At 68.8% G+C, this 56,379-nt stretch carries 50 protein-coding genes, 2 tRNA genes, 1 pseudogene and 1 riboswitch (2 of these 54 running past the window's edge); of the genes and pseudogenes, 15 read left to right on the top strand and 38 right to left on the bottom strand.

All coding sequences use genetic code 11. The features are described from left to right. The 5 genes from HUW53_RS05350 to HUW53_RS05330 all read right to left on the bottom strand — a co-directional run. Window positions 1-85, bottom strand: partial view of an SUF system Fe-S cluster assembly protein gene (locus HUW53_RS05350; protein WP_237344723.1) — the 5' portion only. The gene continues 326 nt to the left of window position 1, outside the view; the window shows 85 of its 411 coding nt (coding positions 1-85); the start codon lies at window positions 83-85; the stop codon falls past the left edge of the window. A 369-nt stretch (window positions 86-454) separates the two neighbouring features. Continuing rightward, on the bottom strand, window positions 455-1,753 hold the full coding sequence (sufD, locus tag HUW53_RS05345) for a Fe-S cluster assembly protein SufD (protein WP_237344722.1): 1,299 nt from the start codon (window positions 1,751-1,753) through the stop codon (window positions 455-457). A gap of 10 nt (window positions 1,754-1,763) precedes the next feature. Continuing rightward, complete coding sequence (gene sufC / locus HUW53_RS05340; protein ID WP_237344721.1) at window positions 1,764-2,513, bottom strand: Fe-S cluster assembly ATPase SufC; 750 nt, start codon at window positions 2,511-2,513, stop codon at window positions 1,764-1,766. A 112-nt stretch (window positions 2,514-2,625) separates the two neighbouring features. Continuing rightward, complete coding sequence (gene sufB, locus HUW53_RS05335) at window positions 2,626-4,098, bottom strand: Fe-S cluster assembly protein SufB (RefSeq protein WP_237344720.1); 1,473 nt, start codon at window positions 4,096-4,098, stop codon at window positions 2,626-2,628. 90 nt (window positions 4,099-4,188) lie between these two features. Continuing rightward, window positions 4,189-5,397 carry a cysteine desulfurase family protein gene (locus tag HUW53_RS05330; RefSeq protein ID WP_237344719.1) on the bottom strand — a complete coding sequence of 403 codons (1,209 nt, stop codon included), beginning with the start codon at window positions 5,395-5,397 and terminating at the stop codon, window positions 4,189-4,191. Window positions 5,398-5,793: 396 nt separating this feature from the next. Between HUW53_RS05330 and HUW53_RS05325 the strand changes: the two genes are divergently transcribed. Continuing rightward, the gene (locus HUW53_RS05325) at window positions 5,794-6,456 is read left to right on the top strand and encodes an alpha/beta hydrolase (RefSeq protein WP_237344718.1); all 663 of its coding nucleotides are present in this window, start codon (window positions 5,794-5,796) and stop codon (window positions 6,454-6,456) included. 58 nt (window positions 6,457-6,514) lie between these two features. On the opposite strand, the gene zapE is transcribed toward HUW53_RS05325, so the two are convergent. After that, a complete protein-coding gene (gene zapE, locus HUW53_RS05320; RefSeq protein WP_237344717.1) occupies window positions 6,515-7,705 on the bottom strand; it encodes a cell division protein ZapE in 1,191 nt (396 codons plus the stop codon). A gap of 175 nt (window positions 7,706-7,880) precedes the next feature. Next, entirely contained in the window at window positions 7,881-8,522 is a 642-nt protein-coding gene (locus tag HUW53_RS05315; protein WP_237344716.1) for a glutathione S-transferase family protein, read from the bottom strand. 117 nt (window positions 8,523-8,639) lie between these two features. Here HUW53_RS05315 and HUW53_RS21960 point away from each other — a divergent pair, with 117 nt between their 5' ends. Further along, window positions 8,640-10,898: an FUSC family protein gene (locus HUW53_RS21960; RefSeq protein WP_237344715.1), complete on the top strand. Its 2,259-nt coding sequence runs from the start codon at window positions 8,640-8,642 to the stop codon at window positions 10,896-10,898. Window positions 10,899-10,909: 11 nt separating this feature from the next. Here HUW53_RS21960 and HUW53_RS05305 read toward each other — a convergent pair whose 3' ends face one another. Then, on the bottom strand, window positions 10,910-12,031 hold the full coding sequence (locus tag HUW53_RS05305; protein WP_237344714.1) for a 2'-deoxycytidine 5'-triphosphate deaminase: 1,122 nt from the start codon (window positions 12,029-12,031) through the stop codon (window positions 10,910-10,912). A 78-nt stretch (window positions 12,032-12,109) separates the two neighbouring features. Then, window positions 12,110-12,191: riboswitch (SAM riboswitch) on the top strand. Between the two features lie 79 nt (window positions 12,192-12,270). Between HUW53_RS05305 and HUW53_RS05300 the strand changes: the two genes are divergently transcribed. Then, window positions 12,271-13,503: an O-succinylhomoserine sulfhydrylase gene (locus tag HUW53_RS05300; RefSeq protein ID WP_237344713.1), complete on the top strand. Its 1,233-nt coding sequence runs from the start codon at window positions 12,271-12,273 to the stop codon at window positions 13,501-13,503. Between the two features lie 119 nt (window positions 13,504-13,622). Here HUW53_RS05300 and HUW53_RS05295 read toward each other — a convergent pair whose 3' ends face one another. The 5 genes from HUW53_RS05295 to HUW53_RS05275 all read right to left on the bottom strand — a co-directional run bounded on the left by HUW53_RS05295 (window position 13,623) and on the right by HUW53_RS05275 (window position 16,562). Continuing rightward, window positions 13,623-14,426: a 3-deoxy-manno-octulosonate cytidylyltransferase gene (locus HUW53_RS05295; protein WP_237344712.1), complete on the bottom strand. Its 804-nt coding sequence runs from the start codon at window positions 14,424-14,426 to the stop codon at window positions 13,623-13,625. A gap of 98 nt (window positions 14,427-14,524) precedes the next feature. Then, window positions 14,525-15,376: a 3-deoxy-8-phosphooctulonate synthase gene (kdsA, locus tag HUW53_RS05290; RefSeq protein ID WP_237344711.1), complete on the bottom strand. Its 852-nt coding sequence runs from the start codon at window positions 15,374-15,376 to the stop codon at window positions 14,525-14,527. 214 nt (window positions 15,377-15,590) lie between these two features. After that, window positions 15,591-15,666: transfer RNA gene (locus tag HUW53_RS05285), tRNA-Ala, on the bottom strand. A gap of 284 nt (window positions 15,667-15,950) precedes the next feature. Beyond that, window positions 15,951-16,026: transfer RNA gene (locus tag HUW53_RS05280), tRNA-Ala, on the bottom strand. Window positions 16,027-16,169: 143 nt separating this feature from the next. Next, a complete protein-coding gene (locus tag HUW53_RS05275) occupies window positions 16,170-16,562 on the bottom strand; it encodes a TIGR02300 family protein (RefSeq protein ID WP_237344710.1) in 393 nt (130 codons plus the stop codon). Window positions 16,563-16,783: 221 nt separating this feature from the next. Between HUW53_RS05275 and aroA the strand changes: the two genes are divergently transcribed. Next, on the top strand, window positions 16,784-18,163 hold the full coding sequence (gene aroA / locus HUW53_RS05270) for a 3-phosphoshikimate 1-carboxyvinyltransferase (protein WP_237344709.1): 1,380 nt from the start codon (window positions 16,784-16,786) through the stop codon (window positions 18,161-18,163). Window positions 18,164-18,170: 7 nt separating this feature from the next. Continuing rightward, the gene (gene cmk, locus HUW53_RS05265; RefSeq protein ID WP_237344708.1) at window positions 18,171-18,797 is read left to right on the top strand and encodes a (d)CMP kinase; all 627 of its coding nucleotides are present in this window, start codon (window positions 18,171-18,173) and stop codon (window positions 18,795-18,797) included. Window positions 18,798-18,810: 13 nt separating this feature from the next. Here cmk and HUW53_RS05260 read toward each other — a convergent pair whose 3' ends face one another. From HUW53_RS05260 to HUW53_RS05245, 4 genes are all read right to left on the bottom strand, one after another. Next, on the bottom strand, window positions 18,811-19,506 hold the full coding sequence (locus tag HUW53_RS05260; protein WP_237344707.1) for a TetR/AcrR family transcriptional regulator: 696 nt from the start codon (window positions 19,504-19,506) through the stop codon (window positions 18,811-18,813). 77 nt (window positions 19,507-19,583) lie between these two features. Then, a complete protein-coding gene (proC, locus tag HUW53_RS05255; protein ID WP_237344706.1) occupies window positions 19,584-20,420 on the bottom strand; it encodes a pyrroline-5-carboxylate reductase in 837 nt (278 codons plus the stop codon). A gap of 113 nt (window positions 20,421-20,533) precedes the next feature. Further along, window positions 20,534-21,034: a type III secretion system chaperone family protein gene (locus tag HUW53_RS05250; protein WP_237344705.1), complete on the bottom strand. Its 501-nt coding sequence runs from the start codon at window positions 21,032-21,034 to the stop codon at window positions 20,534-20,536. Window positions 21,035-21,470: 436 nt separating this feature from the next. Then, entirely contained in the window at window positions 21,471-21,749 is a 279-nt protein-coding gene (locus HUW53_RS05245; protein ID WP_237344704.1) for an accessory factor UbiK family protein, read from the bottom strand. A 266-nt stretch (window positions 21,750-22,015) separates the two neighbouring features. Between HUW53_RS05245 and lgt the strand changes: the two genes are divergently transcribed. Together lgt and HUW53_RS05235 are read left to right on the top strand one after the other, a co-directional pair. Then, on the top strand, window positions 22,016-22,828 hold the full coding sequence (gene lgt / locus HUW53_RS05240; RefSeq protein ID WP_237344703.1) for a prolipoprotein diacylglyceryl transferase: 813 nt from the start codon (window positions 22,016-22,018) through the stop codon (window positions 22,826-22,828). Further along, complete coding sequence (locus HUW53_RS05235; RefSeq protein ID WP_237344702.1) at window positions 22,825-23,922, top strand: class I SAM-dependent methyltransferase; 1,098 nt, start codon at window positions 22,825-22,827, stop codon at window positions 23,920-23,922. Before lgt ends, HUW53_RS05235 begins: the two co-directional genes overlap by 4 nt. A 246-nt stretch (window positions 23,923-24,168) precedes the next feature. On the opposite strand, the gene HUW53_RS05230 is transcribed toward HUW53_RS05235, so the two are convergent. The 3 genes from HUW53_RS05230 to HUW53_RS05220 are packed head-to-tail and all read right to left on the bottom strand — an operon-like array spanning window position 24,169 to window position 26,651. Further along, window positions 24,169-24,828, bottom strand: coding sequence for an ABC transporter ATP-binding protein (locus HUW53_RS05230; protein WP_237344701.1), 660 nt, complete (start codon window positions 24,826-24,828; stop codon window positions 24,169-24,171). A 56-nt stretch (window positions 24,829-24,884) separates the two neighbouring features. Further along, on the bottom strand, window positions 24,885-25,682 hold the full coding sequence (locus tag HUW53_RS05225) for a molybdate ABC transporter permease subunit (protein ID WP_237344700.1): 798 nt from the start codon (window positions 25,680-25,682) through the stop codon (window positions 24,885-24,887). 33 nt (window positions 25,683-25,715) lie between these two features. Beyond that, window positions 25,716-26,651, bottom strand: a complete 936-nt coding sequence (locus HUW53_RS05220) for an extracellular solute-binding protein (protein WP_237344699.1) — start codon at window positions 26,649-26,651, stop codon at window positions 25,716-25,718. A 325-nt stretch (window positions 26,652-26,976) separates the two neighbouring features. On the opposite strand from HUW53_RS05220, the gene pgeF reads away from it, so the two are divergent. Beyond that, window positions 26,977-27,756 (top strand): peptidoglycan editing factor PgeF, encoded by a 780-nt coding sequence (gene pgeF, locus HUW53_RS05215; RefSeq protein WP_237344698.1) that lies wholly within the window; start codon window positions 26,977-26,979, stop codon window positions 27,754-27,756. Between the two features lie 378 nt (window positions 27,757-28,134). Here pgeF and HUW53_RS05210 read toward each other — a convergent pair whose 3' ends face one another. The 5 genes from HUW53_RS05210 to bioB are packed head-to-tail and all read right to left on the bottom strand — an operon-like array spanning window position 28,135 to window position 33,251. Next, window positions 28,135-29,127 (bottom strand): beta-ketoacyl-ACP synthase III, encoded by a 993-nt coding sequence (locus HUW53_RS05210; protein WP_237344697.1) that lies wholly within the window; start codon window positions 29,125-29,127, stop codon window positions 28,135-28,137. Next, entirely contained in the window at window positions 29,124-30,392 is a 1,269-nt protein-coding gene (locus HUW53_RS05205) for an adenosylmethionine--8-amino-7-oxononanoate transaminase (RefSeq protein ID WP_237344696.1), read from the bottom strand. Before HUW53_RS05205 ends, HUW53_RS05210 begins: the two co-directional genes overlap by 4 nt. Continuing rightward, window positions 30,389-31,045: a dethiobiotin synthase gene (bioD, locus tag HUW53_RS05200; RefSeq protein ID WP_237344695.1), complete on the bottom strand. Its 657-nt coding sequence runs from the start codon at window positions 31,043-31,045 to the stop codon at window positions 30,389-30,391. Before bioD ends, HUW53_RS05205 begins: the two co-directional genes overlap by 4 nt. After that, window positions 31,042-32,196 carry an 8-amino-7-oxononanoate synthase gene (locus HUW53_RS05195; protein ID WP_237344694.1) on the bottom strand — a complete coding sequence of 385 codons (1,155 nt, stop codon included), beginning with the start codon at window positions 32,194-32,196 and terminating at the stop codon, window positions 31,042-31,044. Before HUW53_RS05195 ends, bioD begins: the two co-directional genes overlap by 4 nt. Next, the gene (gene bioB / locus HUW53_RS05190) at window positions 32,193-33,251 is read right to left on the bottom strand and encodes a biotin synthase BioB (RefSeq protein WP_237344693.1); all 1,059 of its coding nucleotides are present in this window, start codon (window positions 33,249-33,251) and stop codon (window positions 32,193-32,195) included. Before bioB ends, HUW53_RS05195 begins: the two co-directional genes overlap by 4 nt. Before the next feature lie 189 nt (window positions 33,252-33,440). Here bioB and HUW53_RS05185 point away from each other — a divergent pair, with 189 nt between their 5' ends. Beyond that, window positions 33,441-34,253: a WYL domain-containing protein gene (locus HUW53_RS05185; protein WP_237344692.1), complete on the top strand. Its 813-nt coding sequence runs from the start codon at window positions 33,441-33,443 to the stop codon at window positions 34,251-34,253. Between the two features lie 98 nt (window positions 34,254-34,351). Here the strand turns inward: HUW53_RS05185 and HUW53_RS21955 are convergent, their stop codons facing one another. Continuing rightward, window positions 34,352-37,783, bottom strand: coding sequence for a DUF3971 domain-containing protein (locus tag HUW53_RS21955; protein ID WP_237344691.1), 3,432 nt, complete (start codon window positions 37,781-37,783; stop codon window positions 34,352-34,354). Window positions 37,784-38,081: 298 nt separating this feature from the next. Here HUW53_RS21955 and HUW53_RS05175 point away from each other — a divergent pair, with 298 nt between their 5' ends. Beyond that, window positions 38,082-38,585 carry a peroxiredoxin gene (locus HUW53_RS05175; protein ID WP_237344690.1) on the top strand — a complete coding sequence of 168 codons (504 nt, stop codon included), beginning with the start codon at window positions 38,082-38,084 and terminating at the stop codon, window positions 38,583-38,585. A gap of 37 nt (window positions 38,586-38,622) precedes the next feature. Here the strand turns inward: HUW53_RS05175 and HUW53_RS05170 are convergent. From HUW53_RS05170 to HUW53_RS05155, 4 genes are all read right to left on the bottom strand, one after another. Continuing rightward, window positions 38,623-39,380 (bottom strand): IS5 family transposase gene (locus HUW53_RS05170; RefSeq protein WP_237344689.1). Its coding sequence is split into 2 segments (ribosomal slippage): window positions 38,623-39,068 and window positions 39,068-39,380, totalling 759 coding nucleotides; the frame shifts between segments, so codons are not numbered across the junction. Window positions 39,381-39,450: 70 nt separating this feature from the next. Then, window positions 39,451-40,233 carry a heme ABC transporter ATP-binding protein gene (locus HUW53_RS05165; RefSeq protein ID WP_237344688.1) on the bottom strand — a complete coding sequence of 261 codons (783 nt, stop codon included), beginning with the start codon at window positions 40,231-40,233 and terminating at the stop codon, window positions 39,451-39,453. A 4-nt stretch (window positions 40,234-40,237) separates the two neighbouring features. Then, on the bottom strand, window positions 40,238-41,311 hold the full coding sequence (locus HUW53_RS05160; protein ID WP_237344687.1) for a FecCD family ABC transporter permease: 1,074 nt from the start codon (window positions 41,309-41,311) through the stop codon (window positions 40,238-40,240). Further along, window positions 41,308-42,198: a heme/hemin ABC transporter substrate-binding protein gene (locus tag HUW53_RS05155; RefSeq protein ID WP_237344686.1), complete on the bottom strand. Its 891-nt coding sequence runs from the start codon at window positions 42,196-42,198 to the stop codon at window positions 41,308-41,310. The genes HUW53_RS05160 and HUW53_RS05155 overlap by 4 nt, the downstream gene beginning before the upstream one ends. 410 nt (window positions 42,199-42,608) lie before the next feature. Between HUW53_RS05155 and HUW53_RS05150 the strand changes: the two genes are divergently transcribed. The 3 genes from HUW53_RS05150 (at window position 42,609) to HUW53_RS05140 (ending at window position 46,769) form a co-directional block, all read left to right on the top strand. Then, a complete protein-coding gene (locus HUW53_RS05150; protein ID WP_237344685.1) occupies window positions 42,609-44,714 on the top strand; it encodes a TonB-dependent hemoglobin/transferrin/lactoferrin family receptor in 2,106 nt (701 codons plus the stop codon). A gap of 38 nt (window positions 44,715-44,752) precedes the next feature. Next, the gene (gene hmuQ / locus HUW53_RS05145; RefSeq protein WP_237344684.1) at window positions 44,753-45,088 is read left to right on the top strand and encodes a heme-degrading protein HmuQ; all 336 of its coding nucleotides are present in this window, start codon (window positions 44,753-44,755) and stop codon (window positions 45,086-45,088) included. Between the two features lie 184 nt (window positions 45,089-45,272). Next, entirely contained in the window at window positions 45,273-46,769 is a 1,497-nt protein-coding gene (locus HUW53_RS05140; RefSeq protein WP_237344683.1) for a carboxypeptidase M32, read from the top strand. A gap of 382 nt (window positions 46,770-47,151) precedes the next feature. Here the strand turns inward: HUW53_RS05140 and HUW53_RS05135 are convergent, their stop codons facing one another. From HUW53_RS05135 to ccmI, 4 genes are read right to left on the bottom strand one after another with little or no spacing between them, the layout of a single operon-like run. After that, complete coding sequence (locus HUW53_RS05135) at window positions 47,152-47,646, bottom strand: cytochrome c-type biogenesis protein (protein ID WP_237344682.1); 495 nt, start codon at window positions 47,644-47,646, stop codon at window positions 47,152-47,154. 5 nt (window positions 47,647-47,651) lie between these two features. Further along, window positions 47,652-49,634 carry a heme lyase CcmF/NrfE family subunit gene (locus HUW53_RS05130; RefSeq protein ID WP_237344681.1) on the bottom strand — a complete coding sequence of 661 codons (1,983 nt, stop codon included), beginning with the start codon at window positions 49,632-49,634 and terminating at the stop codon, window positions 47,652-47,654. A 6-nt stretch (window positions 49,635-49,640) separates the two neighbouring features. Next, window positions 49,641-50,126 carry a cytochrome c maturation protein CcmE gene (gene ccmE, locus HUW53_RS05125; RefSeq protein ID WP_237344680.1) on the bottom strand — a complete coding sequence of 162 codons (486 nt, stop codon included), beginning with the start codon at window positions 50,124-50,126 and terminating at the stop codon, window positions 49,641-49,643. 40 nt (window positions 50,127-50,166) lie between these two features. Then, on the bottom strand, window positions 50,167-51,324 hold the full coding sequence (gene ccmI, locus HUW53_RS05120) for a c-type cytochrome biogenesis protein CcmI (protein WP_237344679.1): 1,158 nt from the start codon (window positions 51,322-51,324) through the stop codon (window positions 50,167-50,169). A gap of 202 nt (window positions 51,325-51,526) precedes the next feature. Here ccmI and HUW53_RS05115 point away from each other — a divergent pair, with 202 nt between their 5' ends. Both HUW53_RS05115 and HUW53_RS05110 read left to right on the top strand, forming a co-directional pair. Continuing rightward, window positions 51,527-51,946 carry a YidB family protein gene (locus HUW53_RS05115; RefSeq protein WP_237344678.1) on the top strand — a complete coding sequence of 140 codons (420 nt, stop codon included), beginning with the start codon at window positions 51,527-51,529 and terminating at the stop codon, window positions 51,944-51,946. A gap of 247 nt (window positions 51,947-52,193) precedes the next feature. Next, window positions 52,194-54,386 carry a transglycosylase domain-containing protein gene (locus HUW53_RS05110; protein WP_237344767.1) on the top strand — a complete coding sequence of 731 codons (2,193 nt, stop codon included), beginning with the start codon at window positions 52,194-52,196 and terminating at the stop codon, window positions 54,384-54,386. Between the two features lie 31 nt (window positions 54,387-54,417). Here the strand turns inward: HUW53_RS05110 and HUW53_RS05105 are convergent. The 4 genes and pseudogenes from HUW53_RS05105 to HUW53_RS05090 all read right to left on the bottom strand — a co-directional run. Further along, window positions 54,418-54,591: pseudogene (locus HUW53_RS05105) on the bottom strand (efflux transporter periplasmic adaptor subunit); the annotation flags it as partial. Between the two features lie 53 nt (window positions 54,592-54,644). Next, entirely contained in the window at window positions 54,645-54,938 is a 294-nt protein-coding gene (locus HUW53_RS05100; RefSeq protein ID WP_237344677.1) for a MarR family winged helix-turn-helix transcriptional regulator, read from the bottom strand. 1 nt (window position 54,939) lies between these two features. After that, a complete protein-coding gene (locus tag HUW53_RS05095; protein WP_237344676.1) occupies window positions 54,940-55,254 on the bottom strand; it encodes a hypothetical protein in 315 nt (104 codons plus the stop codon). Between the two features lie 276 nt (window positions 55,255-55,530). After that, window positions 55,531-56,379: the 3' portion of a hypothetical protein gene (locus tag HUW53_RS05090; protein ID WP_237344675.1), read on the bottom strand. It continues 390 nt past the right edge of the window; 849 of the gene's 1,239 nt are visible here — the last part of the coding sequence; its start codon lies beyond the right edge, outside the window — the gene reads right to left on this strand; the stop codon is at window positions 55,531-55,533.

Here is a 56,379-nt window from a genome sequence, read left to right as displayed (position 1 = left end):
AATGGCTCTGCGGCAGGGCCCCGGTGTCCTGAGCGGTCTCGGGGGTGGCCTGGGGAGTGGCCTCGTGGGCCTGGGTCTCGGTCATGCGAACACATCCTGTGCCATGGGCCGGGCGCCGGAATGGCGGTTTTCCAAATGTGGGACCAGATGTCGAACTTTGGTGTAACGGCCTCGGGCACCACGGCCTTGGGAGTCAGGCACCGGGCGCCCGCCCCTGCCGCCGCACACCGAAACGTCGGCGTGCTGCACCGCAAGACCGGGAGCCGCCTTCCATATCAGCCCAAACGGCCGTGCATGCAACGCCTTCACACCGCCCGCGCCTTGTGGCCGCACCTGCGCCCGGCACCGCGCCTAGAGCGTTTTCGGTGGACTCCGGTTCACCGAAAACGCTCTAGCTCCTTATTTTATCGCAATTTCAGACGCAAAACCGCTGCACACTTTTGCTGAAACTGCTCTAGCCGCGGGCCGCGAGCCATGCCGCCATGCGGGCAACCAGCACCTCGCGCACGGCCGGATCGGCCACATGCTCCACCGCTTCCCCGACAAAGGCCTGGATCAACACCATCTCCGCCTCGCGCTGCGGCAGGCCCCGCGACATGAGATAGAATAGCATCTTGCCGTCGAGCGCGCCGACCGTGGCGCCGTGGCCGCATTGTACATCGTCGGCGAAGATTTCCAGCTCGGGCTTGTTGTCCATCTCCGCGTCGCCCGAGAGCAGCAGGGCCTGGCTCATCATGCGGCCATCGGTCTTCTGCGCATCCGGACGCACCAGGATCTTGCCCTGGAACACGCCGCGGGCGGCATCGGCCAGCACCGTTTTGAACAGCTCCCGGCTGTCGCACCCCCCCACGGCGTGGTCCACGAACAAGGTCACGTCCGCATGGCAGCGGCCGGCGAGCAGGCTTGCTCCGCGCACGCCCATATGGCTGCCGGGCCCGCCGAAGCGCCCACGCACGGTCAGCCGCGACAAGGCCGCGCCCAGGGTCAGCACGAACAGGTCGTAGCGCGCGGCGCGGCCCAGCTCGATCCCCAGCGTGCCGAGATGGGTCGCCGCCGCCCCTTCCGCCTGAACCCGCACATGGTCCAGCACCGCGCCGTCGCCCGCGAACACGTCCGCCACAGCGTCGTCGAGGTAAGGCACGCCGGCCGGCCCCTCGAAACTCTCGATGAGGGAGAGGGATGCCCCCTCCTCCACCACCACCAGGAGGCGCGTGAAAACGGATGTCCCGCCCGTGACCACCTGGGCCACCTGGATCGGCCGCTCCACCGTCACACCCGCCGCCACATGCAACACCACGCCCGATCCGAGCAGGGCGGTGTTGAGCGCCAGCGCGGCGTCGTACCGGTCCGGCGCCTCCGCCCCGAGCCGATCGAGCAACGGATGATCGGCGGCGATGGCATCGGCGAGGGACAGAAGGCTCACCCCCGGCGGCAGATCCGCCGGCAGCGGTCCCACTGTCCCATCGGTGAGGGTGACGCGCGCCGCGCGCGGAAAGGCGATCGCCTCGGCCGGCGCGGCATCGCCAGGGGCGCGCGGCGGAGCCGCCCGCAGCAAGGCCCTGAGATCCGTATAGTGCCACGCCTCGACCCGCCGGTGAGGCAGCCCGTTCCGGAGGAAGGCTGCGGCCGCGTCGCGGCGCAGCGCGCCGATGCGGCTGGAGCCGTCGGCCGGCGCCGCCGCCAGCATCGCGGCGAAGGCCTGTTCGGCGGCGGTGCGCACGGGGCGCGGATCGGCTTGCGGTTCTGTGGTCATGGCGGCGACCTCACGCGGCGTCCGCGCCATAGGCGGCATAGCCGGTCTCCTCCAGCTCCAGCGCCAGTTCCTTGCCGCCCGTGCGCACGATGCGGCCCTGGTGCATCACATGAATCACGTCCGGCACGATATGGTCGAGCAGGCGCTGGTAATGGGTGATGACCAGCATGGAGCGCTCAGGCGAGCGCAGCGCGTTCACGCCCTCCGACACCACCTTCAGCGCGTCGATGTCGAGCCCGGAATCCGCTTCGTCGAGAATGCACAGCTTGGGCTCCAGCAGCGCCATCTGGAGCACCTCGTTGCGCTTCTTCTCGCCACCGGAGAAGCCGACATTGACCCCGCGCCGCAGCATCTCCTGGGAGATCCCGAGCGGCGGTGCCTTCTCCTTGATGAGGCGCAGGAAGTCCGGGGTGGAGATCTCGGCCTCGCCACGGGTGCGCCGCTGGGCGTTGAGGGCGGCCCGCAGGAAGGTCATGTTGGCGACGCCGGGCACCTCGACCGGGTATTGGAACGCGAGGAACACCCCGGCCGCCGCCCGCTCGCTCGCCGTCAGCGCCAGCAGATCGCGACCGTCGAACATGACCGAGCCCGCCGTCACCTCGTAATCTTCCTTGCCCGAAAGCACATAGGACAAGGTGGACTTGCCGGAGCCGTTGGGACCCATGATGGCGTGCACCTCGCCCGCGGGCACGGTGAGGTTGAGCCCCTTGATGATTTCCTTGTCGCCGATGCGGGCGTGCAGGTTTCTGATGTCGAGCATGTCTCAAAGTCCTTGATGCCGTTTTCACGCGGGGGGCGCCCTGGCGCCATCGCTTCCGCGGTCCGCCGCCCGCTCCGGGCGGCAACATGGGTTGGGACCTAGGCTCCGGCGGTCAGCCCACCGAGCCTTCGAGGCTGACCGCGATCAGCTTCTGCGCCTCCACGGCGAACTCCATGGGCAGGTGCTGGAGCACGTCGCGCACGAAGCCGTTCACGATGAGCGCCACCGCCTCCTCTTGGGACAGCCCGCGCTGGAGGCAATAAAAGAGCTGGTCCTCGGAGATCTTGGAGGTGGTCGCCTCGTGCTCGAACATGGCGGAGGCGTTCCTCGCCTCCATGTAGGGCACGGTGTGCGCGCCGCAGGTGTCACCGATGAGCAGCGAATCGCAATTGGTGAAGTTGCGGGCGCCGGTCGCCTTCTTGTGCGCCGAGACGAGGCCGCGATAGGTGTTGTTGGAGCGGCCCGCCGAAATGCCCTTGGAGATGATGCGGCTCGACGTGTTCTTGCCCAGGTGCACCATCTTGGTGCCCGAATCCACCTGCTGGTGACCGTTCGAGATGGCGATGGAATAGAACTCGCCGCTGGAATTGTCGCCGCGCAGAATGCAGCTCGGGTATTTCCAGGTGATGGCCGATCCGGTCTCCACCTGGGTCCAGGAGATCTTGGAATTGTCGCCCCGGCAATCGCCGCGCTTGGTCACGAAATTGTAGATGCCGCCCTTGCCGTCCTTGTCGCCGGGATACCAGTTCTGGACGGTGGAATATTTGATCTCCGCGTCCTTCATGGCCACCAGCTCGACCACGGCGGCGTGAAGCTGGTTTTCGTCGCGCTGGGGGGCGGTGCAGCCTTCCAGATAGCTCACATAGGACCCTTCATCGGCGATGATGAGGGTGCGCTCGAACTGGCCGGTGTTCTTCTCGTTGATGCGGAAGTAAGTGGACAGCTCCATGGGACAGCGCACGCCCGGCGGGATGTAGACGAACGAGCCGTCGGAGAACACCGCCGCGTTGAGGGTCGCATAGAAATTGTCGGATACCGGAACCACGGAACCGAGATATTTGCGCACCAGCTCGGGATGCTCGCGAATGGCTTCCGAGATGGCGCAGAAGATGACGCCCGCCTTGGCCAGCTCGGCCTTGAAGGTGGTGGCCACCGAGACGCTGTCGAACACCGCGTCCACCGCCACCTTGGGCCGATCGGTGTTCTCGATGCCCAGCAGCGCATCGCGCTCGCGCAAGGGGATGCCGAGCTTTGCGTAGGTCTTGAGGATTTCCGGGTCGATCTCGTCGATGGACTTGGGCGCCGCCTTGGGGCGCGCGAAATAATAATAGGCCTGGAAGTCGATCTTCGGATAGCTCACCCGCGCCCAGGTCGGCTCACGCATGGTCAGCCAGCGGCGATAGGCGTCGAGCCGCATTTCCAGCATCCACTCCGGCTCGTTCTTCTGAGCCGAGATATAGCGGACGATCTCCTCGGACAGACCCTTGGGCGCCTTTTCGCTCTCGATGTCAGTCACGAACCCGTATTTGTACTGATCCACATCGATCGCGCGCACCTGCGCGACGGTCTCCTGGACGGCAGACATTTCACGTCTCCTCTCCCGCGCGGGGTCAAGGCCCGCGGGTCAAGTTCATCCCGTTGATCCGGTCCGCGACCGGCGGTCCACGGGTCCTCTTCAGGCCGCCTGCGGCGAGCGGCCTCTCACCTGCGGCACGACCTTTTGCAAGGCCTCCACCGCCCTGTCCACATCCGCCTCGCGGCTCGACCAGCCGAGCGAGAGGCGGATCGCGCCCGCCGCCCGCTCCGCGTCGAGCCCCATGGCCTGGAGCACATGGGAGGGGCCAACCTTGCCCGACGAGCAGGCCGAACCGGCACTCACGCTTATGTGGGCGAGATCGAGGGCAATCACCAGTGTTTCCGCGCGCAATCCGGAAAAAGCGATAAGCGAGGTATTGGGCAGCCGGTCCACCGCCGCCCCGATCACCGAGGCGCCGGGGATGCGGGCGAGCACCTCGTCCTCCAGCCGGTCCCGCGCCGCCAGCAGGCGGGCGCCCTCGGCCTGATCGCGGACCACCGCAGCGGCGGCGCCGAAGCCGGCGATGGCGGCCACGTTCTCCGTGCCGGCGCGCCGGTTGCGCTCCTGCCCGCCGCCGGCCACCAGCGGCGCCACCCGGAAGTCGGGCCGCGCCGCCACCAGGGCGCCCGCCCCCTGCGGCCCGCCGATCTTGTGGGCCGACACGGCGAGCAGATCGATGTCGAGCTCGCCCATGTGCAGCGGCATCCGCCCGGCCGCCTGCACCGCATCGCAGAACACCACGCCGTCATAAGCGTGCACCAGCCGCGCCGCCTGGGCCAGCGGCTGCAACACGCCGGTCTCGTTATTGGCCGCCATCAGCGCCACCATGGCCCGCCGGCCGGCGTCGCGATGATGGCGCAAGCGCGCTTCGAGCGCATCGAGATCGAGGCGACCGGCGACATCCACAGCGACCCGCTCCACCGTCGGGAAGCGATGCCCCTTGAGCACCGCCGGATGCTCGACCGCGCTCGCCAGCAGCACGTCGCAGGGGCGCGGGCGGCCGTCGATCTCGACCTCCGGATGGAGCGCCAGCGCCACCGCCTCAGTGGCGCCGGAGGTGAAAACCACCCCCCGCGGCACCCCGCCCACCAGCGCCGCGACCGCGCCGCGCGCCGCTTCCAGCACCGCGCGGGCGGCGCGGCCCTCCCGGTGCACGGACGAGGCATTGCCCGGCGCGTCGAGCACCGCGAGCACCGCCGCGCGGGCCTCCGGCCGCAGCGGACTGGTGGCGTTGTGATCGAGATACACCCGATCCGCCGTCGCTCCATCGGCGCCACCGCCCGTCACCGCCTGCCGCTGCTCACTCATCCCGGCCTCAATCCACGCTGCATCCGGCGGGCGCATGATCCACCCGCAGGCTTGCAATTGCCAGCAATCTCGGTCATAGGTCAAATTCCAACCGTTCCTGCCCTGCGTCATGCTTTGAAGCGTCGCCTTACCGCGGCGCCGCGCGGAGCGGAACACATTAGAATGATTGAAAATGATGGGTTGACCCCGTCATGAAGTCAAGGCTCTCAACGCACGGGTCCGGTTTCATCAAGGATCGCGACCGATGCGGCAGCGCCGTTTCGTCAGAATTCCCACAGGCAACGCCGGCAGGACGCCACACGGTCCCTCCGGCTGCGCCCTCTGAGACCGGCCCGCGGACCACACCCACGCGGACCGACCCTTGAGAGATCGCCACCTAAGAGGTTGCGGACGTCCATGCCAGAAGTCATCTTCCCCGGCGAAAAGGGGCGCCTCGAAGGCCGCTACCAGCCCGCCAAGACCCGCAATGCCCCCATCGCGATCATTCTTCATCCCCATCCGCAATTCGGCGGAACGATGAACAATCCGGTGGTCTACAACCTTTATTACCAGTTCGCGAACCGGGGCTTCTCGGTGTTGCGCTTCAACTTCCGTGGCGTCGGCCGGTCCCAGGGCTCGTTCGACCACGGCCAGGGCGAATTGTCGGATGCCGCCGCCGCCCTCGACTGGGCGCAGTCGGTGAACCCGGACGCACGCGCCTGCTGGATCGCCGGCTTCTCCTTCGGCGCCTGGATCGGCATGCAGCTGCTGATGCGCCGGCCGGAAGTGGAGGGCTTCATCTCCATCGCCGCCCCGGCCAATCTCTACGACTTCTCGTTCCTGGCCCCCTGCCCCTCCTCCGGCCTGTTCGTGCATGGCGACAAGGATGCGGTGGTGCCCACCACCGCGGTGCAGACCCTGGTGGAGAAGCTGAAGACCCAGAAGGGCATCGTCATCGAGCAACAGGTGGTGCCCGGCGCCAATCACTTCTTCGACGGCAAGACCGAGGAACTGATGGGCGTGGTGGGCACCTATCTCGACAAGCGCCTGCCCGGCACCCGCAGCGACAGCGCCGCCTGACCGGCGGCGGATCTGGACCGTGAGACCAAGGGGCCGCCCGGTGCGGCCCCTTTTCCGTTCAGGTCTCCACGATACCCGTGGTGTCGCCGGACGCCGTCGAATCCGGGCGGCCGTGGGGCTTCGCCAGATACTCGCCGGATCGCATCTCGTGCAGGCGCGACACGGTGCGCGCGAACTCGAACGCCTCCGTGCCCTCGCTGGCCACATACAGGCCTTCCGGGGGCGCCGCCGCCGAGGCGAGCAGCTTCACATTGGCATCGTAAAGGGTGTCGATGAGCGAGATGAAGCGCTTGGCCTCATTGCGCTGATCCGGCCCCATGATGGGGATGTGTTCCAACACCAGGGTATGGAACATACGCGCCAGGCTCAGATAGTCCGGGTTCGGCCCGAGCGGCGCCTCGCACAGATTGGCGAAGGAGAAGCGCGCCGCCCCCTGCGCCATGGCCGGCACCACCAGATGCCGCCCCTTCAGCTCGATCGCGCCCGGCACCCCGCCCGACGGCCCCGCGAGCCGCGTCCAGGCGGCATTGATGACCGCGTCCGCGTCCGGCCCCAGGGGCGTGTACCAGGTGGACAGGCCCTCCAGCTTCTCCATGCGGTAATCGGTGCGCGATTCGAGGGAAAGCACCGCCATGCGCTGCTCGATCATGCCGATGAAGGGCAGGAACAGGGCCCGGTTGAGCCCGCCGGCATAGAGGTTCTTCGGCGCCACGTTGGAGGTGGCCACCACCACCACGCCATCGGCGAACAGCTTCTCGAACAGACGGCCCAGGATCATGGCGTCGGCGATGTCGGTGACATGGAACTCGTCGAAGCACAGCACCTTGGCCTGTTCGGCCAGCGCCGCCGCCACCGGGGTGATGGGATCGGCGCCCTTGCGCTCGCCAGTCTTCTGCGCCTGGCGCTCCTTGAAGATGCGCTCATGCACATCGCCCATGAAGGCATGGAAATGGGCGCGGCGCTTGCCCTTGGGCGGCAGGGCCTCGAAGAAGAGGTCCATCAGCATGCTCTTGCCGCGACCCACCTCGCCATAGATGTAGAGGCCCCTGGGGGCGGACACCGGCGCCCGGCGCTGGAACAGCCAGCCGAGAGAGGAAGACTTCTGCGCCAGCGCCTTCTGGCGCAGCTCCAGCTCCAGCCGGGCGAATTGCTTCACCACCTCCGCCTGAGCCGGGTCGGCCTCGATGTCGCCGGCGGCGAGCCGCGCCGCATAAAGCTCCGCCACCCGCGCCGTCGTTTCAGTTACCATGGAACGTCCCCGTGCGCCCGGCGATGCCGGGGCCTCTTTTCACCGCGTTTTTAGGGGAAGGTGGCCGGATGCCCCCTCCGTTGGCGCCTGCTTTAGAGCATTTCCCCGCGACCTGGATACCGGGTGAGGGGAAGAAACCGCCCCGTCCGGAGCGATTCCAGACGCGCGCGGCCGCTCAGGCGGCGCGTGGCGGCAGCGGATGGCCGGGCATCAGGTCATAAGGGTGCACCCAGCCGGGCAGCGCGGCGATGCGCGCGGCCCAGCGTTCGAGATGGGGAAATTGCGCCAGCTCGACCCCCGCCCGCTCGGGATAGAAGACGTAGCCGGCCAGCGACACGTCGGCATAGGTGGGCATCGCCCCCACCAGAAAATCACTGCGCGCCAGATGCGCATCGACGATGCCGTAAGCGGACATCGCCCGCAGCCGCAGAAACGCGGTGACGTCGCCTTCGCTTTGCCCGGAGAGCGCCACCATGAAGCGCAGGGTGGCGAAATAGCTCGTGAACTTGTGGTTATCGAACAGGATCCAGCGCAATGCCTCGCGCCGCTCGGCCTCGGTGTCGGGCAGGAAGCGGCCGGTCTTGTGGGCGAGATAGTCGAGAATCACGCCCGATTGGGACAGCCTGAGGTCGCCGTCCACCAGCACCGGCACCTCGCCCATCTCGTTCACCTCGGCGCGGAAGGCGGCGGTGCGGGTCTCGCCGTTGAAGAAGTCCACAAACACGGGCTCCCACGGCACATCGCACACCTGCAGCATCAGCGCCGCGCGATAAGCGTTGCCGGACTGGGCGAAACAATAAAGCTTCATCGGCTGCACGGAACAGGCTCCTTCCCAAGCGGACCGACTTTACCCCCTCTGGCGACGGGCCGCACTGGACAGCATGGCCAAACCCATGAAATTTGAGCCGCCGACCCGTCGCACGCCGGAGACCACGTGAGCGCGAAAAGTGAAGTGAGCCTCGGCCCACAAGGCCGCGCCCCCACCCCGCCGGCGTTCCATCGGCGGCCCCTGCTGGCCCGGATCGGTATCTGGCTCGCCGATCACGACCCCGGCGGCATCGACAGCACGCGCGCATTGCACCTCGGTATCGCGCTGGTCATCCTGATCCTGACCGGCGCGGCCACGGCACAGATGTTCGCGCCCGGCATGATCCTCACCTTCCCGCTGATGGCCGGCACCGCCGCCCTCACCCTGGTCTCCTTCACCCCCGCGGCCAGCCGCCGCACCGAGGCGAGGTCCATGGCGCGGCTGTTCCTGGTCTCGGCCGCCTTCCTCGTCCTGCTGGCGCTGGTGGGGCCGGGCGAGGGCCCCGACAACGCGTTGCTGCAGAAGCTGCTGCTGGTGCCGCTGTCGGCCTGTGCCCTGATCCTGCGGCGCTACGGCATGAGCGGGCAATTCCTCGGCCTCGCCTTGATCGTGGTGGCGACGGTGGGCACCATCGTGGCCCCCACCCGCGCGCAAGCGGCGATGCTGCTCCTGGCCTTCTGCCAGGGATCGGCGGTGGTGGCGGCGCTGCGCCTGTCGCCGTGGCGGCCATCCGCGGTCGCGGCCTATGTCCAGTCCACCATCGACGTGCAGGCGGCGGTGGCCGCCTATCTGCGCGAGATGTCCGAGGCGGTGCGCAGCGGCACCCCGTTCACCGATGATGCCGCGCGCACCATCGAGCGCCTGCGGGCGCGGGTCTGGAATGCCCTGGGCAACGCCCTCGCGGAAGACCCCGGCGCCCGCTCCGATTTCGAGGCGCTGCGCGCGCGATTCTACCGGCTGCGGGTGGCCGTGCAGTTGCTGGCCGGCTGCATTCCCAAATCCACCCCCGACGGCCCCGACTGGCGCAGCCCGTTCGCCGCCGCCTGCGATCACATCGCCCGCCGGCTCGAAGCCATCGACGTGCGCGACGTGCATTCGGAAGAGCACTTCGAACGCGCCCTGCGCCTGCTGCGGGAGCAGGCCTTCGCCCCGGAACTGCCGCCCGCCGACCGGTTCGCGCTGATGCGCGCGCTCACCGCCTTCGATCGGCTCACCCTCGTGGTCAACGGCATCGAAACCGCGGAGACCCAGCCCTTCCCGCCGCCCCACCCGCCGGCCGACGAGCCCCCGCCGGCCCCGAAGCCCATCCCCCTGTTGGAGCGGGCGGCCGATGGCAGCCGACGGCTCTCGGCCCCGCTCAAGGTGGCGTGTCAGGGGTTGGTGGCCACCGGCATCACCACGGCGCTCGATGTGGGCCTGCACCTCAGCCACGCCTATTGGGCGACCATGACGGTGATGTTCGTCATCGGCAACAGCGTGGGCGAAACCTATGTCCGGGTCCGCTACCGCGTGGTGGGCACCCTCATCGGCGTGATCGCGGGCATCGTGGTGTTCCTGATCGTGGGCGACACGGTGTGGCTGCTCGCGCTGTTGTGCATGGTGGCGCAGGTGATCTCCCTCATCACCGCGAGGGACCGCTATGACGTCGCCTCGGCGGCGATGGGCTTCTATGTGGTTCTGGGGCTCCACATCCTCGACGGTCTTGGCACCAGCGGCATGCTGGCGCGCATCTATGAAACCGCCATCGGCGCCCTGGTGGCGCTCGCCGTCTCCTATGTGGTGCTGCCGGTCTACGTCATCGACCAGTTCCGCCCCGAGGTGCTGGGCATATTGAGGCGTTGCCGCGACGCACTGGCCTCCTGGTGGCCCCATCCGGGCCAGGCCACGTCGGCGGCGCCCCAGGCTCTCGCGGTCCGTCAATTGGGGACCCGGCTGCCCCAGCTCGACGCCGAGCAGGCGTTCCGCCATTCCGCCGGCGACGCCGCCAACGTGGTTTCCACCCTTGACGTGCTGACGACCTATCTCGCCCTCATCGAGGACATTTCCGCCCGTCTGAACGGCATGGCCTGCGCGCCCGAGATGGTGGCGGTGGTGGAGGCGGCGCGCTCGCGCAGCCTCACCGCCTTCGCCGTCGTGCTGGGCGAGGGCGGCGCCGGCGGGCTGGCGGCGGCGGCACCGGCGGTGGAGGCCGCCGTATCCACCGCCCTCAAGCTGGCCGATGATCCCAAGGTGAAGGAGATTCTGCCGCTGGTTGCTGACTACCTTGCATATTCTGACGCCCTGCTGCGCCCCCTGCGCGAATTGCGCGCCGCCATCACGGACGAGACCCCCTGGCAGAAGGAACGCACCCTCGCCGCCAGCCAGGAGCCCATGCGGGCCACCTGACGCCACGCGCCCTACGCCCCGCTGAACGCTCGGAAATGCTTGGACAGCTTGAGGCCCTGCCCCTGGTAATGGGAGCGCATGTCGGCGCCGTAGAGGGTGCCGGGGCGGGCCGCCATCCGCTCATAGACGAGGCGGCCGACGGTCTGGCCGTCCTCCAGGATGAACGGCACCTCGCGCGAGCGCACCTCCAGCACCGCGCGGGCGCCCCGCCCGCCGGCGGCGGCGCTGCCGAAGCCGGGATCGAAGAAGCCCGCGTAATGGACCCGGAACTCGCCCACCAGCGGATCGAACGGCACCATCTCCGCCGCATAATCGGGCGGCACATGCACCGCCTCGCGGGAAGCGAGGATATAGAAGGCATCGGGATCGAGCACCAGCGACCGCCCGTCCCCGCGCAGGCGGATCGGCTCCCAGAAGTCCTCCACGTCGAGCACGCCCGACTGGTCCACATCGATGACGCCGGTGTGCTTCTTGGCGCGGAACCCCTGGAGCCCGCCGAGCGCATCCCCCGAAAGGTCCACTCCGAGGGCGATGCCGCCCGCCGCCACATCGGGATGAGCCGCATCCACCAGGCAGTCGCTGGCCTGGAGGCTCAGCAATTCCAGGTCGGACAGCCGCGCCACCCCGCGCCGGAACCGCACCTGCGACAGGCGCGAGCCGGTGCGCACCAGGATCGGGAAGGTGCGCGGTGACACTTCGAGATAGAGCGGCCCGTGGTACCCCACCGGAATGGTGTCGAACGCCCGCGCCCCGTCGGTGATGACGCGCACGAACACGTCGAGCCGGCCGGTGGACGACTTGGGATTGGCGGCGGCGGCGAGATCCGCCGGCAGCTTCATCCGCTCGAACAATTCCACCAGATAGACGCAGCCCGTCTCCAGCACCGCGCCATGGGTCAGGTCGAGCTTGTGCAGCGCCAAGGCGTCGAGCCGCTCCTTCACGCTCGCGCCCGCTCCGGGCAGGAAGCTCGCCCGCACCCGCCAGGCGCTGCGGCCCAGCCGCAGATCCAGGCTCGCCGGCTGGATCTGATCGGAATCGAGCGCATGCCGGCAACTGATGGCGCCCTTGGCCTTCAGCTCCGAAATGGCCTCTGCGGGAAGGATCCCCGGCTTCAATACCTCGGCCACGCGCATCCCCACATCCGCTTCGCCATCCGTCACGTTCGATTTAACGAACGAATTCCTTGACGCCAAGGGGACGGCGGCATTACTGATCCCACTCGTGGTCAATTTGAGCCGGCCGGCTTGCAGCCACGTTAAAACGCACTTGCTAAAAGGCCGGGGATGAGCGGATCAACGCCGCGCATGTGCCGCGAAACGCGCGGACATGCAAGGGCGTCATGCGCGTCAGCCCCTCGGCCGTGGAGACTGCCATGTCATCGGCGTCCGAAACGCGCACCCCCCGCCCCACCGCCTTCACGCCCCGGGACCCGCAAACCCTGCATCCCGAGACGCGCCTCGTGCACGCCGGCACCACCCGTTCGCCGTTCGGCGAAACGTCGGAGGCGCTGTTCCTCACCCAGGGCTTTGTCTATGACAGCGCCGCCGCGTGCGAGGCGCGCTTCAAGGGCGAGGATCCCGGCTTCGTCTATTCGCGCTACGCCAACCCCACCACCGCCATGTTCGAGGAACGCATGGCGCTGATCGAGGGGGCGGAGGTCGCCCGCGCCACCGCCTCCGGCATGGCGGCGGTGAACGCCGCGCTGCTGTGCCAGGTGAAGGCCGGCGACCATGTGCTGGCCGCCCGCGCCCTGTTCGGCTCCAGCCGCTGGATCCTCGAGGAACTGCTGCCGCGGTTCGGGGTGGACGTGACCCTGGTGGACGGCAGCGACCTTGGCGCCTGGGAACAGGCCATCCGCCCCAACACCCGCGTCTGTCTGCTGGAGAGCCCCACCAACCCGACCCTGGACATCATCGACATCGCAGCGGTGGCGAAGATCGCCCATTCGGTGGGCGCGTGCCTGGTGGTGGACAATGTGTTCGCAACGCCCCTGCTCCAGCACCCGCTGGCGCTCGGCGCCGATGTGGTGGTCTATTCCACCACCAAGCATGTGGATGGGCAGGGCCGCTGCCTGGGTGGCATGGTGCTCTGCTCCCGCCAGTTCCTCGACGACCACCTGCAGGTGTTCCTGCGCCAGACCGGGCCTTCCATCTCCCCCTTCAATGCCTGGGTGATGCTGAAGGGGCTCGAAACCCTCGCGTTGCGGGTGGACCGCATGCAGGCGAGCGCGGCCCGCCTCGCCGATGTGCTGGCGGGCGCGAAGGGCGTCGCGAAAGTGCTCTATCCCTTCCGCGCTGACCATCCGCAGGCCGCCCTGGCGCGCCGGCAGATGAGCGGCGGCGGCACCCTCATCACCCTGGTGGTGGACGGCGGGAAAGAGGGCGCCTTCCGCTTCATGGATGCGCTGCGGGTGATCCGCATCTCCAACAATCTCGGCGATGCGAAAAGCCTCATCACGCACCCGGCCACCACCACCCACCAGCGGTTCACGCCCGAAGCGCGGGCCGAAATGGGCATCAGCGACGGCCTGCTGCGCCTGTCGGTGGGGTTGGAGCACCCCGACGACCTGGAAGCCGACCTCGCGCAGGCGCTCGCGGCGATCTGAGGCGCGGACGACAGGCCACCGTCGCGCGCCCCTGGCGTCGCGGCGGCGGATACCGGGCGTCCCGGCCGGGGCCAGTACCGCGAGGGCATCACAGCGCGGGCCCGTCAGAGCGCCACGCCTCAGGCCATCCCCATCTTCGCCAGATAGCCCTCGATCAGCGGCACGTCGGAGGGATTGTTCAGTTCCCAGAAGGCGGCGCCGCGCCCGTCCACTTCCACCGCGGCAATCGGCAGGCCGTGCTCCAGGAAGCGCAATTGCTCCAGCCCCTCAAGGGCTTCGAGCACGCCCTGCGCCATCCCAGCATAGGCATCGAGCGCCGGCCGGCGGTAGGCATAAAGCCCCACATGGTGGAACACCGGCACCACCCCATCCACCGTGGCCTTGCCATTGGTGAAGGGGATTACTTCCTTCGAGAAATACAGGGCATTGCCGGCGCGGTCGAACACCACGGTGGTCGCCCCAACCCGCCCGGCCCGGCGATCGGCCAGGAAATGGTCCAGGGATTCCGCGTCGCAACGCAGAACCGGCGTCGCCACCTGCCGGCCCGGCACATCGCGCATGGCCTGCACCAGGGCGGTCACGAAATGGGGCGGGGTCAGCGGCGCGTCGCCCTGGAGGTTGACGATGATCTCGGCGGTGATGCCGGCGCGGGCCACCGCCTGCGCCACCCGTTCCGTACCGTTGCGGCAGGCGGCGTCGGTCATGATGACCGGCGTTTCGAGACGTTCCGCCTCGGCGGCGATCCGCGCATCGTCGGTGGCCACATAGACCGCCGCGCCATCGGCGCCGGCGCGGGCCGCGAGAATCGAGCGCTCCACCAGGGTCCGCGCCACGCCGGTCGCGCCCTTGAGCGTCGCCAGCGGCTTTCCGGGATAGCGGGTCGACGCGTATCGCGCCGGAATGATGATGGCGACGTCACTCATGGTGCACCTGTTTGCGGAAATGCGGGCCGAGCCGCCAGCCAGGCGTCCGCCCCCTGAGCCGAGCGTCCGGCCGAATCAGCGGCGAGCCGGGGCCAGAATCAGAAGGCGGCGGCCAACGACCGGTCCTTGGCGATCCGGTCCAGGGCCGTCAGGTCCCGCAGCAGCGGGGCGATCCACTCGAGCGGCAGCATGTTGGGACCATCCGAGGGGGCATGGTCGGGATCGTCATGGGCCTCGGCGAACACGGCGGCGACCCCCACCGCCACCGCCGCGCGGGCGAGGGCCGGTGCGAAATCGCGCTTGCCGCCGGACGACCCGCCCCGCCCACCGGGCTCCTGGACCGAATGGGTCGCATCGAAGACGATGGGATAGCCGGTCTCGGCCATGATCGGCAGACCGCGAAAATCACTCACCAGCGTGTTGTAGCCGAACGAGGTGCCGCGATCGCACAACAGAATGCGCTCGTTGCCGGTGGAGGCGATCTTGTCCGCCACGTTGGCCATGTCCCAGGGGGCCAGGAACTGGCCCTTCTTCACATTCACCACCGCGCCGGTCTCGCCGGCCGCCAGCAGCAGATCGGTCTGGCGGCACAGGAAGGCGGGGATCTGGATGATGTCCACCACCTTGCCGGCGATCCGCGCCTGCTCGATGTCGTGGATGTCGGTCAGCACCGGACAGCCGAACTCCGACCGGACCTCGGTCAGGATCTTCAGGCCCTCGTCGAGGCCGATGCCACGGCGGCCCTTCAGCGAGGTCCGATTCGCCTTGTCATAGGACGACTTGAAGATGAAGGGCACGCCCGCCTTCTCGGCCTCGGCCTTCAGGAACGCGGCGATGCGGAAGGCATGGTCCCGGCTTTCGATCTGACACGGGCCGGAAATGAAGACCAACGGGCGGTCGTTGCCGAACGTCACATTGCCCGCCGCCACATGCTTCACCGCGTTGCTCATTCTGCCCCCATCCGTCGCCGCGCCGCGCGCGCAGCCATCTTTTGCCGTTCACGGTCCGGCGCGGCGCGCGAACCATGCGCCAGGCGCGCCGGACGCTCAAGCCCGGTCGCACACGCCGAACCCACGCGAGCACCGCCCCCGCAAGCCGCCATCGTGTTGAAGCTAAAAACCAAACCGAGAGCAATGCTCAATCGGTGTCTCCCCTGGAGAGGACTGGTGGAGCCAGGCGGAATCGAACCGCCGACCTCTTGAATGCCATTCAAGCGCTCTCCCAACTGAGCTATGGCCCCCAGGGGAGGCGCGTAATTGCCATAGGCATTTGCCGATAGCAACCCACCCGGAGACCGAAATCGACAAAAAGAGAGGGAAATCGCCCGCGGGGCGTTCAGCCTGTGGATAGCCGGCACCGGACGCGCATCCGCGCTCGCCAGGACCGCCCGGGGCCGCCGACACGCGACCCTGACACACCCGAGCGAATGCCTTGAGCGGAAAGGGGAAAGACGCAAAGCCGAAAGGATCTCGAGACCCTGCATCAGCCCCGTCAACGGGATTTGGAAAGTTCAGGTGATGAATTTGGTGGAGCCAGGCGGAATCGAACCGCCGACCTCTTGAATGCCATTCAAGCGCTCTCCCAACTGAGCTATGGCCCCACCGAGCCGCGGGTGCGCATGGGAAGCATGCCTAAACCCGAAGGTTCTGCCTCTTCCTCATGTGCCGGGAAGCCCGCGGCGGGAGCCCGGCGACTCATGTCCGCCGGGCGAGAGCGGCCTTTAAGCACAGGCCGCGATCGACTTCAAGCCTCTTCGTCGTCCTCGTGACCTTCGCCAATGAGGCCAGTCACGTCGTCGCCGTCGTCCTCGTCTTCCTCAAGGAAGGCGTCTTCGTCGCCAGTCTCGATATCGTCGTCGATATCCACATCAGCGCTCGCCGCGCCCGCCTTGGCGGGGGTGGCGGCCTCCTCGTCGGCCTCCTCCAGGCTGATCACCTCGGCGGCGGGTTCCTCGCCGTCGTGATCGTCGGTGCCCACTTCCTCGGTCCGGCTGACACCGCGGGCTGTGGGCTCGAAATAGGACCTCGGATAGGATTCGCCCGTAAACGGAGAAACCACCGGGTCCTTGTTCAGGTCGTAGAATTTGCGCCCCGTAACAGGACAGATGCGCTTGGTGCCGAGTTCAGGCTTCGCCACGGCAAAGTTCCTCGGTAGGGCTGTAACAGAGCGTGCTCCATTGGCGCCTCGCACGATTGGTGTCAAGGCTCAATGTTGCGGAATCGGCGTGTTCCAACAGTGCTGTCGGCGCGTGGCACTGTGGGAAGGGCTGTGTTAAACGACCGGCGCACCCCATGAGACGAACGTGGCGTGGCGCCGCATGGCTGGCCGCGCGACGCCCGCCCGAGGCCCGACCCATCATGTCCAGCCCCTCCGCCCCCCCGTCGTCGCCGGTAGCCGGCATCCACGCCAGCGCACCGGCCCAGCCCGTCACCGCGCGCCGTTCCGACGCCCTCCATGGCACGGTCCGCGTTCCCGGTGACAAGTCCGTGTCCCACCGCGCCCTCATCTTCGGCCTGTTCGCGGACGGCCGCACCCACATCACCGGCCTGCTGGAGGGCGAGGACGTGCTCAACACCGCCGCCGCCTGCCGTGCCCTGGGCGCGCGCGCAGAGCGGCTGGGCGCCGGCGAATGGGTGGTGGACGGGGTGGGCGCGCGCGGCCTCGTCTCGCCCGCCGCCCCGCTGGATTTCGGCAATTCCGGCACCGGCGTCCGGCTCATGATGGGGGCCGTGGCGGGCCAGGACATCACCGCCACCTTCGATGGCGACGCCAGCCTGCGCCGCCGGCCCATGAAGCGCGTGCTCGATCCCCTCACCCTGATGGGCGTGGAGGTGACGGCGCAAAGCGAGGGCGGGCGCCTGCCGCTGACCCTGAAGGGCAGCGACCATCTCGCTGCCGTGACCTACGAGACCCCGGTGCCGTCGGCCCAGGTGAAATCGGCGGTGCTGCTGGCCGGGCTCGGCGCCACCGGTGAAACCGTGGTGGTGGAGCGCGAGGCGACCCGCGATCACACCGAGCGCATGCTGGCCCATTTCGGCGCCGATGTGCGCGTGGAGCCGTTCGGCCATGCCGGCCGCCGCATCACGCTCAAGGGCCACCCCAGGCTGAAGGCGGTGCCGGTGGACGTGCCGGCCGACCCCTCGTCCGCCGCCTTCCCGCTGGTGGCCGCCCTGCTGGTGCCGGGCTCCGAGGTGGTGCTCACCGACCTCATGCTGAACCCCCTGCGCACCGGCCTCATCACCACCCTTCAGGAGATGGGCGCCGACATCGCCATCCTCGACGCCCGCGACGAGGGCGGTGAGACGGTGGCGAGCCTGCGGGTGCGCCATTCGCGCCTGATGGGGGTGGAGGTGCCCCCGGAGCGGGCGCCGGCCATGATCGACGAATATCCCATCCTGGCCGTGGCGGCCGCCTTCGCCGAGGGCGACACCATCATGCGTGGCCTGTCCGAGCTCCGGGTGAAGGAGAGCGATCGCCTCGCCGCCGTGGCCGACGGCCTCGCCGCTTGCGGCATCGCGCACCGGGTGGAAGGGGACGACCTCATTGTTTCCGGCCGCGCCACGGTCATGGGCGGGGGACCGGTGAAGACCCACATGGACCACCGCATCGCCATGGCCTTCCTGGTGCTGGGCCTCGCCAGTGACGCTGGGGTAACGGTGGACGACGTCTCGTTCATCGCCACATCCTTCCCCACCTTCCTTCCCATGATGCGCGCGCTCGGCGCGCAGATCGATTGAGCACGCGATGATCATCGCCATCGATGGCCCCGCCGCCTCCGGCAAGGGCACCCTGGCCCGCCGGCTCGCCGCGCATTACGGCCTACCTCACCTTGATACCGGTCTACTCTATCGCGCGGTGGGCGCCGCCTGCCTTGCCGCCGGCGGGCTGGGCGACGCCATGGCCGCCGCCCGAATCGCCCACGACCTCGACCTCACCTCCCTCGATGCCGATGCGCTGCGCACGGCCGAGGTGGGCGAGGCCGCATCGGTGGTGGCGGCGGTACCGGAGGTGCGCGCGGCGCTCCTTGACCTGCAACGGCGGTTCGCGGCGCAGCCCGGCGGCGCCGTGCTCGACGGGCGCGACATCGGCACGGTCATTTGCCCCGATGCCGGCGCCAAGCTGTTCGTCACGGCGACCTCCGAGGTGCGCGCCGAGCGTCGCTTCAAGGAGCTGTCCGGCCGCGGCGACGCCGTCACCTATGACGAGGTCCTCGCCGACATCCGCAAGCGCGACGCGCGCGATTCCCATCGCGCCGCCGCGCCACTGGTCCAGGCGCCCGATTCGGCGTTGCTCGATACCAGTACCCTCGGCATCGCGGAGGCTTTCGCCGCGGCCCTCGCATTGGTGGAAGCCCGGCGCGCGGGCACCTGACGGCGCCGCCGAATCAGAGCCCGGCCGCCTCCGCCCTCTCGCCCCCGGCATCGGGAGCGCCCGCCTCCGGTGCCGCGTCCGGCCTGCCCCCATTGCGGCGCCTGGGCCGCCAGGGCAGCGCGATGAACGCCAGATCATCCAGCATGTCCAAGATCTTGCCCGCCTGAACCAGTTCCTGGTCCAGGGCCGCCATGGTGCGCGCGAGGCCGGGATCATCGTCCGCGAGCCACACACGCAGGAGGCGAGCGAACAGCACCGCCAGCCCCTTGGCCCGCACCTCGCCCGCCAGCCCGGCGCAGTCGATACCGGCGGCCGCCAGCATCCAGCCCTGCGAGCGCGCGGACAGGCGCATCAGCATCAGCGCCAGCAGCGGATCGCGCTTGGCCCCCTTCACCAGGGCACCCACCGCGGCGCGATGGGGCTCCAGGGCGTCGAGCCGGCGCATGAGCACCTCGAACAGACGCTCTTTCGGCCCCTCGCCGGTCAAATCCTCCGCGTCGGGGCCGCCCTCCGCCAGCACTTGGCGATCAGTGGAGCGGAAGAAAGCGGCGAGCAGGTCATCGACCCCGCCATAGGAGGCCCGCATCTCCGACAAAGCGACACCACTCGCCGCGGCAACCGCCGCGAGGTCGATGCGCCGAAGCGGCTGCCGCGCCAGAAGATCCAGGAAGCTGCGCAGGCAAGCCTCGCGGGCGGTCTCCGATGTCATCGCTCTCTCCCTTCGGCGTGGCTCCGATTCGCGGTGCGGCCCCACCCAGGCGGGGGCACGCGCCGCGCCGGGACCGGTCAGCCGGCCAATTCTTTGCCCCGACGGGTGGCCGCCGCAACCGCCGCTTCCATCAGCGGCCCGAAGCCGCGCGCCTCGTGCATCAGCACCGCAAGGGCCGCTGCGGTGGTGCCGCCCGGAGATGTGACATTTTGGCGCAGGGTCGCGGCCGGCAGATCGGACGCATCAAGCAGGGCGCCGGAGCCGGAGACGGTGGCACGGGCGATGCGCGCGGACAGGTCCGCCGGCAGGCCCGCCGCGCGCCCGGCTTCCGCCAGCACCTCCGCCAGCAGGAACACATAGGCCGGACCGGAACCGGAAACGGCAGTGGCCGCGTCCATCAAAGCCTCGTCGTCCACCCATTCCACGATACCGATGGCGCCGAGCAGCGCACTCGCCAGCGCCCGGTCGGCGGTCGAAACGGTCGCGCTCGGCACGGCGACGCTCACGCCCCGGCCAATGGCGGCGGGAGTATTGGGGATGGCGCGCACGAGCGGCGTGCCATCGGGAAAATGATCGGCCAGAAATGCAAGGGTGCGACCGGCCATGATGGACACCACCAGTGTGCCCGGTCGGGCCAACGGCGCCACCTGGGGCACGGCGTCGGGCGCCACCTGCGGCTTCACCGCCAGCAGCAGCACGGCCGGGGCGGCCACCACATGGGCGGGCGGATTGACCGCGACACCCCGCGCCTTCAGCGCCAGCGCGACCGAATCAGGCAGGTGGGGATCGATGACCACGGCGAGATGAGGCGGCAGGCCCAGCTTCAGCCAGCCTTCCAGCATGGCCCCACCCATCTTGCCCGCGCCCAGCAGCACCACCGGGCCGGACAGATCCTTCAACACCACATCGCTCATGATCGCCTCGCATCGCAGCGGCGTTTCCTTGCGAAACCGCCGCCTTTCGAGGCTCAGCTTTAAGCCAGCCGCGCGCGGGGGGAAACCCGCCCGCGGCTGGTCTTCAAAAGCGATCAGGCTTCGCCGACGGTGTCGAACAAGGCGGTGTCCATGGCTTCGCGCGCCGTCTTGCCCGCCCAGACCACGAACTGGAAGGCCGGATAATAGCGCTCCACCGCATCGATCGCGGCATCCACGATGGCCTCGCACTGGCGATCCGAGGCGGTGGCCCCGCCCGCCAGCACCAAAGCGTGGCGGAACATGACGACACCTTCCTGGGACCAAAGGTCGAAATGGCCGAGCCACATCTGCTCGTTGATCATGGCGAGCAGTTTCAGCACTTCCGCGCGGCGCCCATCCGGCACCTTGAGATCGAACGCGCAGGCGACGTGGAGCGCCTCCAGCTCGTCCATCCACTGGAACGACACATGGCAGTCGGTCCAGCGGCAGGCGAGCGAAAGGGTGATCTCGTCGTCGTCGGAGCGCTCAAAGGCCCAGTCGTGGACAGCGGCGAGCTGCTCCACCAAGTCCACGGGATTGGCCGGCGCTTCGGCTTCAATGTCGATGAGAGACATGCCTCGACCTCGCGGTGTGAGGAACGAGAAGAGGGCCGAACACGGCTGAGGCACGGCGACGCCCGGGCAACGAGGCCAAAGGCATGCGCTCAATGCCGCGTGCCATGGAACGACCTCCTTCAAGACGAACCACTTCGACGGAGCACAGGAGAATGTCGCGCCACAGCGGCTGGCGCACATCACGCAGCCCGCCGCCAGGACCGGCCGGGACGAACCCGAGGGCCCCTTACCGCACACCACCTGTCGGGCGAGGCTACGCCCCGTCGTACGCCCGTGATACGACGAACCGGCTCCGAATCGCCACGAAAATCAGTATATCGCGGGTAAACATGGCGCCGCTACGACGGATTGTGTGCACCGCGTGGGCATGCACACAAATGCGCCGGCTCCGGATCGGCGAATCACCGGTCGCGGGGCGCGAGTATCCGCCCGGCGATCAGTCGAGGGTGCCGGAGCCGGCAGCAGCGGCGGCCAGCCTTGCCTCCAGGACGGCGAGGCGCTCGGACAAGCGCTCGTTTTCCTCGCGCGCGGCAACGGCCATATCCTTCACCGCCTCGAACTCCTCGCGCTTCACGAGGTCCATGTCGCGCAAGAAGCGCTCCACCTGGGTGCGCATCACCGTCTCGGCCTCGCGGCGGACGCCCTGCGCCACGCCTGCGGCATCGTTCAAGAGGCGGGCCATCTCGTCGAAAAAGCGGCCGGTGGTCTGGGTCATGGCGGTCTCCTGACGCTCTTGCGCTGCGGCGCGCGCCACAGCACGCGGGTCGGCGCGGCCCGAGGCGCGGCTCACATGCCGCATGGCGATCGGGGCTGAACATGGCGAGAGCGCGCGCACAGTGCAAGGCCCGCGCGGCTGCGGCACACCGGCGCCGGTGTGCGCATGCCCGCTTCCCGTCCGGCATCCTTGACGGCGACGCCCGCCCCGCGCCAGATGCGCCCGCCTCTCCGGCCCCGGCGCGCCACTTGCAGGATTTTTACAGCATGCTCGCCCTGCCCTTCCCCACCATCGACCCGGTGCTGGTGCAAATCGGCCCCCTCTCCATTCGCTGGTACGCGCTCGCCTACATCGCCGGCCTGGTGCTCGGGTGGCTGCTCGGCCGGCGGCTGGTGGCCATGCCCCGCCTGTGGGGCGGCACCTCGCCCATGAAGCCGCAGGACCTCGACGACGCCTTGTTCTGGGCCACCCTGGGCGTGATCCTCGGCGGGCGCATCGGCTATGTGCTGTTCTACAACCTGCCCCATTTCGCCGCCCATCCGGCCGATATCATCGCGGTGTGGAAGGGGGGCATGTCGTTCCATGGCGGCCTTACGGGCACCATCGTCGCGCTGGTGCTGTTCGCCCGCGCCCGCGGCATCCGCATTCTCTCCTTGCTCGATGTGGCGGGGGTGGTGGCGCCGCTCGGCCTCCTGTTCGGGCGCATCGCCAATTTCATCAATTCGGAACTGTGGGGCCGCCCGGCCGACGTGCCGTGGGCGGTGGTGTTTCCCAACGGCGGCGGCGTGCCGCGCCATCCCAGCCAGCTCTATGAAGCCGGGCTCGAAGGGATTTTGCTGTTCGTCATCATGCTGGCCGCGGTGCGCATGGGCGCCCTGAAGCGGCCGGGGCTTGCGGCCGGCCTCTTCGGCATGGGCTACGGCTGCGGGCGCATCGTCGGCGAGTTTTTCCGCGAACCGGATGTGCAGCTCGGCTATCTCGCCTTCGGCACCACCATGGGCATGTGGCTGTCGGTGCCGGTGGTGCTGGCCGGCGCCAGCCTCGCCGCCTTCGCCCTGACGCGCAAGAGGGCGTCGTGACCAGCACCCTCGCGGACGAGATCCGCGCCCTCATCGCCGCCGAGGGGCCGCTGCCGGTCAGCCGCTACATGGCGCTGTGCCTCGGCCATCCGCGCCATGGCTACTACATGACCCGCGACCCCCTGGGCGCGCGCGGCGACTTCACCACCGCACCCGAGATCAGCCAGATGTTCGGCGAGCTCCTCGGCCTGTGGGCGGTGGCGGCCTGGCAGCAGATGGGTGCGCCTTCGCCGTTTCTGCTGGTGGAGCTCGGTCCCGGACGCGGCACGCTGATGGCCGATGCCCTGCGCGCCGCCGGCGTGGCCCCCGCCTTTGGCGCCGCGGCGCGCGTGCATCTCGTGGAGACCAGCCCGGTGCTGCGGCAGGCCCAGCGCCAGACGCTCGCCGGGCACGATGTCAGTTGGCACGATCGGATCGAGGACCTGCCCGCAGGTCCTGTCATCGTGCTCGCGAACGAGTTCTTCGATGCCCTGCCCATCGATCAATACGTGCGCGCCGCCGACGGCTGGCACGAACGGCGCGTGGGCCTCGACGCGGATGGCCGCCTGATCTTCGGCCTCGATCCGCGCCCGACGCCGGTGGCCGCCGCCTTCGCCCCGCCCGGCCCCGCGCCCGATGGGGCCGTGCTGGAGCGCATGGAGAGCGGCCCCGCGCTCGCCCTCGCCCGACGGCTGGCAACCGGCGGCGGCGTGGCGCTGGTGGTCGATTACGGCCATGCCGGCGGCTTCGGCGATACGCTCCAGGCCCTGTCCCGCCACGCCTTCGCGGACCCTCTGGCCGCGCCCGGTGACGCCGATCTCACCGCCCATGTGGACTTTGCCGCCCTCGCGCGCATGGCCCTCGGCCAAGGCGCCGTTGCCTTCGGTCCCCTCCCGCAAGGTCATTTCCTGCTGCGCCTGGGTTTGGCGGAACGGGCCGAGCGGCTGATGGCGCAGGCCGGCGCCGCCGGCGAGGAGGCCATCGCCACCGCCGCCCTGCGGCTCGCCGGCACCGATGAAGGCCAGATGGGAACCCTGTTCAAGGTGCTGGCCCTCGCCGCGCCGGGTCGCGGCGCGCCGCCGGCCTTCCTGCCCGAGGAGGCGTTTCGCGGCTGAGAGCGATCCGCCTCGGAGCGAACCGCCGCCTTCGCGCCGGTGAAGGTGGACCGGCATGGCCTCCGACGGCACCGATGCGGAATGTCGAGGCCATCACGCACGAAGCAACGCTTGCACGAAAGCGGTGGCGCGCGCCGAAAACCCTTTTGCCGAAAGCCGTCTTGCCGAAAACCATGGCACGGGGCTCCCGGCGCCGGCGGGTGGCCAGCTTTAAAAGGTGGTGCCGTCAACCCGCCCCCCGCGGGCTCAGGCCGCGTTCTGCTTCAGGCCCAGCAGGCCCGCCACCTCGGCACAGGCGGGGTTTGCCATGAGGTCGGCGGGGCGCCCCTGCTGCACCACGCGCCCTTGGACGAGAATCACCAGATGATCGGCCGCCAAAGCCATCTGCCGGTCGTGGGTGGAGGCGAGCACCGCCGGACGCCCGTTGCGGCTGATGCCGATGAGTTCCGCCACCACCTCGTCGCGGGTCACCGGATCGAGCGCCGAGGTCGGTTCATCCAGCAGCAGCAATTCCGGCGCGCGGGCCAGGGCGCGCGCCAGGGCCACCCGCTGCTGCTGGCCGCCGGACAATTGCCGCGGCCGGCGATCGGCGAACGCGGCAAGACCGAAGCGCTCCAGCAACGCCACCGCCTTCGCCCGCCGGTCCGCACCGTCGAGGGAGAAGGCGACGTTCTGCCAGATCAACAGATGGGGAAACAGGCACAGGCTCTGCGGCACATAGCCGATGGGGCGCGCCTGTGGCGGCAGGCCGTCAAACGGCGTGCCTTCCGACGGAAGCAACCCGGCCAGGGCCTTCAGCATGGTGGTCTTGCCCTCGCCCGAGCGGCCGAGCAGCACGGTGAGGCCATGGACATCGAAGGCCATGTCGATGGACACCGGATGGGTCAGGCGGCAGGTGATTTTCACGGTGTGATCTTCATGGTGTGATCTTCATGGTGTGATCGCCACAGTGGCATCAAAGGTCATGAGGGTCCGTCCCAACGCCGCGTGAACACCCGCATCAACAGGGGCAGCGGCATCGCCAGCAGGAAGAACGCCCACAGCAGCGGATAGACCGCCTGCAAGCCCACATCCTGCAGGTTCACCCACAGCTTCACCGGCATGCCCTGCGGGAAATAAGCGACCACCAGCACGATGCCGAACTCGCCCACGGCCCGCACCCAGGCCACCGCCAGCCCCATGAGCAGCCCCGGCGCCGCCAGCGGCAGCGTGACCCGCCAGATCAGCGACAGCGGCCCCCGGCCGAGGGTGAGCCCCACCTCTTCCAGATCGAGCGGCACGCCCTCGAATGCCGAGCGGGCGGCAATGACGAAATAGGGGCCGGCGCCGTAGCAGGTGGCGAGGATGAAGGCCGGCGGATTGTTGGTGAGCAGCACCCCCGCCTGCTGCAGGAGGGAGCCGGCCGGCCCATAAGGCCCATAAAATGAGGCCAGCAGGATGCCGAGCGCCAGCGGCGGCGACAGGAGCGGCAGCAGCAGCAGGACGTCGGCGATCCATTTGCCGCGAAAGCGGCTGCGCGCCAGCCACCACGCGAGCGGCGTGCCGAGCACGATGATGATGCCCATCGACACGGCGCCATAGCCCAGGGATACCGAGATGGCCTCCCAATCCCCGTCGGCGAGGTGGAAATTCGACCAGTCGGTGGCGGTGGCGAGGGTGGCGAAGGGCGCCACCATCACCGCGAGCACCAGCGCCGCGAACACCGCCACGACGCCGAGAAGTCGCGAGCCTGAAAAGCCGGCTCCGGCTGAGGAAAACACGATCCGTGTCCCGATTGCTGACCCGCCGCGACTTCAGATCTTGTCGCCCTTGGGCGGACCATAGCCCGCGTCCTGGAACAGCTTCTGCCCCTCCGGGGTCAGCATGAACTTCAGGAACGCCGCGCCCGCTTCGGGATTGGGCGCATTCTTCAGCACCGCGGCGTAGAACACCATGGGCTGGGGCTTCACCGTCTCTTCCTTGCCGTCCTTGCCGGGCAGCTTGAAGCTCACGGCATCATACCATTGCGCGGCCAGGGCCGGATTGGAGAGGTTGATCTCGTCCGGCAGGGCGATGAACGGCAGCTTGGCCGAGACCGCGGCGCTCTGATAGCCGGAGCTTGCATCCACCTGCCCGGCCTCGAGACGGGTCATGGCGGAGCCTTCGGCGAAGATCTGCTGGTCGTTGTAGACGCCGCCGAGCACTTTCTGCATCAGGTCTGGCTGGTTGTAATAGCGCTGGGCCAGAAGGAAGGTGAAAATGATGTTCTGGCCCTGCGGGTCGGTGGCGGGATCGGTACGGCCGAACGTCACGTTCGGGCTTTCGAGCACCTTCCACCACTCCGTCTTGCCCGCCTTCGCCGCCTCGAACTCGGCCGCATGGGGCCCCTGGGCGTTGTAGACAATGACCATGGCGGTGCTCGCCACCGGCACCGCGCCATCCACAAGACCCGCCTTCTTCAGGATCTCGATCGGCCCGGGCGTGATCGACACGAACACGTCGGCCTGGATCTGGCCGCCGGCGATGAGCCGGGCGAGGCCATAGGCACCCTGGCCGATACCCTGGAACGGCGCGCCGCTCTGCTGGGTGAAGGCCGGGCCGAGCGCCCGATCCATCACCACGCCCATGGAGCCCGCATAGGCCACCCGGACCGGCTCGGCCGCCTGTGCCCCCACAGGACCCGAGGCGCCACCGCCCAGGATGCTCAATCCAAGGGCCATCAGCCCCAGCAGGAAAGCCCGTCTGCGCATCTTTTTCCCCCAGAACGGCACGCCGCGATCCTCGCCGGCCCGCCGGTGCCCCAGTGCAGAATTATATTCACCTGAATATAGCTGAGATCAACCGCCGCGCGACCGCAAACGGGCCGCAAGTCCCGTCCGCACACGGGTGCCGCCGGTCTGACCGCGGCGAGAGCACAAGACGCAACGTCAGCCTTGAGCCGCCCGCGGGGATGGAGCGCAGCCCCGCCGCCGACGGCCGATCCGCGGAACCGGGAATCCGCGCGCCTCGTCCCGTTAACGAGAAAGCGCTACACACTGTTTTCACGGCCATCAGAAAGCCATGAGGACGCGACCCATGAAGATCGAGGCTCTCTCCCTCGCGAGCCTGCCCGGCATCCGCCATGCCTTCTTCACCCGCGCGGGTGGGGTATCGACCGGGGTCTATGCGAGCCTGAACGGGGGCATGGGCTCCGCCGACGCCCCCGAGGCGGTGCAGGAAAACCGCGCCCGCATGGCCGCGGCCCTCGGGCTTCACGCGCCGCATTTGCTGGCCTGCTGGCAGGTGCACTCGGCCGATGCGGTGCTCGCCACCACACCGTGGACGCGCGAAGAGGCCCCCAAGGCCGATGCCATCGTCACCCGCACGCCCGGCCTGGGCGCGGCGGTATCCATTGCCGATTGCGGTCCGGTGCTGTTCGCCGATCCGGAGGCGCGGGTGGTGGCCGCCGCCCATTCGGGCTGGAAGGGCGCCCTCGGCGGCGTCATCGGCGCCACCGTGGCCTTGATGGAGGCCCAGGGCGCGCGGCGCGGCGCCATCCGAGCCGTGATCGGGCCGCTCATCCGCCAGTCGAGCTATGAGGTGGGCGAGGATTTCGTGACCCGCGTCCTCGGCGTGGACAAGCACTACGCCCGCTTCTTCGCCCCCGCCGATCGGCCGCACCACGCCTTATTCGATCTGCCGGGCTTCATCCGCATGCGGCTGGAGGATGCCGGCGTGCACCAGATCGAAGACCTCATGCTGGACACTTACACCGACGAGGCGCGCTTCTATTCCTTCCGGCGCGCCACCCATCGCAAGGAAGCCGACTATGGCCGGCTCATCGCCGCCATCGCCTTGGCGCCCGATGCACCTTGATCCGCGGGCGCCTGCCTTGATTCGCGGGCGCGCGCCCTGGGCGCCCGGCGCCCGACTCCTGGCGACGGCCCTCCTGTACCCATCGCCCATCAACGGCCCGGCCGCCGCGACCGATTTCGCCGATGGCCTGAAGGGCGGTCACCGGCTTCGGGCTGGGCGCGACTTTCAAACTGCGGATGGGGCGCCCCGCCGGACGCGGAGAGGGATGCACGCCTCGCCAATGGCGCCCAGCTCGTCAACACGGGTCGTCTGCTCCGTGGGGGCCGGCGCTGGCGCCACGTGGCCCCGAGGGGACGGATGCGCCCGGAGCGGCTGGGTTCAGGGCCGCCACCTGCGGGAAGCCGCGCCATGCCGGGCGCGGCGTGACGGGCACGCCATTCACGGCACGGCATAGACCACCGCGCCGCCGGTGAGCCCCGCGCCCACCGCCGTCATCAGCACCCGCTCTCCGCGCTCCAGCGGACGCGCCTCGGCGCTCGCGGCCAGCGAGAAGGGAATGGTGGCGGCAGAGGAATTGCCGAACTCGGCGATGGTGGACACCACGCTTTCCGGTGCCAGACCAAGGGCCTTGCGCACCGCCTCGAAAATGCGCGTGTTCGCTTGGTGCGGCACGAAGCGGGTGATCGCGGCCGCGTCCACCCCCGCCTCCTCCATGGCGCGGCGCGCGCTGTCGGTCATCATTTCCACCGCCAGGGTGAAGACCGCGCGGCCATCGGGCATGGTCATCAGCAGATCCTGCGCGCTGATATCGGGCGCATAGGGCCTGCGGCTGCCGCCGGCGGGAATGTGGATCAGGCCGTAATGGGCGCCGTCACCGGTCAGATGGGCCCCGACGAGCCCCGCATCGGCCGTATCCGAGGGCACGAGCAGTGCCGCGCCGGCCGCATCCGCGAACAGCACCGCGCTCGACCGGTCCTCGGGATTGATGCGGCGGCTCAGGATGTTGGCGGCCACCACCAGCACCGGGCGCCCCCGCGTCCGCACCAAGCCATCCGCCAGGGTGAGCGCATAAAGAAAGCCGGAGCAGGCGCCGGCGAGATCGACCCCGCCCGCGCGCGCCAATCCCAGCCGGTGCGCCAGCAGCGGCGCCGACGGCGGCAGCAAATGATCGGGCGTGGAGGTGGCGAGCAGCAGCAGCCCGACATCCTCCGTCTTGACGCCGGCCGCCTCCAGCGCCTGGGCGGCGGCGGGCAGGGCCATGTCGGTCAAGGCCTCCCCAGGCGCCGCGTAGCGCCGCGCCTGGATGCCGGTGCGCCGCGCGATCCAGCCGGCATCGAGCCCGAGCATCGCTTCCAGCTCGGCGTTCTCCACCCGCCGCGCCGGCGCGTGTCGACCAAGGCCGGCGATGCGGCTCGCCGGCGCGCCCCTCACGCCAGTACCCCGGGCGCGGCGTCGATGGCGGCATAGATCTCGGCGAGATCCCCCTGCGTGACGCAATAGGGCGGCATCACATAAAGGGTGTTGCCGAGCGGGCGCAGCAGCAACCCGCGCTCCAGGAAGTAGGCCATGAGACGGGGCGCCACCTGGGCCAGATAGCCCGCATCCCCCACCTTGAGATCGAGCGCCGTGATGGTGCCGCACCGGCGCACATTCTCGAACCGTGGGTCGTCCCGGAACGGCTCCAGCCCAGCATTCTGCCACGCCGCAAGGGTGGCGACCCGCTGTGCCACCGGCTCCTCGCGCCACACCTGGACATTGGCGAGCCCGGCGGCGCAGGCGATGGGATTGGCGGTGTAGGACGACGAATGAAAGAAGGTGCGCGCGCGATCCATGGAATAATGGGCGGCGAAGATATCCTCCCGGCACAAGGTGGCGGCCAGCGGCAGGAAACCGCCGGTGAGCCCCTTGGACAGGCACAGGATGTCGGGGCTGATGCCCGCCTGGGTCGAGGCGAACAGGGTGCCGGTGCGGCCCCAGCCCGTCATCACCTCATCGGCGATGAACAGCACGCCATGGGCCTCGCAGATGCGCTTCATGGCGGCGAGCACCTCCGGGCAATATGTGCGCATGCCGCCCGCGCCCAGCACCAGGGGTTCCACGATGAAGGCCGCCGGCGCCTCCGCGCAGTGGGCCGCGAGCGCGTTCAAGGTTTCCTCCTCCCGTCCGGGACGGGGGAAGGGAATGCGCTTCACGTCGAACAGCAGCGGTGCGTAGGCCGCATTGAACACGCCGCGCTCGCCCACCGACATGGTGCCGATGGTGTCGCCGTGATAGCTGCCCTCCATCACGATCACCGAGGTGCGCGCGACTCCCATGTGGCGCCAGTAGCCCAGGGCCATTTTCAGCGCCACTTCCACGCTTGTGGAGCCGCTGTCGGAATAGAACACCCGCGACAGGCCCTCGGGCGCCAGCGCCACCAGCTCGCGCGCCAGGGCTTCCGCCGGCGCGTGGGTGAAGCCGGCAAAGATGATCTGGTCGAGGGTATCGGCCTGCGCCTTCACCGCCTCCACGATGCGCGGATGGCGATGCCCGTGGGTCACCACCCACCACGAGGAAATCGCATCGAGAATGCGCGTGCCGTCCGGCGTGAAGAGATAGGCCCCTTCGCTGCGCGCGATGGGCGTCATGACGGGCTGAAGGGCGTGCTGGGTGAAAGGGTGCCAGATGGGTGAACCACAGGAAATGGCGCCGCTCATGAAAGCTTGGGTCCTTTTGGGCCTTCGAGGAAATCCTCCCGCCGGAAGCCGTCCGCGAATGCGGTGGCGAGCGTTCCGGGGGTCAGCGGATCGACGGGCGGGAGGGTGCCGAGCACCGGCACCGCGCCGAGGCGGGAAATCATGCGCGCGTTCTCCGCGTGTGGCGGGCCGATGAGCACCACGCCCAGCACCGGCACCGAACGGCGGCACAATGCCTCCAGCGAAAGCAGCGTGTGATTAAGAGTGCCGAGCCCGGAGCGGGCGCACAGCACCACCGGCAGCCGCCAGCGAGCGAACATGTCGATGAACAACAGATCATCGGTGAGCGGCACCATCAGCCCGCCCGCGCCCTCGATCACCAGGGGCTTTTCGGGGTCGTCCGGCGGCGGCGCGAGCCGGGTCGCCTCGATGCGCACCCCATCGATGGCGGCGGCGAGGTGCGGCGAGGCCGGCGTCCGCAGCCGATAGGCCTCCGGCAGCACATCGCCCGGCGCCAGCCCGCCGAGGCGCGCGGCCGCCTGCGAATCGGTCTCCTCGTCGAGGCCCGACTGCACCGGCTTCCAATAGCGCGCCTTGAGAAATCCGGCGAGGCCGGCGCTGAACACGGTCTTGCCGATGCCGGTGTCGGTACCCGTCACCACTAGGCGGGTCATGCCGCGCGGCTCCCCATCTCCTGCGCCAGCGCATCCACCAAAGCGGTCACGTCCGCCGCCTCCACATTGAGGGTGAGTGAGACGCGCAGCCGCGCCGTACCCTCCGGCACCGTCGGCGGACGCACGCCGCGCACGTCGAAGCCCCTGGCCTGCAACGCGGCGGCGAGCGCCATGGCGCGGCCGTTGTCGCCCACGATCACCGGCTGAATCTGCGAGCCCGAGGCGGTCACGCCGATACGCCCCAGCTCCCGCCCGGCGTGGGCCACCAGGGCCGCGAGCCGATCCCGGCGCTCCGGCTCGCGCGCCAGCACCTCCAGCGCCGCTTCCGCCGCCACCGCCATCAGCGGCGAAGGGGCGGTCGCGAAGATGAAGGGCCGCGACCGGTTCACCAGGAAGTCGCACAGCACCTTCGCGCCCGCCAGCAATGCGCCGGAACCGCCCAGTGCCTTGCCGCAGGTATGCAGCACCAGCACGTTCTCCCGCCCCTCGAACGGCGCGGCGAGCCCCCGCCCCTCGGTCCCGTAGACGCCGGTGGCATGGGCCTCGTCGATGAAGAAGAAAGCGTCGTTGGCCTCCGCCAGCGCCATCAGCTCCGCCAGGGGCGCCCGGTCGCCGTCCATGCTGTAGAGGCTCTCCACCACGATCCACACCCGGCCGGTGCCGCCGGCGGCACGGAAGCGGCGGATTTCGTCCGCGAACGCCGCGACATCGTTGTGGCGGGCGGTGACGGCGAGCGCCCGGCCCGCCCGCGCGCCTTCATGGGCGCTGGCGTGCACAAGCTCGTCCATCACGACGAGGTCGCCCTTTTGCGGCAAGGCTGTGAGCGCCGCGAAATTCGCCACGAAGCCGCCGCCGAAGTACAGCGCCCGCTCGACACGGAAGAAGCGCGCGGCGGCTGCCTCCAGACGCTCATGCTCCGGCGTGTTGCCACGCAGGAGGCGCGAGCCGCCGGCCCCCACCGGGGTCCCGTCATCGATCGCGCGGCGCACCGCGGCGGCGAGCTTGCCGGAGGCGGCAAGGCCTAGATAATCGTTGGACGCGAAGTCGAGCCCGGCGCGAGGGGCCAGGGTGCGCAGGCGGTCCTTGCGTTCGAGCCCGCGCAGGGTCGCGGCATAGCGCTCCAGCAGATCGGAGCCGCCGGTGTCGCTCATTCGGCCGCGGCCGCCGCCATGGAGGCGCAGGGCGCCTCGACCTCGATGGTCTCCACCTCCACCTTCAGCTCCATGGGGTGGATGCCCAGGCGCTGGAACAACACCGCGTCCTTGTCCTCCTCCGGATTGCCGGCGGTGAGCAGGGTTTCGCCCACGAAAATCGAGTTGGCGCCCGCGAAGAAGCACATGGCCTGCATCTCGTCGCTCATCTCGGTGCGGCCAGCCGACAGGCGCACATGGGAGGTGGGCATCATGATGCGGGCGAGTGCGATGGTGCGCACGAAGTCGATGGGATCCACCTTCGGCGCATGTTCCAGGGGTGTGCCGGGGATGGCGATGAGCATGTTGATGGGCACGCTGTCCGGCGGCTCGGGCAAATTGGCGAGGGTGACGAGCATGTCCACCCGATCCTGCGCCGTCTCGCCGAGGCCCAGGATGCCCCCCGAGCACACCTTGATGCCGGCCTCGCGCACGTTGTCCAGCGTCTCCAGCCGGTCTGCGAAGGTGCGGGTGGTGATGACGCTGGCGTAATGGGCTTCCGAGGTGTCGATGTTGTGGTTGTAATAATCGAGGCCCGCCGCCTTCAGCCGGCCCGCCTGATCGGGGCTGAGCATGCCGAGCGTCATGCAGGTTTCCATGCCGAGGGCCTTCACCCCCTCCACCATGGCGACCACGAAGCCCATGTCGCGCTCCTTGGGGCTGCGCCAGGCGGCGCCCATGCAATAGCGCGTGGCACCCGCGTCGCGGGCCTTGCGCGCCTCAACGAGCACCCGTTCCACTTCCATGAGCTTGGAGGCGGACAGCTCGGCCTCGTTGCGCGCGGACTGGCTGCAATAGCCGCAATCCTCCGGGCAACCGCCGGTCTTGATGGAGAGCAGGCGACTCAGCTGCACGGCGTTGGGATCGAAGTGCGCGCGGTGAACCGTCTGGGCCTGAAACAGAAGATCGTTGAACGGCGCGCCATAGAGCGCAAGCGCCTCGTCCCGGGCCCATTTGCGGCGCGACGCTTCGCTCTGCGAAGCCACTGCGTCCTCGATCCTCGCGGCGACCGACATGTTCACTCCCGAACGTTTTTCGACCCCGCGCCGCTGGTGTCCCCTTGGGTCCCTTAGGGATCCGGCGCGGAAAGGGCGGACCTTATCCAATGACGGCGGCGCAGGGAATAGCCCCGTGCCCCCCGAGGTTCCCTCTTTGTCCGCGCGCCGGCTTGGGTTACCAATGACGAAAGCTGGGATCCATGCCTCATGAACGCCATCACCTCGCTCAAGTCGTTCTTCATCGGCCGCGTGAGCGGCCTGGGCGCTCCCCTTTATGCCCATGCGGGACGGATCACGGTGCCCCTCGACGATCCCCACGACGAACTCGCTGACCACGCGCCCGACCACGACCCAGCGGAAGGGCAGTCGTTCGCCATCGACTATGAGGACCACGCGGGCAATCTCAGCCACCGGCGCATTTCGGTGTGGGCCATCCAGCGCAATGTCGAAGGCATTCCCATCCTGCTCGCCAAGTGCCACGAGCGGCAGGCCGCCCGCGCCTTCCGCGTGGACCGGATCAAGGCCGTGACCGATTTCGATGGCACCCGGCGCGAGCCGCTCTCCCGCTTTTTCTTCGAGACCTTCGGCTTCACCTGGCCCAAGGATGCCATCATCGTACCCGACCCGGAACCGGCCGATGCCCGGTGGGACCGCATCCGCACCCTCATCAACCGCTCGGGCGTGGTGCTGCTGGTGGCCCTGGCGCTGGCGGACGGCGATCTCGGCGCGGCGGAGATGGAAGAAATCCAATTCTTCTGCGAGCGCACCTGCGCGGGCGCCGGGCTCGACCTGACCGGTGGCGAGCGCGAGCGCCTCGCCGCTTATCTCGGCCGCCTGCGCCCCACCGAGGAGAGCATCGACACCGCCCTCGACACCCTGTTGGAGAGCGCGCGGCCCACCATCTCCGCCTTGCTCAAGGCCGGTCTCAAGGTGATCGGGGCCGACGGTGTCCTGAACGAAGAAGAAGCGGTTCTCCTGGACAGCTTCTGCATCACGCTCACCGGGCAAGGCCTGCTCTGAGCCGTTCCGCTCACCGCGCCTCGCGCCTGCTCCCACCCCCCCGTTGCGCCGATGCCCGTTCCGCACGCGAGCCGCGCCCGCTGCGCGTGATAAGCCGGTCATCGGCCGGGTGGCGCCTCGTTGGATTCGCGGAATTCAAAGATCTTGCGCAGGAAGCCCGGAGCCACCGCGGAGATCGGGTTCACGCGCAAGGTCGGTCCGCTTAAGGGTCCCACCACCTCGAAGGTGACGCCGAGCAGCCCCCCATTCGGGCCGCCCCCCAGCAGCATGCCGAGCACCGGCAGCTTCGAGAAGAGGGTGTTGAGCGCGTAGGCCGGCACGAAGGTGCCGCGCATGGACACCCGGTTGGCCGCGAAATCCAGCGAACCATCGAACGTAACACCCGCCGAGGTGCCCCAGATGGCCCCCTCCTTGAAGGTGATCTTGCCGGTGGTGCGCACGAACTGGGCTTCCGCTTTCTCGAACGCCGCCGATCCATCGACGATGTTGCCGGAGGAATCCCGCACGGCGCTCGAGAGCTGGGTGAGGCCCGGCTCTCCCTTCACGAAGAAGTTGCGCACATGCAACACCCCTTCCTGTGGAGTGGTGTCGCTGCGCGGCGGGTCCACCACCAGCCATGCGTCCCCCCCTTGCATCTTGGGATAGATGTCGAGGAAACGCAGCAGGGCGCCGGCATCCCGCGTCACCACCTGGAGCGCGCGGCCGTGGCCCTGCCAGTTGCCCATCGTGCCAGCCACGGAACCGTCACGCCCCACCTTCGCGGTGAGGTTGAAATCCTGGATCTCCACTCCGCGCCGGGCCAGGGTCAGGTCCATCTGGCGCATCACCTCGCCGTTGTTTCCGGTCAGCGCGCCCACCTTGGCCTCGAGGTCCACGTCCGGCAGCTTGGTTTGGCGGCGGTTCTGCGCCGGGGTCGGCGTGCTCATGAGGCTCTTCATAATGCCGCGGGCGTCGATGACCTCGCCGGTGATGCGGACCTTCAGCACGTCACCGACCTTGTCCGCCTTCAGCGCGGCCTTGTCCCCATCGGAGAGCTGGAACACGGGGAATTGCGCGGAGATCAGGTCGCCCGTATCGGACAATTCCAGCCCGCCCTTGAGCAGCGTGCCTGAGCCTTCCATGACGAGATCGTTGAGCCGCACCGTGCGGCCCTGGTCGTTCATGGTGAACCGCGCCTTGAGCGGCTTGCCGGCCGGCTTGCTAAGGCCGGGGATGAGATCGGAGATGCGGGCCGCGGTGAGGTCCACCTCAATGGTGGCGCGGGTGTCCACATTGTTGGTGGTGCCGTCGAAGCGCACGGGCACCACGCCGGAAACGCCCGGCACATCCACCCCGAGCTTGGCGCGGGCGGCATCGTCCAGATTGGCGTTGATATGGAGGACGGCGTCCGCCACATCCTTCTTCTTCTCATATTCAAAGGAGATGGGCGCGCCACCCAGCTTGCCGTTGCCCCGCAGCAGCACCCCGGCCGGGGTCGCGAACGCATCCACCGTCGCCCCTTCAAGACGCAGCGTCTTGAACACCTTGTCCACGCCGAAATCGGTGAGAGTGGCGTCGAGCGAATAGTCGAGGTCGCCCGGCAGCGGCACCTTGCGGAAGGTGATGAATACCTTGAGCGCGGCCGAGAACTTGCCCCGTGTGGTGGACGGATCAAACGCGGTGCCGGTCGGCCCCTTCAAGGGCTCCATGCCGAGCACCTCCACCGCCGCGTCGGCGGGACCGGCGAAGCGCACGGAAATCTGCGCCGACGGCTCACGCGGGAAATAGTCCGGCATGAACATGACGCCCTCGCTCACCGCGATCTTGCGGCTCTGCGGGGTCACCATGGTGCCCTCCGGCATGTCGATGCGCACCGTCCGACCGGTGACGACGACGGCGAGGCCCGCGTCGCCCACCGCCGGCAGTCCCTTCACCGGACGCAGGGTGATGCCCTTGCCATTGATGGTGAAGTGAACGCTATCCTCCGGCAGCGGCACCTGCTTCTGGCCGATGAGATCGATGGGGATGTTCACCAGCAGGTTGATGTCGCTGGCGGTGCCGCCCGACACGTTCTCGATGGCGAACTGGCGCGCCGGCGGCGCGATGCTGACAGGCCAGAAGCGCTTCACGGTGGCGACCGGCATGGGCGAGCCGGCCCCCTGCATCTTGAGATAGGGCACCGGAACCCCGAAATCGAAGGTGGCGGTGAAGGTGAAGCTGCCCACCCTGCTGCCGAGCAGGCCCCGCTCCACCCTCAGTTGCCGGGTGGCGGTATCGTACTGGCCATCGAGCAGCACCTGATCGATGACGAGCGGGGGCTCGTCCATCTCCGGCCCGGCCAGCACCACCTGACTTTGGACGATGCTGAAGGTCCAGGGGTCGCGCGCGCGCTGGGGCACGTTGATCTCGCCCTTGAGCGCGATCTTGTTCTCGTTCTTGGCGGCGACGATGGGGTCCAGCACGATCACCCGCCGCGCCGGATCGAGCCGGGCGACGATGCGGGCGGAATCGATGATGAAGCGCTCCTGCGGCTCCTCGCCATTGCCGATGGCGCCCGGCCCCAGCTCCAGCATGGCCTCGGCCGCCTTCAAGTCTCCGTCCATGGCGAGGCGCGCGGTGAACTTCGCGTTCAGCGGCGTGTCCATGTAGAAGCGGCGATGATCCTGGCTGAACGCCTGCACCAGATCGCGGGTGGAGATGTCATTGACCACCACCTCCACCGCGCGCTCCCCATCCTTGGCGGGGGCGATGCGGGCGACGGCGGTGGACACCCCTTCCGGCCCCTGGGAGGTGAAGGTCAGTTCCGCGCCGCCACCGGGCATCCGCGCGAGTCGCACCGAAATATGCTGAAAGGTGATGCTGCGGCCCGAGCTTTCGTTTTCGACGATCAGCGTGCCGTCTTTCAGGCCCACATCGGCGAGCGCGCCGCCGTCGAATCCGGACGCGTCCAGTTCCTTCAGCCATTGGGCGAGAAAGTTCAGGCGCAACGGATCGATGTCCGCGGCGGCATCGGCGGGCGTCCCCGCCGCCGGGCTATCTCCGGCGCCGGTCGGGACCGGCGGGGCAGACCCGGCGCCGGTCGGTGTCACCGGCGCGGACGAGAGCGCCGTCTTGCTCGGCTTCGCGCCGCCGCCGGAGGCCACCGCCACCGCGAGCTGACCCGAGGCGCTGATATGGACCGTCATCTCCGCCCCGACGAGATCGATCCGCCGCGCCTTGGGCATCAGCGACAGCAGCGAGCCCTCCAGCTCCACCTCGGCGCTGGGCGCGCTCGCCAGCAAGTCCCCGTTGGGAGCGAACACCTTGATGTCGTGCACCACCACCGCGGTGGCGCCATCAGCGGCGCGCTCCATGGTGGTGGAGCCGATGGAGACCTTGCGGTCTCCCCCGATTCGGTCCTCCAAGGCCTGCTCGATATAAGGGGTGGCCACGTTCGCGGTGACGACGCCGGTGGCGATCAGGGCGTACAGCACCAGCGCGGCAGCGCCACCAAGGGCGATGACACCCAGCAATATGCTCGCGAGCACGCGCGCGATGCGGCCGCGTGGCACCAGCGCCCCCATGAGGGAGCGGATGTGCGCGTGCCGCGGTCTGCGCCGCTGCGATGCGGGCGTCGGCCCAATCTCCACCATGCCCGCGTGGTCCTCCCGCAACAATCCGCATCATCCGGCGCGGCCGGAGCCGGAGGGGATCGCCCATCCCCAACCCGGCGCATCACCCATTACACGCCCCGACATTTCAGCCTAATGTCCATCCACGGCGTAAAGATGAGGTGGATCGCCCCATGCACACCCACCATCGCGCCCCTGAACGGGACGATCCCTCCCCGGCGGTTCCCGAACCTGCCGTATGGCGCCGAACACGTCGAAAGGAAGGCGGATGGCCAAAATTCCCGAAGTCGGCTCAAAAGCACCCCCGTTTCGCCTCAAGCGGGACGGCGACGGCGAGGTGAGCCTCGGCGATTTCAAGGGCCGCAAGCTTGCGCTCTATTTCTATCCCAAGGCCAACACCTCCGGGTGCACCAAGGAGGCGATCGCCTTCAACGGCCTGAGGGCGGCCTTCGCCGCCGCCGATACCGACATCCTCGGCGTGTCCGCCGACCCGGTGAAGGCACAGGACAGCTTCAAGGCCAAGCACGACCTCGCCTTCCCGCTCGGCTCGGACGAGACTCACGAGATGCTGGAGGCCTACGGCGTGTGGGGCGAGAAGAGCATGTACGGGCGCAAGTTCATGGGCATCACCCGCGCCACCGTGCTCATCGACCGCGACGGCACCATCGCCCGGATCTGGCCCAAGGTGAAGGTGGACGGCCACGCCGAAGAAGTGCTCAAGGCCGCCCAGGATTTGCCCTGAGCTGCCCCCGGCCGGGCGGCCCGCCTAGGCAGCGGACTCATAAGGCATTGATCCAGATTCGGACGGCTGCGAGCTTTAGGGCTGCGAGGAAGTTGTCTGGTCGCCGGTCGTAGCGGCTGGCGAGGCCGCGCATCTGCTTGATCCTGTTGAAGAAGCGCTCGACGAGGTTCCTTTGGCGATAGAGCCAGGGACTGAAGGCGAAGGTGCGCTTGCGGATCGTGCGCGGCGGCACATTGGCAAACCCGCCGCGCTCCGCCGTCTCGGCGCGGATGGCGTCGGTGTCATAGGCCTTGTCGGCGAGCAGGATGCCGCCCGGTGCGAGCCGCGCCAGCAATTCGCGCCCAGCCGGCGCGTCGCCCGCCTGCCCGGCGGTGAGCAGGAGGTGGATCGGCCGGCCTTCAGCATCGACCAGAGCGTGGATCTTGGTGGTCAGCCCACCCCGGGAGCGTCCCATGCAACGATCGTCAGCGCCCCCTTTTTGATGGCGGCGCCATGCTGGTGAACGCGAACGCAGGAGCTATCGATCATCACGATGTCGCCGTCATAGGCGGCGGAGACCGCTTCAAGCAGCTTGTCCCAGACCCCAGCCGCCCGCCAGCGAACGAAACGGTTGTAGAGGGGTGTACGCGGACCGTAGCGCTCCGGAACGTCCCGCCACGGCGCCCCGGTGCGGAACCGCCAGAGAATGCCGTTGATCACCCGGCGGTCATCCACCCGCGCGACCCCGCGCGGCTTGTTCGGCAACAGCGGGGCGATGATCGCCCATTCCTCGTCCGTCAATTCGTGGCGGCGCATCACTCTCTCCCCCTATCGAGAGAGCTTGAATCACGCTCCTAGCAGGCTGGCAAATTTATGGGGCCACTGCCTAGGCCGGCAAGACGTTCTGCGGAAGCACGAACGGCCCCGGCGGCGCCACCCCCACCCGCACCTTCACCCCGAACGCGCGGTGCAGCACATCGTCGGTGAGCACCTCGGCCGCCGGCCCTTCGGCGACAATGCCGCCATGGGCCAGCACCACCATCCGGTCGGCCACCATGGCGGCGAGGTTGAGATCATGCAGCACCGCCAGCACGCCGCCGCCCGCGTCCGCATGGGCGCGGGCGAGCCGCAGCACCGTCAGCTGATGGGCGAGATCGAGGCTTGCGGTGGGCTCGTCCAGGAACAGATAGGCGGGTTTCGCGGCCTCCCCGCACTCAAGCTGCGCCAGCACACGGGCAAGCTGCACCCGCTGCCGCTCACCGCCGGACAGGCTGTCATAGCGCCGCTCGGCGAAACCGGACAGATCCACCCGCCGCAACAGCCGGTCGATGCGTGAAGCCGCCTGCGCTCCGCCGGGCGCCCCGCCCATGAGCCCGACGGCGACCACCTCCGCCACGGAAAAGGCGAACGCCACCTCGGCTGCCTGGGGCAAGACCGCCCGGCGCCGGGCCAATGCGGCCGGCGCCATGGCGTGAATGTCGGCGCCATCGAGCCGCACCCGGCCGCCGGCAAGCCGCTGCTCGCCCGACAGCGCCTTCAGCAAGGTCGACTTGCCGGCCCCGTTGGGGCCGACCAGCACCGTCACCGCCCCCGGCCGCAGGGCCAGGCTCACGCCCGCCAGCAGCACCCGGCCGCTCGCCGTCACCCGCGCCTCTTGTGCCTCGTACATCACCTCACCCCACAAACGCGCGGCGGCGCAGCAGCAGCCACAGGAAGAACGGCGCCCCCACCAGCGCCGTGACCACGCCGAGCGGCAGTTCCGCCGGCGCCGCCAACATGCGGGCGAGAATGTCGGCGCCCAGCAGCACCGCCGCGCCCAACAGCGCGGAGGCCGGCAGCAGCACCCGATGGGCCGGCCCCAGGGCCAGCCGCGCCAGATGCGGCACCACGAGGCCGATAAAGCCCACCACCCCGGCCGCCGCCACCGAGGCCCCGACACCGGCCGCCACCCCAATGATGGCGAGTCGCTTCAGGCGCTCCACCGGGATGCCCACATGGAAGGCTTCCGCCTCGCCCAGGGCGAGCGCGTCGAGCCCCCGCGCCAGCCACGGCGAGGCCACCACCAGGGCGATGATGAAGGGGGCGGCGAGGCCGACCTTAATCCAGGTGGCGCCGCCGAGGCTCCCCAGGGTCCAGAACAGGAACTCGCGGGTCTGCTGCTCGGAGGCCATGAACACCATGACGCCGGTGCCCGCGCTCGCCAGCGCCCCCAGGGCGAGACCCGCGAACAGCAGCGTCGCCACCGAGGTCCGGCCGTCGCGGGTGGCGAGCCGACCGATGAGGAGCGTGGTGGCCAGCCCGCCAAGGAAGGCCGCCAGGGGCAGGCCGAGCAGTTGGACGGACTGCGGCAGCAGCGCCCCGAGCACCCCGCCGAACACCACCCACGCCACCGCCGCCAGCGCCGCCCCGGGCGCCACGCCGACGAGGCCGGGATCGGCGAGCGCATTGCGGAACACCCCCTGCATCATGGCCCCCGCCACTGCGGTTCCGGCCCCGACCAAAGCCCCCAGCACCGCGCGCGGCAACCGCACATCCATAATGATGATGCGTTCGCGCAGCAGGCCGCTGCCGGCGGGCACCCCGCTCGCCGCGTCCCACAGCACCGCCAGCACCCGGCCGGGGCCAATGGCGAACGGCCCGATGGCCAACGCCCCGAGAAAGGCCGCCACCGCCAGCGCCGCCAACAGGCTCAGACCCGCCACCGCCGGCCGCGCCGCCGTTGGCAGGGAGAGGGGCTCCGCGCTCATTCGTCCGGCTCCGAGGCCCAGGGGCGGGGCGGCAGCGCCGGCAATTTCGTGCCGTGCAGCGCATCCGCCAGCTCCCGCGCCGCCTGAGGCGCGCGCGGGCCGAAGCCCAGGAGATAGGAGCCCGGCAGGCTCACGAAGCGCTTGTCCCGCGCCGCCGGCGTACCGGCGAAGGCCGGCAGCGCGAGCACCGTCTCGGCATCGAGCACCTGCCCGCCACCGCGCATCACCACCACCGCATCCGGATCGGCCGCCATCGCCGCCTCGTCTACCGCCGGCTTGTAGCCCTTGATGGCCGACATGGCATTGGCGAGCCCCGCAAGGCGCAGCATGGCATCGGCGCTGGTGTCGGCGCCGCCCACCACCGCCGTGCCGTTGCCGATGGAGAGCACGAACACCACGCGCGGGCGATCCTTCAACGCCGCCACCGCCGCGCCGAGGCTCGCGAAATCGGCGCGCACCGCGTCCGCCAGGGCGCGGCCCTTCTGCGGCTCGCCCACCGCCGCCGCCACGGCCTCGATCTTGCGCACCACGCCGTCGGCATCGTGGGCATCGGGAATGATGACCACCGGCACCGAGGCGTGCTCCAACACGTCAAGGGTCGAGCGCGGGCCAGCCCCCTCGATGGCGAGGATGAGGCTCGGCCCCACCGACAGCACCCCCTCCGGCGCCAAGGTGCGCGCATAGCCCACGCCCGGTAGATTCCGGGCGGCGGCAGGGTAACGGCTGGTCTGGTCCACCGCGATCACCCGGTCGCCGAGGCCGAGGGCAAACAGGATCTCCGTCACCGACCCGCCGATGGAGACGATGCGCGAGGTGTCGGCCACGCTCACGGCCCGGCCCCGCGCGTCCACCACATCCCCGGCGGCGGCAGGGCCGGCGACAGCCATGATCGCCGCCAGCAGCGCCCAAAGGAGCGCACCGAGACGGCCTTGCCTCCCCGGTCTGGAATAGCTCAAATCTTTCATATTCGAGTCGATCCAAACTGATCGAGCCTCAATTTTTGATCGATTCAAAATTAATGCCCTCTGCGCTGGGTGACAATCCTGCATCATTAGATGGATTTATTTCCATCATTTGACAAGTCGTCGCAGACTCGACTTGACGCACCCATATGTACCAAGATAACTCGGACCTCGCAGGCGAGACGTTCCTGCAGCGCGCGAAGTTCTGCCCCAGGAACAGTAGCCAGCCACGACATGACGCGGAGACGATCATGGTGCGTGGGCCCTCAGAACCCCAGCCTTTCCCGACCCTTCGGCCCCTCCTTCTCAGCGGCGTCGCGGCCTGCGCGTTGCTCATGACGAGCGGCGCGGCACTGGCGCAGAGCGCACCGACCGCCAGCGCCCAGACCGATTCGACGACGCCAACCGAGATCGCGCTCGACACCCTCACGGTGGCGGCCACCCGCTCCATCGAGACCCGCGCCGTGGATGCCCTGGCCGGCGTCAGCGTCATCACCTCCGATGAGCTGCAACAGCTCATGGCATCGACCACGCAACAGGTATTTTTCGGCATTCCGGGCACCACGGTGATCCAGAATGGCAACTCCACCCAGGCCTCCATCAATATCCGCGGCATGCAGGACTTCGGTCGCGTCGCCGTGATCCTCGACGGCGCGCGGCAGAACTTCACCCAGCTCGGCCACAATGACGGCGCCGGCTCGTTCTTCCTGGAGCCGGCCCTGCTCAGCACGGTGGACGTGGTGCGCGGCCCGGTGGCCAACATCTACGGCTCGGGCGCCATCGGCGGCGTGGTCAGCTTCCGCACCAAGGACGCGAACGACATTCTGAAGGCCGGGCAACAGTGGGGCGTGGAGACCTCCGGCGAGTTCGGCGCCAACGGGCCCATGGGCTTCGGCTCCGCCTTCGCCGCCACCCGCATCGGCGAGAACACCGACCTGTTCTTCGGCGGAACCCTGCGCACCCAGTCCCAATATACGGACGGCGACGGCAACGAGGTGCTGGGCACCGGCTATGATACCTGGACCGGCATCGGCAAGCTGACCTTCCGCCCGGCGGATTTCCACGAGGTGAAGCTGACCGCGCTCAACCTCGACAGCACTTATACCACCGGAAATACATACCCCGGCACGGGAACCACCCAGTACAACACCGACGTCGCCAATCGCACGGTCACCGCCAGCTACAATTATTCCAATCCGGACAACGCCGTCTTCGACTGGCGCTCGACCGCTTACTGGAACCAGGTGAACCAGGACCAGACCAAGGTCGACGGCACCTGTAGCAGTTCCACCGGCTGCGTCGGCGATCCGCGCAGCTTCACCATCGACACCCTCGGCTTCGACGTGAACAATACATCGCGCATCGACCTCGCCACGGTGAAGAACGCCATCACCATCGGCGGCGACTATTTCCACGACGACGTGGACAACCAGGACAATTACGGCTTCGGCGCCGGCTACAACCCCTCGGGCGAGCGCTCCGTGGGCGGCGCCTTCGTGCAGTGGCAGGCCGATTGGACCAAATGGTTGCAGACCATCGCCGCCGTACGCTGGGACTCCTACGAATTGTCCAGCGACACGACCTCAGGCACCAGCGGCGACCGCTTCTCACCCAAGATCACGGTCGGCATCTCGCCGTTCGAGTGGATCACCGTCTACGGCACCTATGCGGAAGGCTACCGCGCCCCGTCCGTGACCGAAGCATTGGTGAACGGCGAGCACCCCTCGGTGAGCCCCTATTTCTCCTTCGGCTTCCTGCCCAATCCCGACCTTCAGGCGGAAGTGGGCAAGAACAAGGAAATCGGCGTCAACCTGAAATTCAACGACATTTTCAGCAAGGGCGACAAGATCCGCGCCAAGGCCAATGTTTACCGCAACGATGTTTCCGACTACATCGACATCAACTACATGACCGCGGCGGTTCCCGAGTGCGCGACCGCCGGCTGGACGCTCTGCTACCAGTATCAGAACGTGGCCGAGGCCCAGCTTCAGGGCTTCGAGTTCGAGAGCATGTACGACGCAGGCGTGTGGTTCGTCGGCTTCAACGCCACGGTGTCTTCGGGCGACAACCAGACCACCGGCGCGCCCCTGGTGTCGGTGATGCCGAACAACGTGGCCACCACCCTCGGCACCCGCCTGTTCGACAACCGCCTGCTGGCCTCCGTGCGCTGGCAGTGGGTGGCGGCGAAGACCGAGGCGGACCTGCCGACCGACAGCGCGGTGGAGCCGACCGACAGCTTCAACCTCGTGAATGCCTATCTCGCCTACCAGGCCACCGAATGGGTGACCGCTCAGTTCGCCCTGGAGAACCTGCTCAATGAGCAATACACTATCTATCAGCAGTTCGTGCCCAGCGCCGGCATCACCTTCAAGGCCGGGCTGAAGGTCACGCTCGGCGGCGACGTCATCGCCACCGCGACCCCCGCGAGGATCGTCAAGTAGCAGGGCCCGGCGCCCCATTTTTGAGATGGAGTAAGACCATGTTCATTGCCACCAACCGCTTCAAGGTCAAGCACGGCTCGGAGGCCGCCTTCGAAACCGTCTGGCGCGAGCGCGACACCTACATTTCCGCAGTGCCGGGCTTTGTCGCCTTCGACCTGTGCCGCGGCCCGGAGAAGGAGGAATACACCCTCTACATCTCCCACACGGTGTGGGCCGCCAAGGCCGATTTCGAGGCCTGGACCAAGTCGGAAGCCTTCCGCCTCGCCCACCGCAACGCCGGCGCCAGCACCAACACCGTGAACTATATCGGCGGTCCCGAATTCGAGGGCTTCGAATCCGTGCTCACCCTCACCCCCGGCGAAAAGGCCGCCTGAGCTTTCGCAGGCCTTACCGTCCTGCATCCATTCCTGTCATCGCCTCCACCCGGCCCGGTCTTCCGGCGCCGGGTTCTTTTTCGGCCCGCGCGCGCCCTTTCGCGCGGCCGGCGTGCGCACTACCTTGAAGCGATTGCCTGCCTTGCCGTCCACACCGGCGGCCGCCTTTTCGGAATCGTGAGACATGACCGCCTATACCGAGCTGTCCGCCCATTTCAGCCGCGCCTCCGCACTGTCCAACGCCGTCGGCATCCTGCAATGGGACAGCGACGTGATGATGCCGAAGGGCGCCGTCGGCACACGGGCGGAAAGCCTCGCCCTGCTGCGCGTGCTGCACCATGGCCTCGTCACCGATCCGCGGGTGGGAGACTGGCTGTCGCGCGCCGAGACCGACAACGGCCTCGGGGAATGGGAGCGCGCCAATCTGCGCGAGATCCACCGCCTATGGACCGTACAGACCGCCCTGCCCTCCGACCTCGTGGAAGCCACCTCCCGGGCCGTCTCCGCATGCGAGATGGCGTGGCGCAAAGCGCGCGCCGAGGCCGACTTCGCCAGCCTCCTGCCCCTCTTGGAGGAGGTGCTGCGGCTGCAACGGGAGATCGGCGCCGCCAAGGGCGAGAAGCTCGGCCTGTCTCCCTATGACGCGCTGCTCAACGATTACGAGCCCGGCGGCCGCTCCGCGCGCATCGACGCGCTGTTCGACGACCTCGCCGCCTTCCTGCCGGCGTTCACCGACAAAGTGTTGGACATCCAGGCCCGCCGGCCGAAGACCGCCCCGCCCGAAGGCCCCTTCCCGGTGGAGGCGCAGCGGGCCTTGGGGCTGGAGATGATGAAGGTGGTGGGCTTCGATTTCGAGCGGGGGCGGCTCGATGTCTCCACCCATCCCTTCTGCGGCGGCGCCGACGACGATGTGCGCATCACCACCCGCTACAACGAAAGCGATTTTTCCAGCGCTCTCATGGGCGTGCTGCACGAGACCGGGCACGCGCTCTATGAGCAGGGCCGCCCGGCGGCGTATCTGAGCCAGCCGGTGGGCCAGGCCCGCTCCATGAGCGTGCACGAGAGCCAGTCCCTGCTGATGGAAATGCAGGCCTGCCGCAGCCGCGAGTTCATCGCCTTCGCGGCGCCCCGGATGCGGACCGCCTTCGGCGGAGCGGGGCCGGCGTGGGAAACGGATGCCGTGTGGCGCCACTACACCACCGTCAAGCGCGGCTTCATCCGCGTGGATGCGGACGAAGTCACCTACCCGGCCCACGTCATCCTGCGCTATCGCCTGGAAAAGGCGCTAATTGCCGGCGACATGGCCCTGGCGGACCTGCCCGGCGCCTGGGCCGAAGGCATGAAGAGCCTGCTCGGCGTGGTCCCGCCCGACGACCGCCTCGGCTGCCTCCAGGACATCCATTGGCCGAGCGGCGGGTGGGGCTATTTCCCCACTTATACCCTCGGCGCCATGACAGCGGCCCAATTGTTCGACGCCGCCTGCACCGCCGACACGGACATTCTGCCCGGCATCGCACGCGGCGATTTTGGCCCGCTGCTCGGCTGGCTCAGGACCCATGTGCATGCCCACGGCTCGCGGCTGGAAACAGACGCGCTGCTCACCCAGGCCACCGGCCGCCCGCTTGATGCCGGCGTGTTCAAGGCCCACCTGGAGCGGCGCTACGGCGGCGACCAAGAGTGAGCGCGGAGCGCGAGCGGAGAGGCGCGAGTTTGTGAGAGCGGCGGGGATGCTGAGGCGCCCCCACTGAGCGCAAAGCGCGAACGAAAAAGCCCTCCCCCGGAACGCGCAAAGCGAACGGAACATTGCGCCCCTACTGAGCGCAGAATGCGGATGGCCGCCGGGGTGAGGGTTCCGCTTGGCGAGCGAAACCCGCCGGATTCCTGCCTGCCCGAGGGACACTTGACCAATGCCCCCAGCGGTGTGCACAGGCCCTGGGTCTGGAGCCTTCCGCGAGACATTGCGCCCGGCGCATCCCTCTCCCGAATGCGCCGCGCCCAAGGTCGCAGACCCCTGCCCCCTCCACCACGCGGTGCGCCCTTCGGCGAGGTCCCCGGCCGTGGCCTCAGCCGGCGGCGGGCGGGGTCCGGTCCGAGAGCAGGCGCTGGAGCTTGGCTTCTTCCTCGGGGGTGAGGTGCGCGTCCCGGGGACTGGCGCCGGCGCGGCGGCGGCGCAGGGCGAGGATCGAGGCCAGGGCCCCGAGGCCGAGCACCACCACCGGCGTCGCCCACAAAAGCGCATTGCGCCAGGAGAAGCGCGGGCGCAGCAGCACGAACTCACCATAGCGCGCCACCATGAAGTCGAGCACCTGGGCGTCGCTGTCCCCCGCCTTCAGGCGCTCGCGCACGATCAGGCGCAGGTCCTTGGCGAGGGGGGCGTCGGAATCGTCGATGGATTGGTTCTGGCAGACCATGCACCGCAATTCGGCGGAGAGCGCGCGGGCGCGGCTCTCCAGGTTGGGATCGCCCAGCACCTCGTCGGGCTGAACGGCCCCGGCCGGCGCCACCAGCAACAGGGCGGCGAGGAGGGCGAGGGCAAGGCGGTGCAGGAAAGGGGCCATCGTCGTCACTCCGCCGGCACCGCGGCCACGCGGCTGCGCGCCGGCTTCGGCACGCCGATGCGCAGGCGCCGATCGAGCAGGGACAGCATCCCGCCGAACGCCATCACCACCGCGCCGAGCCAGATCAGCGTCACGTTCGGCTTGAAGGTGGCCCGCACGGAAACATGGCCGTCCTGCGTCTCCTCGCCCATGCTCACATAGAGCTGGCTGAAGCCGAAAGTGCGGATGCCGGCCTCGGTGGTGGCCATCTGGCGTGAGGCGAAGATGCGCCGCGAAGCGTCGATGCGCCCTTCCGGCTCGCCCTGGTGGCGAATGGAGAACACCGCGCTGCGGGCGCGATAGTTCGGCCCGGTGCGGTTTTCCATCCGCTCCAGGGTGAGGTCGCGGCTGCCGATGACCAATTGGTCGCCCACCGTCATGGCGGCGATCTTTTCCTGGCTCCAGGAGGCTTCGCAGGCGATGCCCAGGAGGCACACGCCGACGCCGAAATGGGCGATGGCGGTCCCATAGGCCGAGCGCGGCACCCCGGCGAGGCGGGCGAGCGCCACTTTCGCGCGCACCCGGCCAAGGCCCGCGCGCTCGGCAAGATCGGTCAGCGCGCCGAGCATGATGAACACGGCGAGCCCCACGGCGAGCGGCGCCAGCACCGGCCCGCCAGTGACCGCCGCCGCCGTCACCACCGCCGCCACCACGGCAAGGCCCGCCGCCAGCATCAGCCGCTGGGCGACGCCCAGCAGATCGCCCCGCTTCCAGGCCAGCAAAGGCCCGAACGGCATGGCGCACACCAGCGGCAGCATCAGGCCGCCGAAAGCCAGATTGAAATAAGGCGGCCCCACCGTGATCTTGGCGCCGGTGAAGGCCTCGAGCGCCAGCGGATAGAGCGTGCCCACCAGAACCGCCGCCGTGGCGGCGGTGAGGAACAGGTTGTTGAACACCAGCGCCCCTTCCCGCGACACCGGGGCGAACAGCCCGCCCTGTTTCAGCTCCGAGGCGCGGAACGCGAACAGCGCCAGCCCGCCGGCGATGAAGAAGGTGAGGATGCCCAGAATGAACACGCCCCGCGCCGGATCGGTGGCGAAGGCGTGCACCGAGGTGAGCACACCCGAGCGCACCAGGAAGGTGCCGACCAGGGACAGGGAAAAGGCCAGGATCGCCAGAAGGATGGTCCACACCTTCAGGGCGTCCCGCTTCTCCATCACCACCGCCGAATGCAGCAGCGCGGTGGCCGCGAGCCACGGCATGAGGGAGGCGTTTTCCACCGGATCCCAGAACCACCAGCCGCCCCAGCCGAGTTCATAATAAGCCCAATAGGAGCCCATGGCGATGCCGAGCGTCAGGAACACCCAGGCCGCCAGGGTCCAGGGCCGCACCCAGCGGGCCCAGGCGGCGTCGATGCGCCCTTCGATCAGGGCCGCCACCGCGAAGGCGAACGACACCGAAAGCCCCACATAGCCGAGGTAGAGCAGCGGCGGATGAATGGCGAGGCCGGGATCCTGGAGGATGGGATTGAGGTCGCGCCCTTCCGCCGGCGGCGGGGCAAGCCGCAGGAACGGATTGGACGTGAGCAGGATGAACGAGAGGAAGGCGAGCGCGATCAGCCCCTGCACCGCCAGCACATGGGCCTTCAGCCGGTCCGGCAGATTGCCGCCGAAGGCCGCCACCAAAGCGCCGAACAAGGCGAGCACGAACACCCACAGGAGCATGGAGCCCTCGTGGTTCCCCCAGGTGGAGGTGATCCTGTAGATCAGCGGCATCTGGGAGTGGGAGTTCTCCACCACGTTCACCACCGTGAAGTCGGAGGTGACGTAAAGCTGGATCAGCGCGGCGAAGGCGAATGTCACGAAGCCCATGAGGGCGAAGGCGAGGGGCGCGGCGGTGCCCATCAGCACCGCATCGCCCTTGGCCGCGCCCCATGCGGGCAGCAGCACCTGGAGGATCGACAGCGCGAGCGCGAGGGCGAGGGCGTATTGTCCGAGTTCAGCGATCACGGCGGCTCAGCTCCCGGTGTTCGCGGCGGCAGCGGGGCGAGCGGGCGCCGGGGCGCCATTCTCCCCCTCTTTCCACACCCCCTGCTTTTTCAGGGCGTCCGCCACTTCGCGCGGCATGTATTTCTCGTCGTGCTTGGCGAGCACGCTGTCGGCGCGGAAGCTGCCGTCGGCCTCAAGCACGCCCTCGGCCACCACGCCCTGCCCCTCGCGGAACAGGTCCGGCAGGATGCCCGAATAGGCCACCTTCACGGTCCCGTTGCCGTCGGTGACGGTGAAAGTGGTGACGGTTCCCGCCTTGGTGACGGAGCCGGTTTCCACGAGCCCGCCGAGCCGCAGCCGGCTGCCCGGCGCCACCTGCTGCTGCGCCACCTCGGTGGGGGTGCGGAAGAACACGATGGTGTCGTTGAGCGCCGACAGGATCAGTCCGGCGGCAAGCGCCAGCACGCCCAATCCGGCGGCGATGAGCACGAGGCGACGGCCCTTGCGCGTCATTGTCTGTCCTCCCGGTTATTCTTGTGTCCCGGCCCCATGGTCAGCCTCCCAGCCCCAGGTCCTTCGCGGCGGCGTCGATACGCGCCAGCGCGTCGGTCTTTCCGGCGAAGGCGGTGCGCGCCGAGGCCAGCGCGCCCTTTGCCTTGTCGGTGTCGCCGAGCACCTTGTAGGCCCGCGCCAGCCGCAGCCAGCCATCGAGATCGCCGGGCTCCGCCGTGAGCCGATCCTGCAGCTTCTGCACCATACCGCGAATCATGACGTTTCTGTCACCGGTCGACATGTTGGCGGCATTGGCCACGTCGGCGGCGCTGGGACCCGGTGCCGGCCCCGCTCCGGCCTGGGCGGCGGCGCCCGACTTGTCTTTCCCCTCGACGCGGGCAAGCGCCACCTTCAACAGCGGCAGGTAGGGCGCATCCGCCGGGGCGCCCGCCACCATGGCACTCCAGATGGCCGCGGCATCGGCGTCGCGACCGTCCTGCTCGGCGGCCAGACCCAGGAAATAGCTGGCCCGCGGCTCGGTCGGGTCCAGCTTCGCGGCATCCTGGAACGCCTTGAGCGCATCGGCGGTGACGATGCCGTTGGCCGCCATCACCAGCACCTCGCCGAGGGCCGAGTAGCGCAGCGCCGTGGGGCCTTGAAGGCGGATGGCCTGGGCATAGGCGCGGGCGGCGTCATCAAACCGGCCGAGCCGCAGATAGATCGGCGCCAACACCTCGAAGCCCGCCCCGTCATTGGGGTTCTGGGCCAGATGGTCCTCCACCTTGCGCACCAGGATGGCCACATCGCCACGGTCCGCGGGCGCCGCCAGGCGTTCGGCCAGGGGCGCGCCCGGCAGATCCGGCGTGCCGAGATAGAGATAAAGGCCCGCCCCGAACAGCGGCACGATCACAAGCGCCATCACCGCCGCGGCACGGCGGCGGCTGTCCCCGCCTTTTTTGGAGCCGGCATCGGCGACGCGGGCGGCATCGGCGGCGAGCATCCGCCGCGCCACTTCGGTACGCGCGGCCTCCGCCTGCTCGGGCGGCAAGCGCCCGCCGTCGCGGTCGCGGTCGATTTCGGCGAGTTGGTCCCGATAAACGGCAAGGTCCGCCTCCCGCTCGCCCTTCAGGACGCGGGAGCGGCTCAACGGCCACAGCACCGCCAGGGCGGCCACGGCGGTCATGAGCGCGAACAGGGCAAACAGGGGCGCAGACATCATCTTATAGCCGTTAACGTCAGTCCGGCCGAAAGCAAAGGCCACATCCCGCCTCAGCGGCGCGGGGCCGCAGGGGCGCCGCGACTTGTGATCGACTTCCCGCCCATCTTCCAGTAGATGGTCACACGGATACCGGGCGTTGCAGAGGCCCACGCGGCGCACTGCGGCGACCACGCATTTCGACAACCGTGACAGGGAGCAAGCCATGGGACTGTTCGATCAGATGATGGGCGGTGTTCTGAACAACATGCTCTCGCAGGCATCGGGCTCCGGTGGCCTCGGCAACCTTTTGAATTCCGCCCTGAGCGGCCCCATGGCCCAGGCGCTGCCCGGCATGCTCAACGGCGCCCTCGCCAAGACAGAGTATGGCAGCCTCGACGGCCTCTTGGCCCAGCTTCAGGAATCCGGGCTCGGCGACCAGGTGGCGAGCTGGCTCTCCAGCGGCCCCAACGCCCCGGTGAGCGCGGAGCAGATCATTTCCGCCCTCGGCGAAAGCCAGATCGGCCAGATGGCCGCCGGCGTCGGCCTGCCCACCGAGCGCCTCACGGAACTGCTCTCCCAATTCCTGCCCGCCCTGGTGGACAAGCTGAGCCCCAACGGCGCGCTGGAGCTGCCCAAGGCCTGATCCGTCAGCGTCGGACCCGCCCTTGCGGGGACAGCGGCGGACAACGCGGATCACATGACCGCGCACCTCGCCAGCGAGGGCGGAGCGGGCCATGCTCCGGCTCGGATGGATCGCCCATTGCGCCACGGTCGCGAAATCGCCACCTTCAAGGCGTGGCAGAGAGTGGCGGCGCCCAAGCGGCGCCGTCGTCACCTGCGCTCCAACCGGTGAGCCCTGATCCGTGTCCGAGCCCGAGCGTCTTTCCCTCATGGCCCGGCTGCGCAACGCGCTGCTGGACTTCGACGCGTTTCTGGATTCGTCGCTGTTCGGCCTTGGCAGCCGCACGCGGCGGGCGTTCTCGGCCTATGCCGCCTTCACCGAGAATTTCAACATCGGCGGCATCCCCCGCTTTTTCGTGGGGCTGGTGTCGGAAGCCTTCACCCTCGGCGCCATCGGCGCGGTGGCGGTGCTGGCGCTCGCCATCCCCGCTTTTCACGAGACCTCCGACGACTGGCTGAAGCGCACGGAGCTGGCCGTCACCTTCCTCGATCGCTACGGCAACATCATCGGCGAACGGGGCGTTCGGCAAAATGATACCGTTCCGCTGGAGGATTTCCCGGACCATCTCATCAAGGCGACGCTCGCCACCGAGGACCGGCGCTTTTACGAGCATTGGGGCATCGATATCTCCGGCACCCTGCGCGCCCTTGTCACCAATGCCCGCGCGGGCGGCGTGCGGCAGGGCGGCTCCTCGCTGTCCCAGCAGCTCGCCAAGAACCTGTTCCTGAACAACGAGCGCACCCTCGAGCGCAAGATCAAGGAAGCCTTCCTGGCCATCTGGCTGGAAGCGCGCCTGACCAAGAGCCAGATCCTGAAGCTGTATCTCGACCGCGCCTATCTCGGCGGCGGCGCTTATGGCGTGGACGCGGCGGCCCGCTACTATTTCGGCAAATCGGTGCGCGAGGTGAATCTCGCCGAGGCCGCCATGCTCGCCGGCCTGTTCAAGGCGCCGTCCAAATACGCACCCCATGTGAACCTGCCGGCCGCCCGCGCCCGCGCCTCCACCGTGCTCGACAATCTGGTGGATGCCGGCTTCATGACCGAGGGCCAGGTGTTCGGCGCCCGCCGCAACCCCGCCACCCCGGTGGATCGGCGCGACGACGCGGTGCCCGACTACTATCTCGATTACGCCTTCGGCGAAGTGAAGAAGCTGGTGGATCAGCTCCCGGCCTCCGTCACGGAGCGCATCTTCGTCGTGCGCACGGGGCTCGACCCCAACATCCAGAAGGTGTCGGAAGCCGCCATCGACCAGTCCCTGCGCGAGTTCGGGCGGGACTACAAGGCCACCCAGGGCGGCATCGTCGTCATGGAGCCCAACGGCACGCTGCGCGCCATGGTGGGCGGGCGCGACTATGGCGAGAGCCAGTTCAACCGCGCCACCGATGCCCTGCGTCAGCCCGGTTCCTCGTTCAAGCCGTTCGTCTACACCGTGGCGCTCATGAACGGTTTCAAGCCCAGCACCATGGTGCTGGACGCGCCCATCTGCCTCGGCAACTGGTGCCCGCAGAACTACGGCCGCTCCTACATGGGCTCCATCACCCTCGCCACCGCGCTCCAGCACTCGCTGAACACGGTGGCGGTGCGGCTTGCGGAGAAGTTCGGGCGCAAGAAGATTGTCGATCTCGCCCACCAGATGGGCATCCGCACCCCTCTGCCCATCTCCGCCCCGCTGCCGCTCGGCGCCGCCGAGGTGACGCTGGTCGACATGACCACCGCCTATTCCGTGTTCGCCAACGGCGGCCGCAGCGTCTACCCGCACGCGGTGGTGGAGATGCGGATCGGCAATGGCGACGTGGTGTGGCGCTTCGATCGCGACGCGCCGCCCCCGGTGCAGATCATCCCGACGCCCCAGCTCAACGACATCAACGCCATGTTGAACAACGTGGTGGAGAACGGCACCGGACGCAGGGCGCGGCTCGTGAACACGAAGGTCGCCGGCAAGACCGGCACCACCAATGCCTATCGCGACGCCTGGTTCATGGGCTTCACCGGCAATTATGTGGCCGGCGTCTGGTTCGGCAACGACGACTATGCATCGATGAACAAGATGACCGGCGGAGCGCTGCCGGCCATGACGTGGCAGAAGGTGATGGCCTATGCGCACCAGGGCATCGAGATCAAACCGATCCCCGGCGTGACCTCCCCGCTTCCCAAGCTGGAGGAGGCGCCCGCGCCGATCGAGGTGCCCGGCCTTGCCTTGTCCCAGCGCCCCGTGACGCTCTCGCCCAAATCGGCGGAACGCCTCGCCACCCTGGAGCGGCTGATGAAAGACCAGGAAAGCGCGCGCGGCCAACCGGCGGCCCCGGAGCCGGCGACCGGCAAGCTGCCCCAGCCCGGCGCCCCGCTTCCGCCCACCAAGCCCCTGCGCACGGGAGCCGCGGAGGGCGCGCCGCGCGGGTAGACGGACGGTCGCCGTGGGTCCGTGGCCGCCCTCAGTCGGCGCCGATGCCGACGGACACGGTCCACCCCGCCACCACCTTCACGCCGGCCGGCGCCTGGTCGATGCTGACCCGTACGGGCACGCGCTGAGCCAGACGCACCCAACTGAAGGTCGGGTTGATATTGGCGAGCAGGTTCGCCGGCTCGGACCGATTGTGATCCTCGATGGCCTTGAGCGAAAACAGAATCTCATTGCGGCCGATGCCGAAGGGACGGCCGATCACGCGGACAGCTCCGACACCAGCGCCGCTTCGACCCTGGCCAGGCCCCTCACGATCACCGCGAGGTCTTCGTCGCTCACATCGTTGAGGAACCGCGCCCGCAGGGTGGCGATGGCGGCCTCGACCTCGGCCACCGGCGCCCGTCCGCTCGGCGTCAGGCACAGCAGCTTCGCGCGCTGGTCGTCCGGGTCTTCCAGGCGCGAGACCAGCCCCTCGGCCAGCAGCATGTCGACGATGCGCACCGGCGAAGGGCCTTCAAGCCCCAGCTCGTCGGCGTTCACCCCCTGGCGCAAGTCATCCCCCCTGGCGCAAGTCATCCCCAAGCCGCGCGAGTATCAGAAGCGGCATGGCCGTCGCCTGGGAGAGCCCGCGCTCCGCCAGCGCCTGATCGATGGCGCGGCGCCAATAGCGCACACCCCGCGTGACCAGCTGGCCGAAGATGAGGCGGTCGGATTGTCGAGACTCGGCGGCCGGCTCGACATCGGCGGCCAGACCGAAGCGCCTGCCGCCCGCGCCACGCGGCCTCACCGACCGGGACGCGCCGGATCTCTCATCGCCGGGCATGCGCATCACCGCGCGCCACGGCGACGGGACGAAAGCCCGCAGCACCCGCCTTCTGGAGGGAGACCGTTCGTGCGACCCATGTGCCGCCGCCGGAAACACTGGCGCCTCGGTACCGGCAGCATCGTCGGCTACCCGCGCCCATCCGCACGACACGCACGGCCTCTCTCCCCACGCCTTGGAGCGTGTCGGCCATGGCGGGGCGGCATGAGCCACGGCGACGAGCACTCCGCCCACAACCGCGAAGCGGACGGCCTCCGGGCAGCGCGAACTCAGCCGTGGTCAGAGCGCCCGCGCGGGCGTTTGCCGCCACGCGCCCTGGCCTCAGTTGTCGCTGGCGTGCGCCACGTCGTCCAAGGCCGCATTGGTGCAGCTATAGGCGCCATCCGGCTCATCGAAGCCGGCGCGGGTGAGGAAATCGCAGCGCGAGCCTTCCGCCGCCGCCAGCCAGGACACCAGACGATGCGTAATCCCGATGGAGACGGCCTCGTCATCGACGGGCTTGAACGCGCTTTCCGGCGGCACCTGGGCCCCGGAGCGCGGCGCCGTCCTCACATCGCTGACCGTGGGAATGAGGGAAAGGGTGTCCCCGGTGTCGGTGGCGGTCACCACCGGTGTCACCGACAAGGTGAACTGATCCCAGCCGCCTTTCGCGAGCCGGACCGCATCGGATTCGCCGGTCACCTGGGCCGTAAACACGGGCACGCCGTTCGCCCCCTTGGCGACCGTCGCGCCCGATAGCTTGAATTTGCGCCCACCAACGCTTGAACCTTCGGCCTGCGCGCCGGACAGGAGGCGGTTGAGCGCGCGTTCCAGATAGGTCTTCAGCTTGACGTCCGAGACCGTGCCGCCATCGGAGAGCTTGGCCTTCGGCACCACGACCAGGGCCATTTCCGTGCAGGCGTTGGGCAAGGTCACCGCGGCGAGCGCCGGTTCCGCCCGCAACGCTTTGGCGGTCGCGGCCTCGGTGCCCACGGGCACCGCGACATCGATGGCAATGTCGTCGCCGCCGTGGGAGGCGAGTCGCAGCCGACTCCACAGATCCTTCAGCTTCGCCTTCACCGCGCCGTGGGTGAGGCTGGTGGCCGACACATCGAGATCGGCGAGCGCGGCTGGCGGCGACGCCATGGACTTAAGGGTCTCGGCGCGCAGCACCAGGGCCAGCCCGCCATA

This window comes from Xanthobacter agilis, assembly GCF_021730435.1.
GTDB classification, from domain to species: Bacteria; Pseudomonadota; Alphaproteobacteria; order Rhizobiales; family Xanthobacteraceae; genus Xanthobacter; species Xanthobacter agilis.
The sequence above is the reverse complement of the archived record's forward strand: the minus strand, read 5'-3'. Positions and strand labels throughout refer to the sequence as shown.

Excerpts from the sequence above, each read along its gene's own strand:
- HUW53_RS05135 (WP_237344682.1), bottom strand. The coding sequence starts at position 47,646 with ATGGCCCCTTTCCTGCACCGCCTTGCCCTCGCCCTCCTCGCCGCCCTG.
- HUW53_RS05305 (WP_237344714.1), bottom strand. The coding sequence starts at position 12,031 with ATGCGCGTGGCCGAGGTATTGAAGCCGGGGATCCTTCCCGCAGAGGCC.
- kdsA (WP_237344711.1), bottom strand. The coding sequence starts at position 15,376 with ATGAGCAACGCGGTGAAGCATGTGGCGGCGGGCAATGTGACGTTCGGC.
- aroA (WP_237344709.1), top strand. The coding sequence starts at position 16,784 with ATGTCCAGCCCCTCCGCCCCCCCGTCGTCGCCGGTAGCCGGCATCCAC.
- HUW53_RS05220 (WP_237344699.1), bottom strand. The coding sequence starts at position 26,651 with ATGCGCAGACGGGCTTTCCTGCTGGGGCTGATGGCCCTTGGATTGAGC.
- hmuQ (WP_237344684.1), top strand. The coding sequence starts at position 44,753 with ATGTTCATTGCCACCAACCGCTTCAAGGTCAAGCACGGCTCGGAGGCC.
- bioD (WP_237344695.1), bottom strand. The coding sequence starts at position 31,045 with ATGACCCGCCTAGTGGTGACGGGTACCGACACCGGCATCGGCAAGACC.
- bioB (WP_237344693.1), bottom strand. The coding sequence starts at position 33,251 with ATGTCGGTCGCCGCGAGGATCGAGGACGCAGTGGCTTCGCAGAGCGAA.
- HUW53_RS05295 (WP_237344712.1), bottom strand. The coding sequence starts at position 14,426 with ATGAGTGACGTCGCCATCATCATTCCGGCGCGATACGCGTCGACCCGC.
- ccmI (WP_237344679.1), bottom strand. The coding sequence starts at position 51,324 with ATGATGTCTGCGCCCCTGTTTGCCCTGTTCGCGCTCATGACCGCCGTG.
- pgeF (WP_237344698.1), top strand. The coding sequence starts at position 26,977 with ATGAAGATCGAGGCTCTCTCCCTCGCGAGCCTGCCCGGCATCCGCCAT.
- HUW53_RS05260 (WP_237344707.1), bottom strand. The coding sequence starts at position 19,506 with ATGACATCGGAGACCGCCCGCGAGGCTTGCCTGCGCAGCTTCCTGGAT.
- HUW53_RS05165 (WP_237344688.1), bottom strand. The coding sequence starts at position 40,233 with ATGTACGAGGCACAAGAGGCGCGGGTGACGGCGAGCGGCCGGGTGCTG.
- sufC (WP_237344721.1), bottom strand. The coding sequence starts at position 2,513 with ATGCTCGACATCAGAAACCTGCACGCCCGCATCGGCGACAAGGAAATC.
- sufB (WP_237344720.1), bottom strand. The coding sequence starts at position 4,098 with ATGTCTGCCGTCCAGGAGACCGTCGCGCAGGTGCGCGCGATCGATGTG.
- HUW53_RS05245 (WP_237344704.1), bottom strand. The coding sequence starts at position 21,749 with ATGACCCAGACCACCGGCCGCTTTTTCGACGAGATGGCCCGCCTCTTG.
- cmk (WP_237344708.1), top strand. The coding sequence starts at position 18,171 with ATGATCATCGCCATCGATGGCCCCGCCGCCTCCGGCAAGGGCACCCTG.
- HUW53_RS05160 (WP_237344687.1), bottom strand. The coding sequence starts at position 41,311 with ATGAGCGCGGAGCCCCTCTCCCTGCCAACGGCGGCGCGGCCGGCGGTG.
- HUW53_RS05110 (WP_237344767.1), top strand. The coding sequence starts at position 52,194 with ATGGCCCGGCTGCGCAACGCGCTGCTGGACTTCGACGCGTTTCTGGAT.
- HUW53_RS05300 (WP_237344713.1), top strand. The coding sequence starts at position 12,271 with ATGTCATCGGCGTCCGAAACGCGCACCCCCCGCCCCACCGCCTTCACG.
- HUW53_RS05195 (WP_237344694.1), bottom strand. The coding sequence starts at position 32,196 with ATGAGCGACACCGGCGGCTCCGATCTGCTGGAGCGCTATGCCGCGACC.
- HUW53_RS05150 (WP_237344685.1), top strand. The coding sequence starts at position 42,609 with ATGACGAGCGGCGCGGCACTGGCGCAGAGCGCACCGACCGCCAGCGCC.
- HUW53_RS05330 (WP_237344719.1), bottom strand. The coding sequence starts at position 5,397 with ATGAGTGAGCAGCGGCAGGCGGTGACGGGCGGTGGCGCCGATGGAGCG.
- HUW53_RS05250 (WP_237344705.1), bottom strand. The coding sequence starts at position 21,034 with ATGTCTCTCATCGACATTGAAGCCGAAGCGCCGGCCAATCCCGTGGAC.
- HUW53_RS05175 (WP_237344690.1), top strand. The coding sequence starts at position 38,082 with ATGGCGCCGAACACGTCGAAAGGAAGGCGGATGGCCAAAATTCCCGAA.
- HUW53_RS05155 (WP_237344686.1), bottom strand. The coding sequence starts at position 42,198 with ATGGCTGTCGCCGGCCCTGCCGCCGCCGGGGATGTGGTGGACGCGCGG.
- proC (WP_237344706.1), bottom strand. The coding sequence starts at position 20,420 with ATGAGCGATGTGGTGTTGAAGGATCTGTCCGGCCCGGTGGTGCTGCTG.
- lgt (WP_237344703.1), top strand. The coding sequence starts at position 22,016 with ATGCTCGCCCTGCCCTTCCCCACCATCGACCCGGTGCTGGTGCAAATC.
- ccmE (WP_237344680.1), bottom strand. The coding sequence starts at position 50,126 with ATGACGCGCAAGGGCCGTCGCCTCGTGCTCATCGCCGCCGGATTGGGC.
- zapE (WP_237344717.1), bottom strand. The coding sequence starts at position 7,705 with ATGGTAACTGAAACGACGGCGCGGGTGGCGGAGCTTTATGCGGCGCGG.
- sufD (WP_237344722.1), bottom strand. The coding sequence starts at position 1,753 with ATGACCACAGAACCGCAAGCCGATCCGCGCCCCGTGCGCACCGCCGCC.
- HUW53_RS05325 (WP_237344718.1), top strand. The coding sequence starts at position 5,794 with ATGCCAGAAGTCATCTTCCCCGGCGAAAAGGGGCGCCTCGAAGGCCGC.
- HUW53_RS05185 (WP_237344692.1), top strand. The coding sequence starts at position 33,441 with ATGAACGCCATCACCTCGCTCAAGTCGTTCTTCATCGGCCGCGTGAGC.
- HUW53_RS05140 (WP_237344683.1), top strand. The coding sequence starts at position 45,273 with ATGACCGCCTATACCGAGCTGTCCGCCCATTTCAGCCGCGCCTCCGCA.
- HUW53_RS05115 (WP_237344678.1), top strand. The coding sequence starts at position 51,527 with ATGGGACTGTTCGATCAGATGATGGGCGGTGTTCTGAACAACATGCTC.
- HUW53_RS05205 (WP_237344696.1), bottom strand. The coding sequence starts at position 30,392 with ATGAGCGGCGCCATTTCCTGTGGTTCACCCATCTGGCACCCTTTCACC.